We start from the raw sequence: 48,911 nt of genomic DNA, 5'->3' as shown, positions 1-48,911 counted from the left end.
AGAGATTCGAACTCTCGGATGGTTTCCCATCGGCGGTTTTCAAGACCGCTGCCTTAAGCCGCTCGGCCACCCCTCCGTTTTGAAACTGTACTGCATCGGCAAAACTATTGATTTTTACCGCTTTATTGCCCGTGGCAGATAAAGTGGCGGAGGAGGAGAGATTCGAACTCTCGGATGGTTTCCCATCGGCGGTTTTCAAGACCGCTGCCTTAAGCCGCTCGGCCACCCCTCCGCAATGACGCGCACTATAAACACCCCGTTTAGGGATGTAAAGCATCTATCTGTTTATTCGCCTGAAAAACAGCCAGATTGTGATTTTTTGGTGTCAAAATCGCCACTCTGCTCAAACAATTAGCAGATTAGCGCGTAAAGAAGGGTAAAACGCCTTTTCCCTCTTTAATGGGCTGCGTATTCTCGGCACATATTTAACGATCTGCTTATTAGTGTTCTGCTTAAAGGAGCGCAACATGGAAAGAATTGTCACCTCATCGCAGTCGTCACTGCTTTCAACGCACAGAGTTCTGCGCAATACCTATTTTCTGCTTGGGCTGACTCTGGCCTTTTCGGCGGTTACAGCTACCGCCAGCACCCTGCTTGCCTTGCCTGCGCCGGGCCTGATCCTGATGCTGGTCGGCTTCTATGGTTTGATGTTTTTAACCTACCGCCTGGCTAACAGCCCGATGGGTATTCTTGCCGCGTTTGCGTTTACCGGCTTCCTGGGATACTGCTTGGGCCCTATTCTGAGCTCCTTCTTAACCGCAGGCATGGGCGACGTGATCGCACTGGCGCTGGGCGGTACGGCGCTGGTGTTCTTCTGCTGTTCTGCCTACGTGCTGACAACCCGTCGTGATATGTCCTTCCTGGGTGGCATGATGATGGCAGGTTTTGTGGTACTGCTGGTTGCGGTGGTCGCCAACATCTTCCTGCAGTTGCCTGCCCTGCATCTGGCTATCAGCGCCCTGTTTATTCTGTTTTCAGCCGGTGCGATTTTGTGGGAAACCAGCAACATCATTCATGGTGGCGAAACCAACTACATCCGCGCGACGGTCAGCCTCTATGTTTCGTTGTATAACATCTTCGTCAGCCTGCTTAGCCTGCTGGGTTTCGCCCGCAGCAACTAACCGGCAATGACAGTCGGCCTGTAAAACCCCGCTTCGGCGGGGTTTTTGCTTTTACTGCCTGCCAGGTTTGCTAAACTGCGCCGTCATTTACAGAGAGGAGATCACGTGAATTTTAACGGTAACGAAATCGCCGTCGATGCCGAAGGCTATCTGAAGAGTACCGACGACTGGAGTGAAGCGCTGGCGGCACACATTGCTGAGCGGGAAGGCCTCACCATGACCGAAGCACACTGGGAAGTGGTCCATTTTGTGCGCGCGTTTTATCTGGAATTTAATACCTCACCCGCCGTGCGGATGCTGGTAAAGGCAATGGCGAAGAAATACGGGGAAGAGAAAGGCAACAGCCGCTACCTCTTCCGCCTGTTTCCTGAAGGGCCGGCTAAACAGGCAACGAAAATTGCCGGCCTGCCTAAACCGGCAAAGTGTCTGTGATTAACCGGTTGTAAAATCGCGGGGTGGCTCTGCGGGCTGGTGCGGTTCCACCAGCACCTTATCAACGCGCGCACTGCGGGGCCCGCCCGCTTTAAGCCAGGCGATTAGCGCTTCGACCTTCTCCGCGTCGCCCCAGGCCAGCACCTCGACGCTGCCGTCATCCAGATTCCGCGCGTAGCCCAGCACGCCCAGCGTCCTGGCTTCTGCCTGCGTACTGTAACGAAACCCGACGCCCTGGACGCGGCCATGAACCCATGCTTTAAAACAGGCTGCTGACATTATTCTCTCCTGCTGCTGTTCGTTGCAATTTCCCGTTATCCACCGGACAATGGCGCCTCATTTTTTCAGGTAAGCATAGCAAACTATGACAGTCAGATTGATTCTCGCAAAGGGACGTGAAAAGTCCCTGCTCCGTCGCCATCCATGGGTCTTTTCAGGTGCCGTTGCACGTCTGGAAGGTAAAGCACAACGGGGTGAAACCCTTGACGTTTGTGACAGCAACGGCAAATGGCTGGCTCGCGCCGCATATTCACCCGAGTCGCAGATTCGCGCCCGCGTCTGGAGCTGGCAGGCCGATGAATCCATCGATATCGCTTTCTTTGTCCGCCGTTTCGAACAGGCGCAGCAGTGGCGTAAATGGCTGGCGGCCCGTGATGGTCTGGACAGTTATCGCCTGATTGCCGGTGAGTCTGATAATTTGCCCGGCGTCACTATTGATCGTTTTGGCAACTTTTTAGTAATGCAGCTGCTCTCGGCTGGCGCGGAATATCAGCGTGCGGCGATTATCACCGCCCTGCAGCAGTGTTTCCCTGGCTGCGCCATCTATGACCGTTCTGACGTGGCCGTGCGTAAGAAAGAAGGTCTGGAGCTGACACAAGGCCCCGTCACCGGTGAACTGCCACCGCCCCTGCTGCCGATCACAGAACATGGCATGAAGCTGCTGGTTGATATCCAGGGCGGCCATAAAACGGGCTATTACCTTGATCAGCGTGACAGTCGTCTTGCTACGCGTCGTTATGCACAGGATGCACGTGTACTGAACTGCTTCTCTTACACAGGCGGATTCGCTGTTTCTGCGCTGATGGGTGGGTGTAAAGAAGTCATCAGTGTGGATACCTCTCAGGAAGCGCTGGACGTAGCCCGTCAGAACGTTGAACTGAACGAGCTGGATCTTTCTCGCGCCCGTTTTGAGCGTGATGATGTGTTCAAACTGCTGCGCCGCTATCGTGACAGTGGCGAGAAATTTGATCTGATCATTATGGATCCGCCCAAATTCGTCGAAAACAAAAGCCAGTTAATGGGTGCCTGTCGCGGCTATAAAGATATTAATATGCTTGCCATTCAGTTACTGAATCCGGGCGGGGTCCTGATGACCTTCTCCTGCTCCGGTCTGATGGCTACCGAACTGTTCCAGAAGATTATTGCCGATGCCGCGCTGGATGCGGGACGCGAAGTGCAGTTTATCGAACAGTTCCGTCAGGCAGCGGATCATCCGGTCATCGCCAGCTATCCGGAAGGCCTCTATCTGAAAGGTTTTGCCTGCCGCGTGATGTGACTTGAAAAATGGGCTCCTGACCCCATATTGGTAAGAGAGCTTTTTTTCGGAGGTCACTATGATTGCCAGTAAATTTGGTATTGGTCAGCAGGTTCGTCATCGTTTGTCCGGCGTACTGGGCGTTATCGTTGATGTCGATCCTGAGTACTCGTTAGACGAGCCTAAAATTGAAGATGTTGGCGCAGAAGAAAAGATGCGTACCGCACCCTGGTATCATGTGGTGATGGAAGATGAGGAAGGCGATCAGGTTCATACCTATGTCGCAGAGATACAGCTTTCAGGTGAAACCAGCATTGAACATCCTGAGCAACCTTCAATGGATGAGCTCGCTGCATCCGTACGTCAGCAATTGCAGGCACCTCATTTGCGACACTAATCTGTGGCGGCACGCTCTGCCGCCACCCCTGATTTAGCGCGTAATCCCCAGACGTGGAATTTCAATCTTCGGGCAACGATCCATAATGACTGTCATGCCTGCATCCAGAGCCAGCACAGCCGCCTGTTCATTAATCACGCCGAGTTGCAGCCATAATGTCTTTGCCCCGACGGCTATAGCCTCCTGGGCGACACCCCATGCGGCTTCAGAATTGCGGAAGACATCCACCATATCAATCCCGCCGGGTACATCCGCCAGACTGGCATAACCCTGTTGCCCCAGCACTGTTTTCCCTGCAAGTTTCGGGCTGACCGGGATCACGTCATAGCCCTGATCAAGCAGATACTTCATCACACCGTAACTGGGACGTTCGGGGCGATCACTTGCTCCAACTAAGGCGATACGTTGGGTTCGCGTCAGCACGTCACGAATTGTCTGGTCGTTCATGTTTCTCTCCTTTCAGGCCAGCGTTGAGTGTAGATGGGTGCGCTCGTTAACGGGTAAGTCCTGAGCACAATTAATTGAACCCGCGCACGAATAAATATGTTTAAATGTAAATTAACTGCCATAATGTAAGAATTTGCTACACATCCCCTTTCGTGTCATCAGTTATCGGAGTTGAAATGAAGCTGTCGCTGGCTGTAACGGGGTTACTTACACTCCTCGTTTCGGCGTCCTGTTCTGCCATCACATTAAAGCTTGATCCGCAAATCGAGCTACTGGTGCTGGATGGTCGAAAAATTTCAGGCTCGCTCCTCAAAGGAGCTGACAGCCTGGAGCTGGATCGCGGTCAGCATCAGTTTCTGTTCCGGGTAGAGCATCAGCGCAAAGGGCTGAAAGAGAATGTCATTGCCTATCAGTCTCTGCCGATGATTGTCACGTTCACTGCTGTAGCCAAAACCATTACTATTCGGCTGCCCGCGCTGGAGACAAAACGCGAGCGTTATCATTTTGACCGCAGCCTTAACTTCCAGCTGGTGGATGAAAAAGGCACGGAGATTACCAGCGTGCGTGACCACCTGCCGGCCATCACAACCGCCGACATGGAAAAAGCGATGCTGAATTATAACCGCACCCGCCAGATCGCCTCTGTGCCCCGGTTTGCAAATTCCGCTTCTGCTCCCCCCTCTTCCGTCAGGCTTACCGCCGACCTGGACTGGACTTCACAGGCCGAACTGCCCTCGCTGCACCGCTGGTTTCATCGTTTCGATGAAGCGACGCGCCAGCAATTTATGACACTGGTCAAAATGCTACGTACGAGTTGATAGCGTTAATGGGCCAGAGGTAAACTCAGGATCCCTCTCATTGCGCATGAGCTATCAGGACGCCTCTATGGAACAGACTGTTCGCACCCTTGGCACCATAAAACATATCGCGCTGGTCGCCCATGACCACTGCAAAGCCGCACTGCTTGACTGGGTTAAACAGAATCAGCCCGCGCTGGAACAACACATCCTCTATGCGACCGGGACGACCGGAAATCTGATTAATCGTGATACCGGCCTGAACGTGACAGCCATGCTGAGCGGCCCGATGGGTGGTGATCAGCAGGTGGGTGCGCTGATTTCAGAAGGAAAAATTGATGCACTGATTTTTTTCTGGGATCCGCTTAACGCCGTGCCGCACGATCCGGATGTCAAAGCGCTGCTGCGTCTGGCAACCGTCTGGAATATTCCGGTCGCCACAAATCGCTCCACAGCGGACTTTATTATTCAGTCGCCGCTGTTTGCGCAAAGCCTGGAGATTATGATTCCCGATTATCAGCGCTATCTGGCCGATCGCCTGAAATAACTCAGGCTTTACGCAGTACTGGCACACCGAGCTCGCGGAAGTCATCGACAAACGGTGACGGCGCTGCTTTATCGAACAGTAAAAAGACCTGCTGACGCGCTCGCGTCAGTGCCACATAGGCCAGACGGCGCTCCTCCGCATGCGGGAAAGGTTCGGGCTGCGGCAGTAAGCCCTGTTCAATAACTGACTCGCGGACTTCCGCCGGGAACCCCTCTTTGCCCTGTTGTAATCCCAGCAGAATGACATAATCCGCCTGCTGGCCTTTGCTGGCGTGGATCGTCATAAAGTCCAGATTGAGTTTCGGCCAGCGGGTTCGGGCTTTATCCAGTATGTCTGGCCGCAGATAGTGATAGCGCGCCAGCAGCAGAATACGCTCATCCGGTTTCGCATAACCACTGAGTTTGTTCAGCAGGGCGTCCAGCTGATCCTCTGCCAGCAATGCAATCGATTTCTTATTGCCTTTGGTGACGCTATTCAGTGGTTTTGCCAGCTGTTGAGGATTCTGCTGGATAAAACGATTAGCAATATCGCCAATGCGATCGTTAAAGCGGTAGGTGGTGTCGAGCACGCAACGATCACCCTCACCAAAATAGTGATGGAATGCGGTCGTCAGCGTCATCTCTGCGCCGCTGAAGCGATAGATAGCCTGCCAGTCATCGCCAACCGCAAACAGGGCGGTGCGCTTATTCTGCTGGCGGAGTGCGCTGAGCAAGGCGGCACGCTGAGGTGAAATATCCTGGAACTCATCCACCAGTATGTGTTTCCACGGACTGATAAACCGCCCTTTTTCAAGAACGGCTATTGCCTGATGAATCAGACCCGAAAAGTCGACCGCGCCCTCCTCTTTCAACGCACTCTTCCACGCTTTCAATAACGGTGCCATCAGTTTGATGCGTTTACTGAAGAGATCCCGGACCTCTTCCGGCACATCCGCGATCATAGCTGCCTGTGCACCTCCGTGCATGCGCATCAGGCCGAGCCAGCGCTCCAGTCGTGACGCCAGCCGCTTTGCCAGCCTGTCGTCCTCCCAGAAAGGCCCCTCCGGTAATTCCCACTGCAGTTCGTCACGCAGCCACTGACGCCAGCCGTTTGCCATCGCTTTCTTCTCATGGCACTGCTGCTGCCATTCCCGGATCAATAACGCGCGACGCGCATCCGCATCACTCTCCAGCTTGCTGATAACCGGCTGCTTATTACTGCCTTCACGAATAATATGCAGCGCCAGAGAATGGAAGGTTCGCGCCTGGATGTCATCCGCGGAGAGCCGTGACTGGATACGCTCGTTCATCTCTTTGGCAGCCTCGCGGCCAAATGCCAGTAACAGGATTTGATCGGCGCTGGCCAGCTTGCGCTGCATTAACCAGCCTGCCCGGGCCACCAGCACTGACGTTTTACCGCTACCGGCGCCAGCCAGCACCAGCAATGAATTTTCGCCGTTGACCACCGCCTCACACTGCGACTGATTCAGTGGCGTGCTCTCGACGCTGGCAAAGAATGCCTGATAACGGCTTAACATAGCGGCCGTCCAGTCGCGGTTTCGCTGCTGCAAGGCCGCGTCACCCTGATCCAGCCAGCGCTGACAAAACGCCCAGTTCTCGCGGCAGTCAGCAAACTCTTTTAAGCGGATAAGAGGCATTGGCAACGCATCGAACTGTTTGAGAATTTTTGTTTTCAGCCCCTGCAGTTCGTGGCGGTTGAGCCAACGATCCTGCGCGCCAAAGGTCTCGATTTCATCATGCAGCGACTGGAGTACCTCACGGCAGACTGCGCTCATCTCCAGACTCCAGCTCTGCCAGGCCTGCATCAGATAGTGGTGAAAGCGCTGCGTCTCCTGCCATTCCGTTCCGTGCAGCCGAACCACTTTTTCATCGGCCAGCAAAAATTCCAGTTCGCCCCATACCAGCCCACGCTTGCAGGCAATATCCAGTAACTGGTTAAAGGGGATCAGATACTCGTGCTTATCGCCACTGACTTCGACGCCCGCCGCCATCAGGCGGACACGATTATAAGGATGCTGGGCAAGTCGTTTGCCCATCGAGGTTGCTTTCAGTTCCACGCCGACACCAACGTCAGATAACAGGATTAAGGGGAGTTTACCTGTCAGACCCTTAGCGCTCCAGCCTTAAAACAAGCTATACTGATATTGAAAGTAATTTTCATTATTTTATCTATAAATATCAACATATTAAATAAATTTATGGCCTTTATATTTTTGCTATGGCAGCAAAATGGCAGCAGATAATTTTCAATGGCAGCGTGTATAAAAAAACCCGCTTTCGCGGGCTTTGCTTAGTGCAACTGTAACGGCTGCTGTTCTTGATGTACATGGAGCATCACCTTGTTCACCTGCCCCGGACTTACGATAATCCCGGCTAGAGCCTCGTGCGTTTTAAAAGTACAACTGCAATTGATGTTGGTGCATTGGTGGTAACGCTCTTTTGTTTCTTTTGAGATATAGCGGCTGCTTTTAGCGTGAGCTGCGGTGCTGCATAACGGGCAGTGCATCATGATCAATAATCCTTGGAGTGGCGAAGCGGTGGCGGCTGTTTGCATTTTGAATAATCAAACTTAATTTTGCAAATTTAAGTTTCATCTTATTTACACCTCTTCGCCATTTGCATGGTCATCCTCTTCTGCGGTGTACTCAACATCAGATAGCAATACCTCAAAATCAAGTTGTGTCGTATAGCCTCCACTTGAAAGGCTATGAGTCACTTTGCTAATCAGCCACGGCTGCGCATCGATCACCGACTTAAAGCCGCTCACTTTGACCGGCGTCTCCGGGTACAGGTCGGCGCGCCCCATCGCGAGCGTGAGCGAGAACTCAGCGACGCCACGCTGTAGCTTATCCCACTTTGCTTTGGCCGCCCGCATTGCTGCCGCTTTCGTCGCATACACGGTCGTCAGCGTAAATATATTGTCTTCCGTGCCAGCCAGATAATCACCCTCTCTGGCCTCTGGTGTTTTGGTCGCGGTCGTCTTTTTCTTTTTCGCCGCCGGGTGCTCCAGCGCGCGCAGGTGCTTTTCTTTGGGCTTGCGCTTTACCTTAACTTTCTTAGGTTTAGGGTCTTTGGTATGCAGCCAGCTCGCTGATACGCCGGTATATGCGCCCCGGTCAGCAATGCTGAAGCTGTGCCGGTCGCCATCCTGTCGCGTGATAGTCATCTGTGGGATTGGCTTTCCGCTGGCGGTGACGCCGTTACCAGGCTTTATAAACAGAAGTCGCCCGGCCTTCACTGCCGCAACCGCACCGTAAAGCGTGGCGAGTCGCGTCAGGAATTTAGCATCTGTCTCCTGCGTCTGGTCAATGTGCGCCACGGCAATTCCGGCGAATCCATCGGCCAGCATTGGCTTTAAATTATTGCGCCCGGCTATCTGCGTGACGACTTCCCCCAGGGTAGTGTCGTGATAGGACACCTCCCGGCGGGAATTGAGCGAGCCACGGAAATCAGCGCTGCGGGCGCGAATGGTCATGGTGTCAGGCGCGCCGTGGTGCTCAACCTCATCAACGGTGAAATTACCTTTGCCGAAAAGCGCCTGCCCCTTCCAGCCGAGAAACAGCGTTATCACTGCGCCGCGCACCGGCATTGCCAGCTGGCCGTCGGCGTCGTCCAGCTCAATATCCAGCTGGTCAGCTTCAAAGCCGCGATTATCATTAAGTGTCATCGAGATAAGGCGATCCCGGATGTTGGTTGTGACATCCTTAGAGTTAACCTTCAGCATGAAATCCGGCGTCAGCTGCGCCCCGGCCTGCACCGGCAGGCTGCTTATCCCGATCATCCCAGCAGCCCCCCTGCAGTTGAAATCAGGCTACCAGCCGCCGACTTCACGCCGTCAATTGCTGACGTGAGCTGCCCTGGCAGATTGCTTGAGCCGCTGATAAGCCCGTCAGCCTGTTTCTTCAGATCGCCAAACATAGCAGTAAGCGACTCATCCACGCGCTTAAGGCTCAGGGTAAACATGATTTTGCTGGCCGTTCCGTTGGGGTAGAACTCGCTGAAGGTGTTAGAAATACTCTCGATCACGTACATGCCGTAAATCATGCCACTGCCGCCAATCAGCGGCCATGCCATCCCCTCGTCGGCCATCAGGCGGACGGTCATCAGCGACACCGAGCCGCCCGTGATTTCCGGGCGCAGCTCACCGGAAAGCGTAATTTTTTCATCGCCCGGACCGATAAACTGCGCCGACGGACGCTGCCCGAACCGGCTGTTAGTGGGCCAGCGGTAATCGATATTCTGCTGCATATCCCCGTAAGGCAGGGTCTGTCGCATAAATGGCATCATGCCGTAAATCATCATCATCGGTTAATCCTCCCAGCCCATTTTGCTGCGGTTCTGCGCCTGACGATTTCGCTGCTCTTTTGCCTGGTGCTGCGCCATCAGCGCCATTGCGTCGTCTTTGGTCATGCCCTCGTGCATGTTGATTTCATACTGATAAGTATTCTGGCTGCGGTCAGTGAATCCGCCTCCAGCTGACGGGGCTGAAACCGGGCGGTAAGGCGCGCCACCATAGGCGATGTTGTACTGCAGCCCGCCGGTATCTGCACCCGCACCGCCGGTTGCTACCGGGTCAGGCGACGGCACTTTGTCTTTCAGGCCATCGGATTTCGTGTCGATGATGCCGAGCTTATCCAGTACCCAATCAATGCCGCCCATAAGCTGATCGAGCGCGTGACTTGGAATTTTCAGCGCCTCGGCCAGCATGTTGCCAAATTTCTTACCCATGTCTCCGGCGGCAGCCAGCTCGGTCTGCGTGGATTTCACCGGCTCCAGCAGTTTGCCGAACCAGTCCCACAGCTCTTTGACCTTGCCACCTACCCACTCAAACACCGGCTTCAGCGAACCGAAGGAGTCACTGATCGGCCCCATCGCTGCGGTGAAGCCTTCGGCCATGCCCGCGATAAAGGCGCTGATAGGTTCCCAGTATTTCCGCACCAGTAGCGCACCGGCCACGATTGCCGCCGCGACGGCCACAACCGGCAGCGTGATAGCGCCGAGCGCGGCCGTAATAGCGCCGCCCGCGATGCTGAATGCCGTGCCGAGGAAGCCCGCCCCGGCAATCAGGGTATTAACGCCCGCAATCACCGGCCAGGCTACCAGTCCGATAGCACCCAACGCGCCTACAAAAATCAGTCCCGCCATTGCCGCCTTAGCAAGGCCCGCTGACAAGGCCGGATTTGCCTGTACCCATTTATCTATATTGAGCAGAAATTTCGTTGTGTCCTGGGTAAGTGTGCGCAGGCTGCTGTCCATCTGGTCATAAATATCTGTGCCCAGCGCCTCATAACCTGACTGCATTTCCTTGAAGTCGCCGCCGAGATTGTCCTGCTGCACTTTTACCAGCTTTTCTGTGCTGCCATCAGAGTTCTGGAAATTCTTAGTCAGCCTGTCAAGCTCACCGCTGGATGCAGATTTCATCAGCGTCACTGCTGAAGACGCGGCTTCCTCCCCGAATATGGTTTTCAGATATTCGGCCTGCTGCGCATCACCAAGTTTGTTTTTTTCAAAAGATTTCTGCATCTCCTTCAGGATGGTGAAGAACGGGCGCATGTTGCCTTTTTTGTCAGCCGTGTTAACACCCAGCTCTTTTATGGCCTTGAAGGCTTCGCCAGTGGGTGCCTGTACGCGCAGCAGCATTGCACGAATGCCAGTACCGGCCATGCTGCCGGTTGTCCCATTATTTGCCAGCGCGCCAATCATCGCCGCAGTTTGCTCTGCACTTACTTTGGCGTTTTTCGCGACCGAAGCGACATAGGGCATTGCATCGCTAAGATCCTGAAACTTTGTAGCTGTTCCGTTAAGCGTGGCGGAAATCACATCGCCCAGGTGAGCGACTTGGCTATTAGCCAGGCCGAAAGCGTTTTTAGTGCTCATCAGCAGCTCTGCGCTATCTTCCATTGTCTGATTGTTAGCGAGTGACATATTCAGCGTAACCGGTGTTGCCGCCTTGATGTCATCAACGCTGCCACCTGCTTTCGCTATAACAATCTGCGCTTGTGCGGCATCGTTCGCTGAGGCTGCGGTGTTGTCGCCGATGCTTCGTGCCTGCGTTCTCAGAGACTGAAATTCAGGCGACTTTTTATCGAGGCCAAGGGTTGCCTGAAGTGTGGAGTTCGCCAGGTCGAAATCATAGCCAGGACGCAGCACGGATGAAGCGGCCACAGCTCCGACCGTTGCTGCGCCGACACCGGCTGCGCCGCCGTTACGAACTTTCGCGGAAAGCTCCTGGCCTTTCCGGTAGCGCTCGCTGGTCTGATTCAGCCGCTCCTGCTGCGCATTCAGCCGCTGCAGCTCCATCTTCTGACGGCTAAGGCTGACGGTTGCCTGCGCCGAGGCGGATTTCAGTCGCTGCTGCTCGCTGCTCAGGCTTTTAGTGGAAATCCCCGCTGCGTTAAGTGCCTCGCGCTGCTGCTGCACCGAAAGGCGCAGGCTGTTGGTTTTGGCCTGCAGCTCAGCCGCCGCCTGCCGGGCCTTTTCAAGCGCGCGGGCCTGCTGTGTCGTCGGGCGCTCCGTGTTTTTAAACTGCACGGCCAGCGCTGCCGCCTCCTGCTTCGCGTCCTTAAGGCTCTGCTGCGTGACGGCCAGCTGCGCGCTGGCCTTACGAAAGCCGTCAATTTTTCCGGCCTGCGCATCCAGTTCCTTGATCGTTGATTGTGTCTGGCGAATGTCAGACGACAGATTTTTAGAGGCGGTCTGCACGGCTTTGAAGGGGCGCGAGGCTTTGTCTACCGCGTTCAGCAGCACCTGCACCTTGAGGTTATTGCTCATCCGGGGTCGCTCCGCTGCGGATAAAGGCTTTATGCCGCCAGTCCATCAGCTCGGCCAGCGGCATGTCGTACATCTCGGAAGGTTGCCAGTGAAATATCGTGGCAATATCGGCCATCAGGTCGTTAACCGTCAGGCCGCGCGGCCAGTCTATTCCTCCGACTTCGATTGCAAAAAACCGATCACCTTTCCGCCGAGTGCAATCAGATCAACCGGATCAAGGGCATTGCACTCGGCCTTTGTAAGCGCTGGCACGGTAATGCGGGGAAGCACGGTCAGCAGGGCGTCAACATCCGACTGGCACAGATCGGCCAGTCGCACGCCGCGCAGACTTCCGGCCGTCGGCTTGACCAGCTCCACGCTTTTGATTTCGGTTTCGCCGCGCTTCAGCGGGGTTTCAAACTCAACAACATTTTCTTTCTTTTCCATGATTGTTCTCTGTTCACTGTAGTCAGGTAAAGCCAGCGACTTGCGCTGGCGTCAGGGTTTATACCAGGCCGAGGTTTTTACGACGCTGTTCAAGACGGTCAGTGCCGTTGACCTTCTCCACCATGTTGATGGTGTCGATTTCGATCAGCTCTTTGCCGTTAAAGGTCAGCTTGTAATAGGTGTTTTTCGAGGTGATTTTGGTTTCGGTATCTTCACCCTGTTTGGCTTCGCCGAAATCAAACGACTGATGCTTACCGCGCACCTCAATCTCTACCGCGATTTCCTCGCCGGTATCGTCGCGCTGATAAGAGCCGGTAAATCGCAGGGGAATGTCAGAGGCTCCCCACTGCGTGAGTACCAGCTCATCAATACCGCCGATGCTCCACTCAATATCAAGCGCGTCATCTTCCAGACCGTTATCGATAAAGGCCGCGCCGCTCATGCCGCCTGCGCGAAACGGGTCGAGCTTGCGCGCCAGCTTCGGCAGGGTGACGGCAGTCACGACGCCCTGATAGCTGTTTGCGTTATTGAAAAGGTTCATGCCCTTCAGTTTGCGTGGCAGTGCCATTTATCCGGCTCCTCAGCTGTTTACGGATGCGGCGAAGTTCGCCAGATAGGTGTCGGTGATACGCTGGCGAAGGGTTAAATCTTCCAGCGGCGGAACCGGCGTATAGTCATAATCGATAAAAAGTTTTCCCGCCTTCAGGGTGTCTTTATCGTTGGCGCTTTCGTCATACCAGGCAGACGCACCCAGCAGATAACCGGCGTTAACCAGCTCGCGGAATTTCGCATTGATGCCCGCGATAATCTCGCGCACCAGAACCGGCGTCAGCGGCTTATCAACCGCCCACATGTGCGCCTCGGCCATCGTGTCGGCCAGCACCTGCGCCGTGCGGGTGTAGTTCTCAAACTGAAACAGCGGGTCGTCGCTGCAGGTACGGTTGCCCCAGAAGCGGAAGCCGTCCTTACGGATCAGCGTGGTGACGTCGGCCTCGTTGAGCAGGTCGGCGTCGGTGCCAGTCTGCTGCAGATCCCAGAACACCGATGCGGAAATGCCGGTCACATTGTTAACGCCGACGTTAGACAGGGTTTTATGCCAGCCGGTGTCGTTGTCAATTTTCGCACGCAGGCCCAGCGCACGCGCGGTCGCAAAGGCGGTATCGGATTTGCTGGTCGTGGTGTTCCAGGTGAGAAAGTCCGGCCAGATAACCATGATTTCACGCTGGCTGAAGTTCTGACGGTACAGGCGGGCTTCGGAAATGGTTTTGCATTCCCACGCCGAGACATAGGCAAAGGCGCGCAGCTGCTGCGCGATGCTGGCTAACGCTGTCGCCACCGCCAGTGAATCCAGCCCCGGCACGCCGAGAATGCGAGGCTTAACATCGAGCTGGGTCTGCGCAGCGAGCAGCGCTTTCATGCCGGTGTACTGGCCGTTTTCATCCGTGCCGCCGATGATATTGGACGTGGTTTCGGCTTCGTCGGCACCTTCAGCCACGCGCACGACGACGGACACGGGTTTTGACTGGTCGGCAATGGCCTGCAGCGCGGCGGCGAGCGTGCCTTTTTTACCGGCCTTACCGATAGCGGCCTGCACGTTGGTGATAAGTACCGGCGTATTAAGCGGGAACGTTGCCGCGTCCGCATCCTGCGCGGTGCAGACCATGCCGACGATTGCGGTTGATACGGTTGTAATGGTGCGCGTGCCGTCGTTAACTTCGACGACGCGGACACCGTGATGATAATCAGACATCTGATGCACTCCGTTTTGAGGGTGTGCTCAGGGTGTCAGGTCAGGCGGGGCCATGCATGCGGTTGCAGTTTGCTGGATGATCAGCGGACAAAAGAAAAGCCCCGAAGGGCTTTTAAGTTACTCAGGCTTTTCCGGCCAGCTGATATCTGGCGCTTTGGTGATATCTGCGGCCTGCACCGCCTGAATGTATTTCATCCACGACGTCAGCAGGGCTTTATCTGCATCGGTGATAATGCCGAGCAGCAGCTGCGTCTGCCATGCCTGGGTGATACCATTGACCTCACTCACGCGCGCTGATTTTTCGCTGGCCGCTGCATCAAGCAGTGACTGCTGCTGTGCATCGCTGTCGGTTACCCATTTTTCACCGTCCCACTTATCAAACGCGGTCGACGGAGCCTGCGTTGTGGTATCTGCGGGATAGTCGCCGGGAGCTGTAATCTTCAACGGCGCGCCGCCGGAAACCGGGTAAACCGTTTCGCCGCGATGGTCCGGCACGCTCAGCCAGCTGCCATCCTGATACACGGCCACCATGCCCGCTTGCGCGGCAGGCGGTGCGGTCAGGCAGCCGCAGGCGGGCAGGCCGACGCCCTGCGGAAGAAATTCCTGCACCGCGCCGGTAAACTCCCCGGTCAGCGCGTCATATCCGTAAACTGTCAGCGTACCGTCTGCTTTTGCCAGCCCGTTTTTATCAAGTGTTACCTTAGCCATTATGCAGCCCTCACGATGTAGTTAAACGCCACGTTTCGCGGACGGTTCTCCGCTGCCACCGGTACTACGCGTGAGGCGTCAAAATAGATTTTTTCCCCCACGGTTGTGCCATTGGCCTGCGTACCCAGCGGCGGTCCGTCTGTGATAGCCGTGCCGTCAGGGTAAACGCCCTCATTTGAATTCTTGCCGTTATTGTAAAAAGGCCCCTCTGACTTTCCGTTGTAGGGCACGGCCAGCGACTGAGTACCGGTAATGTTTCGAATGGCATCGCCCTGCGCGGCCAGCAGTGCACGCCCGCTGTCCGCACCGCGCCCGTCGTCCCAGCCGCGGATAAACTCACCTCGCAGGTCTGGCAGTTTCAGCGACGGATAGACTTTCGCCAGTGCCGGATAGGCTGAGGCGCTGAAGGATGCGCCGTTGCACTTCAGCCAGCCTGTCGGGGGGGTTGCGGACGGCCACGGCTGAGGAATACCAACCGGCAGCGCCGAGCCGTCAGCGGCAAGCAGATACTGTCTGTGCGGATTAGCGGCGGCAATATGGTCAGACATAACCTTATCCACATATTGCCGGGTCGCCAGCACAACAGCCGGGTCTATCTTCAGCGCCACATCACCGGTACTGCTGACAATCAGGATCATGCGCACGGTCTGCGTTCTGCCGCTGCCTTCAGCCAGCAGCGGCTTATAGGTTTCCGGGCAGTTAGCAACGGCAATCAGCACGCCGTCGGCATCATACAGGCCGATTTCGCGGATCCAGAAACCGCCCTCGTTTTCGGGGATAATCTGCTCGGCGATAATCTGGCTGCTGTTTGCCGCGTCAACGGTCAGCGAATTAAGCTGCGCGCGGCGCTTCTCTCCGATGAGCTTAGTCTGCGCCGCATCAGGCGTCGGCAGCGTGCCGCCACCGTCCCCGACGCCCAATGATGTGATGCTCACTTTTGTGCCGAGCGCGGCGGCGTTCGCCAGCTTAGCCGCGCCCTGATTGGTCAGCAGGGCAAAATATTTTGTCGTCATGCGCTCACTTCCGTCAGGTCAATAAGATGCACCGCCACGCCGGAATAACCCGGCCCGCCGACGCTGATAAGTTCAGGGGTATAGGGGTAAACGGTCAGCTCATCCCCGCTGTAGCTGGCAACGGCAACCGGCAGCGCGCCGTTCGCGTCCAGATTGATGGACAGGCCGATAAGGTGACGGCTGCAGGGCTTCGCATCGGCTATCAGGCGCTCCAGCTCGTTATACATTTCCTCGGTAATGCCGGTATCGAGTACGCCCACGTCAAGCCGGAACGTGCCTGGCGTCTCATTAGTTTTCCACCACTCGATTATTTTGATGAGATAGCCCAGCGGCTCAACGACGCGCCGGATAGCACCTATCGTGCCCTTGTGCCGGTGCACGTACTGCGAGGCGGCAACCACGGCGCGCTTTGTCGATTCGGGCCAGGCCGAATCCCAGCGGTCAACCGACCACGCCCACGCCAGATAGGGCAGGAGCGCCACCGGGCATGTGTGCGGATTCCATAACTGGCGCAGCGGCACGCTCATAGCACCAGGGCTTGCCAGCGCCTCAGCGGCGGCAACCTCAAGCGCTGACGAGCCGGTCGGCAGCAGGCGATCACTCATCCGAGCCTCCCACGGTCAGCGTGTAGCCTGTGCAGTAAGCGGCCTGCGTTTTGTCGAGCACCACGTCAGCAGAAGGCTTGATAAGGTTGACGCGCTGCACGCCCTCAACGTGCATGGCGGCATACAGTGCAGACAGGCGAATGTCGCGGCCGAGACGCTTCTGCGCGCTGACAAAGGCGGCGAGCTTTGCCTCTGAAGCGGCGCGGATCGGTTCAGCTTCCGGCCCCGGATAGAGGTACAGCTCGGCCTCGATTTCGTAATTAATAATCTTCGCTGACTGCACGCTCACCCGGTCGGCAACCGGGCGCACGTCTTCGTCATTGAGCGCAGCGTTAACCACGGCCAGCAAATCGTCGCCCGCCACGCCGTTGCCCTCACGCGCGAGCACTGTCACGGTTACAACGGCGGGCGACGGGCTGATGGCTGATGCATCGGCTACGCGGCCGTCGGCGCTTCTGGCATGGTATTCATACGCGCCTGTCGGCCCCGCAACGCTAAGCCCCTCAAACGCCGAGGCGATACGCAGCCGGAAATCGTCGTCACTTTCCATCACGGCGGCGGTTGGCGGAATGGTTGTATCGTCGGCCGGGGTAATGGTCAGGCGGGTTACGCCATTGTTAACGCCAAGCTGGTCAAGGTCGCCGTCCAGTGAATACGCCACCATTACCGCCTTTGCAGCCTCGTTGATACGCTGGCGCAGGATCAGCTCACGATAAGCATTTTCCTGCAGCAGTTTAACGATGGGTTCTGACTCCAGCGTCAGCGTGCGGGCGACGGCCTCCTGATGGTCAGCAGGGTAAAGGGAAATCAGCGTCGCCTTTCGCTCGGCAAGCAGGGTTTCATAATCCAGCACCTCCACTACGTCAGGTGCGGGCAGCTGGCTCAGGTCGATAGTTGCCATAGTCTCAGCTCACAGGAACGGTTAAGGAAAAAGGTTGCGCGCTGTCGTTGCGGTTGCCGGACAACTCAACCACCATTGCGCCGTTGATATCCGACTCAAAGCTGATGGCGGTAAGCTTTACGCGCGGCTCCCATTTCAGTAGGGCCATATAGCAGGCCGACATAATCTGCAGACGCAGCGCCTCGTTTTGCGGCTGGTCAATCAGGGCGGATAAAAGCGAACCATACTGGCGGCGCATCACCCTGGAGCCGATCGGGGTCAGAAAAATGTCGCTAATCGACTGCCGGATATGATCGAGGTCGGTCAGCGTGCCGCCTGTTTCCCGGTTCATGCCAATATATTTTGCGGTTGTCATTGTGGGCCATCCGTTCTGCTACCGCCGCGCTGCACGCCGCCATGATCGTGGTCATCCACGACGACACCGTTAGAACTCAACTTGCCACCGCTATGTGTAACGTCGCCTTTCATCGTGCCTCCCTTAGTGACTTCCAGCTGCGCAGTTTTGAGCAGCGCTGTGCATTCCACTTCTGGCGAGTCGAACAGGATTTTTACCGCCGCTTTGATGGTTGCCGTCTGTATGCCGGTTGCTATCAGCGCGCCGGTTTCCGGCTCGTACTCGATCACCGCGCCGTCAGGAAATGACCAATGCAGCGCATCGGCCGAGGCAGACGGAGCCGGGTTGTCATCCGAAAAAATGCCCGGCAGCACAAAGCCGGTATCGAGTTCGCCGCCCAGGCACAGAATAAGAACCTGCTCACCCACTGACGGCGCATTCCACGAACGGGTTTTACCCGCGCGGGCGCTCAGCCAGTGCAGCCAGCCGGTAGTATTTTTTCCCGTATCGACACGGCACAGCCCGCCGTCAAGGTTGACGGCCGACACGGTTCCGATGCGGATCAGGTTGCGCAGCAGGCGCTGAATTTCTGCGAGTTGTTCGTTCATGGAAGCATTATCTTGATAGGAAAATTTTTTCATAGACGGCATTGTTTGCTCGTTGATAGCTAAGCAAGCTTTGTGCTTATAATGAAAAAAAGGAGACTTTAAATGAACGAAATTTTGATAGCCTATGAAAAAAACAAAGCTACGTATGATGCATTTTCCAAAACGCTTGCTGCCTTGATAGATAACTTGATGCTCGCTGAAGGCATCAAAATTCACTCTGTAACTTGCAGGGTTAAAGAGAAAGAAAGCTTAGAAAAAAAGGTAAGCAGCAAAGATAAATATACGAGTATAAATGAAATAACTGATATTGTAGGCTTACGTATAATCACTCATTTCGCAGACGAAGTCGATGAAGTTGCCGCACTGATAGAGAGGGAGTTCTTTGTTGACAAGAAAAACACAATTGATAAAAGGGCATCACTAGAACCGGAAAAGTTTGGTTATCTTTCTTTGCATTATGTTATTTCATTAACACAAGATAGATTGGGGTTTTTTGAATATAAATCGTATGCAGGACTGAAAGCGGAAATACAAATCCGTTCTATATTACAGCATACATGGGCAGAAATTGAGCATGATATTGGATACAAAAGTTCAGTCGAAGTCCCTAAGGTTATCAAAAGACAATTTTCAAGATTAGCAGGCCTGCTTGAACTTGCCGACCAAGAGTTTTTAGCTATAAAGACTTCTCTAAACGAGTATCAATCAAAGGTAAGCCAAAACATCTGGTCAAGCAAAAGTGAAGATTTTAAAATTGACAAGGTAACTTTACGTGAATTCCTTAAAAAATCAAAGATCGTTCAAGAAATAATTGATGATATAAAAAAACACTGTGACGTCCATTTTAATCCTGAGGCTGACTACACAGGGCCAGCAATAGAATACTTAAATAAAATGGATATCAATTCAACGAGACAGCTGGAGTCAGCATTCAAAAAATATAAAACCCCATTAATAAATAGATCAATATGGATAATGAAAAAATTTAGTGAATCTTTTGTCACGAGCAGACCTTTGGAAGTGATTGCCATCTATCTCCCACAAGTCATGGCATTTGAGATGCGCGGTATAGATGGACTAAGAAATTATATAACGGAAACCTTGGGTGAAGCAGTGAAGGAAATGCCTGCTGAATATTTTGAAGATTTCCCAAAATCTATTGAATCTAGCGATCAAAATATTCAATGATCAACTTGGTAACTATGAGCAAGTCACCCTCACTAATGCCCAATAAAGGCCGGGCCTCATACTGCACCTCTTTACCTTTGCGCGATGGCCGGTCGCGCAGCCCGTAATGATGCACGCGGGCCATGCGCTGCACGTTGCCCGCAAACTCGATAACGGCTTCATTCGGGCTGGCCTGCGTCTTCAGGTATTTAGCCGTGCGCAGCTTTGCAAACATCTCTCGCTTTATCCGGCCCTTTTTGCTGCGCACCGGCTGCGTTTTTCGGGCTTTAAACGGCGTGCCGTCGGGTGCCTGCTGGCGTTTGATATTCTGCTGCTGACTCGCGCGCAGCTTGCGGCCAATGCTGCGCGCCATCTCTTTACGCGCCGGGGCTGACAGGCTGCTGATAAGCGCCTCCAGCCGGTCATTTACCAGCTGCAGCTCGCTCATGTCTGCCACTCGCTGACCAGCTCGCCCTTAATGTAAAGCTGCACCGGCCGGGCGTCATTCTCCGGCAGCGGGTTCTCGCCGACGTGGGTCACGTGCAGCCCGTCATCGGCCTGCTTCACGATCACGCGCTCGCTCAGCTGCAGCTCAATGCTGATATCGCTGGCCGTGTCGCTGATAACATCCGCTTCAAAGGTAAAGCCCGTCCGGCGCTTTTCCTCGCTTGCCATGATGTCGGGTTCATTCGTCCGAAGCCATGCCAGCAGCGGCACGATCAGCAGGTCGATGTTACCGGCGTAGTCGGTAATGACCATGTTAAGCCGGTACTGGTATTCAAACGACAGCGAGCTGGCAAGCGTCGAGACGATGCGCCCGCTGTCGATAAACACGTTCAGCGCGTCAGGGTTTCGCTGCAGCTCCGGCACGCTGTCGGTCAGTGTCTGGCGCAGCTGTTGTGGTTTCAGCATCGTGTTGCTCCTGGCAGTCCTTGATGATTTCGACCTGCAGCCCGCAGGCGGCGAGTGCAGCTTCAAGCTGCCGATTGTCCGCCGCCAGATCGCCCGCCGTTTTAAGGCTGTTTCCCGGCACCGGGCAGCTTGTCACGCGCGGACACCCAATCCAGATAATCTCTGGGGCTGGCGAAGGCCGGGCGGGCGTGCAGCCGGATAACATCGTCAGGCAGAGCAGCAGCAGACCAGTCACGCAGTATCGGATTTGCATCGGTTTCTCTCTGTATGGTCATTTCACGGTTTAGCGCGGCTGTGCTGGCGCGCCCCTGCATCAGCCGCAGCTCGGCCTCGCGCTTCTGGCTGGCCCTCGCATCGGCGTCCAGCCGGGCTATCGCTTTATCCCGGCTTTCGATACCGGCCGACAGCGTACCGATAATGCGCTGTGCGCTGGTCAGATCGTCCTTCGCGACTTTCCACTGCCAGCCGGTTACGCCCAGCGCCAGCAGGGCGACGGCCAGCAGAGCGGCAATCAGTCGCGTCATGACACACCCCGCAGGCAGTAGGCTGTTTCCGCAGCGCGGCGGTTTTCCAGACCGCGATTTTTCACGCCCTTAACGAACACCCAGCGCCGCAGCTCGTTACAGGCAGCAAGCCAGTGCTGCAGCCTGATGTAACGGGCGAAGGTCGAGCTGCAAGCCGCGCGCACGCCGACGTTAAAGGCGAATGAAACGGCCGTGTCATAGACCGGCTGTGGCATCTCATCCGACATACAGGTATCGATCCCGCGCTCGACGCGCATCACGTCATACACCAGATTAACCGCCGCCTGCCGCTCGCTGACCTGGCTTTGCGGCGTCACGCCCTCTGTGTGACCGATACCGTTCGTCCAGACTCCGGCACTGCACTGATAGGGCGAGGTGCGGCACCCCTCGGCGTTGGCGATGAGCGCAAGCCCGGCCTCGGACGTTTTCAGGGTTTTGAACTGTGGCAGCAGCGCGGCAATCGCCAGCACGGCCACCACGGCGCAGCGTTTAACGGTCTGGCTCAAGGCTCACCCCCCGCAGGCGCTGCAGCTCGTAGGTTTTACGGCGGTAATGCCAGTTGATAAAGAACGTTGCCACGTTAGTAATGAGCGTGATAACGGCCACGCCGGAACCGACCATAAAGGCGATATCCTGCGGCGTATGACGGCCGAACCACATCAGGATGAGGCCTATCAGGTAGTTGATCACAGAGCTGATTTTTTCCATTTTTAGTCCCACAGGTTGACGGTTTCACCTGCTGAAGATTCCGGCAGATCAGGCAGCGTCACCTCGCATCCGTGCGGCAGCACCGGCCCACTTTCGGCAAGGCCCGGATTAGCCGCGTAAACCAGCTCGACGGCCTGACCGGTACGCTCGTAATAGCGCTGACAGATTTCATCAACGGTATCGCCCTGCTGCGCGTAAATGTTCATCAGAGCAGATCCACAATGCAGCCAGGCTTACCGGCGATGCGGCTGATACTGAATCGCGCATCGCGCCAGTACTCGTCGGCGCTCGCCTCGATTTCTCCCACCTTTTTCGTGCCGCTGGCGTCATAGCCGCGATAACGCTCAACGATGGTGGCGGCGGTCAGCGCGCTGACGGCGGCAAGGTACGCAGTGACCTTTTCGCTCTCGCCGTCCAGTGATTCCGCAGGCACCTCGGCCAGCACCTTAAAGCCCGCCGCAATCTGCGCGGCGCGCCAGTCGTACAGCTCGGCGTTTACTTCTGAAATCGCCGTTTTCACGGCAAGGCGCAGGCGCACCGCCGTGACCGTTCCCTCATAGCGCAGCGAATCGCGCAGCTGCAGCAGGTCAACGTCAGGCCAGAAAAACGTATTCTTTACCGGCGGCTCGGCAGCGTCTGCCGGTCGCGGGGCGGGGATAACAACCGTGTTATTCATAATCGGCCTTTGAAATAGGTGGGCGGTGGAGGACGGCGCAGACACTGAAAGTGCGTTGCCGTCCTGCCGCCCGTGCGCGGGGTCGCGTTCGGTCAGCGGCTGGCGATGGCCTGTTTTTTCATCGCCGTTCCCAGCCGCTCAATGTCTTTTTTGACGCCGCAGCCGTCGTGCAGCTGATGCGCCCTTACAAGGTGGGTCATCGCCTCCGAAGCCCTGCCCGCATCGCGAAGCACATACCCGGTTATCTTGTGCAGCTTGGCGCGCACCTGATCGGGCATGTCTTCAGATTCCGTCATCGCAATGGTTGCCAGCAGCGGGTCAACATCGACTTGCTCTTTTGCCGTCCAGGCGCGCGTTGCCGCGCTGGCGACTTCCTCGGCCAGCAGATAAGGCAGGCTGGCGCGCTTAAAGCCGTCAGGCGACACAAGGCCATGCGTCAGCGCGTACCGGGCAATCTCCAGCGCGCCGGGCACGTCGCCCGCATCGAGCCGCCAGATCATGACGGTCATCAGCACGGCATCCTGTGCACCTTTGCCTTTCTCCAGCACGCCGGACACCCACGGCAGGTACTCAGGCAGCAGCTGACGCTTCATTTCCGCCTTGCGCTCGTTAGAGTGCACTTTCTTCAGGCGGCGCTTGTCGTCGTTGAGCCTGATGAGCATCTGCTCATAGCCGCTGGCGTGGCGCAGCGGGTTGTCGGCGTTCTGCGAGGCTTCGATAGCCTGCTGGCGCATGCGGTGACGTCGGGCAGGGCTTAACATGCGTTACGCCTCCGTTTTTTCGGGGTCAGCAGCGCCGCTTTCTGCCGCTGCTTCCTGCGTTGTGGCTGCAGGTGCAGCGAACACGCCGACTTCGATGTTTTCAACCAGGCAACCGGCCGCGTAATCCTCAATCACGTAGTCCTCGTTAATGGACTCATAGTTTTCGATGCGGTCGCGCTTCGGCACTTCGTCAATCAGGCGGCGGTGCGTGCCTTCCTGGAAGTAAATCGACAGGTTATCGGTGCGGGTGATAAACATCGCGTCGGCCGGGAAGTACGGCACGCGCACCGCTGGCAGACCGCCGATGCGTTTCTGACTGATAATCACGTCAGCGGCCAGCTGCTCGGTGTTGGCCTGCGACTGGTTGACGATCGGGAAGTATTTATCAGCCAGCAGCTGACGGCCCACGATAACAACCAGCTCCGGGTCTTCCTGATACCACGGCTCGATCAGGGTGTTGGTGGCATCCATCACCAGCGCATCGAGGCTGGCATAGTCGCCGTTTTTGCCGACGCGGATTTTTTCAGAGACGACGGTGCCGTCTTCCTCGGTGATTTTGCTCATCACGCGCGCCGGTGCATCGTTGCGGTACTTCTGCAGCCAGCCGACGGCCACATCCTGCAGCATCGGGTTTTTGGCACGGTTCGAGGTTTTGGCTCGGGTCACGCCGTTGAAGCCAATCATGATGCGGTCAAGCGCCTGACGCTTCACGATGGCATCACGCAGGCGGGCCTGAAAGTCTTCATAACGCGCCCACAGGTCGAGCGTGTTATAGCGGATATGAAAGTCGTAGTTGACCTGCACACACTCATAGCCCTGCTTATCCAGCGCGGCAAAGTCAGCGGTTTCGCGCTCGTCGCCACCTGCCGTGTCGGTCACGCTGGCAATCGAGCCGGACACGCCGATCCCGATTTTCTCGCCCTTCATTTCGGACACCGGCACGATGTTGATGCGGGTCAGGAAGTCGGATGACTCCTGCACGCGGTTCATCAGGGTCTGCGTAACCGACGGCTCAACGGTAAATTTCTTGTTCATGTCGTCGGTTTCGACGCCGTTCAGCTCGGCGAGTCGGATCATGAACTGGTTAAACTTAAAGCGGGTATTCTTGCGCATTGGCGTTCCTGTTTATCTCTGTGTTGGGTTTTAACGTTCAGGCAACGCCTGATTAGCAGTCGGTCTGCGCGCCGGACTTCGGATCGCTGCCGGTTGCCGCCGGGCGGCGGTTAAAGCTGCCGTCGGTCTGCGAAAGCTGGCCCTGCAGCGCAGCAAAAGCGGCGCGGTCTTCCCCGGCCTGCTGCTCGATGGCCTCCATACGTGCGGTGACGGATTGCTCCAGTGCCGACAGCTCATGCGTCTGGCTCTCCGCGTTCAGCTGCACCTGCTCAGCAACGGCCGTTACCGCCGCGCTGACGTCCGCGAACCGCTCACCATCGGTTTTCTTTCTGGCAGAGAACATCGCCGAGATGCGTGCCAGCAGGGACGGTGAAGGCTCCGCCACTTCTTCAAACTCGATGACGGTTTCTTCGGCGGCGGTAAAGAGGTTGTCCTTATCCAGCTTGCGGGACGCCAGCGGATTAACTTTGGCCGTGGCGCTGAAGCTCAGGATTTCCGTGCCCAGGCTTGCCGGGTCGTCGGTGACAGCCAGGCCGACCAGATACGCCTCGCCCGTGTCGGCAAACTCCGGATTAACTTCAATGGAGGTGTAGATTTTCTGGCGCGCTTTTGTCAGCTCAACCAGCTCGGGCGTCGGGTCAATCCAGCCAAACAGCGCCAGCTTGCCCTTGAGCGGGCCGTCGCCGATTTCTTCAGCCTCGACGGCGGTCACGTCACCAAAGCGGCGGAACGTGCTGTCAGCGGCATAGCCCCGGATGTGTTCCATGTTGATGCGTGCGCCGTACATTTCCGGGTTGTAGTTTTTCGCCATCTGCGAAATCCAGTCGCGGGAAATGACACGGCCGTCGGTGGTTGCGCCTTCAACTGCGATACGAAAACGCTTTGATTTGATTGCTGCCATTAATCAGGCTCCGGTCAGGTGTTGGGTCGGTTCGGGGCCAGTTTCCCCGTCGCCACACAATCCCTCAACGAATGCCAGCCCGCTGATGCATCAGCAAACAGGGACAGCAGGCGCGCCATTTTCGGCACCGGTAGCCTTGCCGGTATGAACATGACACCGACAACCATCATCAGCGATCCGCGCCGTCAGGCCGCGCTGCTTTACTGGCAGGGTTATTCCGTGCGCCAGATTGCGGAGACGCTCGGACAGAAAACGCCAACCGTGCAGAGCTGGAAACTGCGCGACGCGTGGGACGACGTTGCGCCCATAAGTCGTGTTGAATCCAGCATGGAAGCCCGGCTGATCCAGCTCATCATGAAAGAGGTAAAGGGGAATGGTGATTACAAAGAGATAGACGCGCTCGGCCGTCAGATTGAGCGCCTTGCCCGCGTTGAGCGCTACCGCAGCAGCGGCAACGAGGCCGACTTAAACCCGAACGTGCGCAACCGTAATAAAGGCGAGCGCCAGCCGGTCGTTAAAAACGAGTTCAGCGACGAGCAGATCGACAAGCTGACCGGCGTGTTTATGGATAACTGCTTTGAGTATCAGCTCAACTGGCACCGCGCCGGGCTGACTCACCGCATCCGTAATATTCTGAAGTCGCGCCAGATTGGCGCAACGTTCTACTTTGCCCGCGAGGCGCTGATTGATGCGCTGACCACCGGCCGCAACCAGATATTTCTTTCAGCCAGTAAGGCGCAGGCGCACGTCTTTAAAAACTATATCATCGACTTTGCCCGCCAGGCTGACGTTGACCTGAAAGGCGATCCGATTGTGCTGCCGAACGGCGCGCGCCTGATATTCCTCGGCACCAACGTGCGAACCGCGCAGAGCTACACCGGCAACCTCTATCTGGACGAATATTTCTGGATCCCGAAATTCCAGGAGCTGCGCAAAGTTGCCAGCGGCATGTCGCTGCACAAGAAGTGGCGCACGACGTATTTTTCCACGCCGTCGGCCCTGTCGCACAGCGCTTATCCGTTCTGGTCAGGCGAGCTGTTTAACAAAGGGCGTCGCAGCAAAGATGATCGCATCGAGATAGACCTGTCGCATTCACACCTGGCGAAGGGCGCGCTGTGCGGTGACGGGCAGTGGCGGCAGATTGTCACGGTTGAGGATGCGCTGAGCGGCGGCTGCAACCTGTTCGACATTGACCAGCTGCAGCTTGAATACAGCCCGGCGGAATATCAGAACCTGCTGATGTGTGAGTTTGTCGATGATGAGGCGAGCGTGTTCCCGTTCGCCGAGCTGCAGAGCTGCATGATCGACAGCCTGGAAGAGTGGGAGGACTTTAACCCCTATCTGCCGCGCCCGTTTGCATACCGGCCGGTCTGGATTGGCTATGACCCGTCGCATACCGGCGACAGCGCAGGCTGTGCGGTTATCGCGCCGCCGCTCGTTGCGGGCGGTAAATTCCGCGTGCTGGAGCGTCACCAGTGGCGGGGCATGGACTTTGCCGCGCAGGCAAAATCTATCGAGGACTTAACGAAAAAATACACCGTGGAGTATATCGGCGTGGATGCCACCGGCATCGGCCAGGGTGTTTTCCAGCTGGTACGCCAGTTTTATCCGGCCGCGCGCGAGATCAAATACTCGCCGGAAGTGAAAACTGCAATGGTGCTGAAGGCGAAAGACACCATCAGCAGCGGGCGGCTTGAGTATGACGCCGGGGCGACGGACATCACACAGTCGTTTATGGCAATCCGTAAAACCATGACGGCCAGCGGCAACCGCTCAACCTATGAGGCGAGCCGCAGCGAAGAGGCCAGCCACGCCGACGTCGCCTGGGCCATCATGCACGCACTGTTAAACGAACCGCTTACCGCAGCCAGCGGCGGCGCTAATCCCTCAATTCTGGAATTTTACTGATGAGCAAACGCAGAGGCCGCAAGGCTCACACCGCCACCGCGCAGCCGGTACAGGCAACCGCACCGCAGCAGCACGCCGAGGCGTTTACCTTTGGCGATCCGACGCCGGTCATGGATAAGCGCGACATTCTGGATTACGCCGAATGCATCGGTAACGGGCGCTGGTTTGAGCCGCCGGTCAGCTTTAGCGGGCTGGCTAAGAGCCTGCGCTCAGCCGTGCATCACAGCTCACCGATTTACGTGAAGCGCAACATTCTGGCCTCAACCTTTATCCCGCACCCGATGATGAGTCAGCAGGAGTTCAGCAAGTTTGCGCTGGATTACCTGGTCTTCGGCAACGCCTTTGCCGAGCTGCGCCGCAATGGCCTGGGTAAGCCGCTGCGCCTTGAAACCACACCGGCCAAATTCACCCGCAGAGGCGTTAAGGATGGTGTTTACTGGTTTGTGAATGACTGGAAAGAGCCGCATGAGTTTTCGGCCGGCAGCGTGTTTCATCTGCTGGAGCCGGATATTAATCAGGAGCTGTACGGCCTGCCGGAATACCTCAGCGCGCTTAACTCCGCCTGGCTGAATGAGGCGGCGACGCTGTTCCGCCGCAAGTATTACCAGAACGGCGCGCACGCCGGTTATATCCTTTACATGACCGATGCGGCGCAGAGCAGCAGCGACGTTGACCGGATGCGGCAGGCGATGCGCGACACGAAAGGCCTGGGTAACTTCCGCAATCTGTTCATGTACGCGCCGAACGGAAAGCCGGACGGTATAAAGATTCTGCCGCTCAGTGAAGTGGCGACGAAAGACGACTTCTTTAACATCAAGAAGGCCAGCCGCGACGACCTGCTAAGCGCACACCGCGTACCGCCGCAGATGATGGGAATTATCCCGGACAACTCCGGCGGGTTCGGCGACGCGGTGAAAGCGTCTCAGGTATTTGTGCGTAATGAGCTGACACCGCTGCAGGAGCGGATGAAGGAGCTCAATAATTGGATTGGGCAAGAGGTGATTATATTTAATGACTACAAATTAATTTAATTGTGAAGGTCAGGGCTCACCCTGACCTTATGCGATTAACTAGTTTCAGTAGGCATGTTGCACCATGCGTTAACACCCACCTTGGTTACACTTATAATTGCCAGCACAATTACAGGAGCTATGAAAATAGCAGTCACCCCAAACACTCCCGCCAAGATAGTTGATAACACGCCAACAATTTTGCCTCTATTTTCATCTAGTAGATTATTGAAGGTTTTAACTTCTTCTTTGTACTTATCATCACCACATATTAAACATCTAAACTCACTCCAAAAAAGCTTGGAAAACTCACCTCTAAATGTATTTTGAGTTTGGCCAGCTCCAAACTTTGATGTATTTGCTGCGCCATTGGAGCTCAACCATTTATCAATAGCGTCTTCTTCATCTCCATTCTGCAAAAACTCATCAATAGCTACTCTCTGGTATGGCTTCAATGTTGAAAGCCATGTATCAGCAGATTCAATGGGCAATTGTATCATAACATATCCTTAACATACTCGGCGGAGATGCATTGCGTGGTTTGGTGGAGTTCCATTGGATTTATATCTCCCATAGTGACATAACCACCGCTGAGATTCGCATATGCGCCGATCAAAATTCCTACAACAGAATTGTTTTTCGTTGAAACAACTGGAGAGCCAGACTGTCCCGGCCTCGTCTGAGTGTTGATGATGGCGAATTTAGTTTTAAGGCCGCTGGAATTTAAGAGAACCTTTGCTCCTATATGGGCCTTATGCAAAGTTAATACTCGCCTTCCATCGCCACAATGAGGGTAACCAATTACATGAACCTCCTCGCCCACAACAACCCCATCAAATCCGGTAAGATTTAACTTTGGCCCATTAATAACATCAACTTCTGTTTTTAATATGCACAAATCCTTAACCGGGTCTTCCTCCATTACTGTTGCAAGAAACGGGTTAACTTTTTTTTCCGTAGTATCCTGATATTCATTTATATCATTAATATAAGAAGGGATAACCACTATTTTACCAGACCTACCAGATATAACATGCCTTGCCGTCACCACTCTATTGTTATCAATAAAAAAACCAGACCCAAGAGGTAAAACTGAATTACCTTCAATTATTCCAATGCAGGCTGTGTATGCAGGAGATATCATAACTATTCCTTTGTAAATGATAATTAAACAGTATTTTCTTATAAATTAGCTACCTTTAAACATTTGTCAAATCTATCCAGTCGAAAGGCATACTTATTCATACATTAGTTATACATGTTTGCAGGCGTGGCGCGCAATGCTATCCCCGCCACGCCTGCCCGCTTTATGCATCGCTTTTAATGCAGTTGCATTCACATAGCAAAACAGCGCCATTACTGGCGCTGCAGGGTGTTTCAGTGCTCTAAAAATTAATGCGGATCCATGCACGTTATGCATGCATAGCTCATTTGCGGGTTTCATTGCGTGAAAATTCGGAGGATGAAGCACTTACATAGCGCAGTTCCTGCAGATAAATGATGCCCTCACGAAGTGAAACAGGTCGCGGTAACTCGATCATAAAAACGAAATCGTAAGTCCTGCCCAGCCAGAACCCCCCGCCAGCCTCTTTAGGACGCTGAAAAAATACCCAGCCGCCGGAATGGAAGTATTCAAGGCAATCCCCACGGTAAACGATCTGATAATCAGTATCTTTTCCGGCCATTTGCTAACGCCTCGCAATGCTCGTTGTTCAACCGCGCCGCCACCAAAATCAAGATTTTGGCATCAGCCCGGTTATCAGTGCAGCCAGCTGTCATCTTCCCAGACGTTCTGTAGCAGGTCATTTATCCTGCGCCGGTCTTCGTCAACTTTTACACCAGGCATTTCAATTTTGGTGTAACTACCCTGCCTCACCTGCACCACTGCATCAGGAAACAGCGCAGTTACGCGCCTCTTAACCTCAGTATCGAAAGCATCAATTACTGACTGGCTTACCTTATGATTTTTATCGAGTGTAATTTCAATACGCATATCAATCCTTAATCTGCAGCGTAAAAGATTTCCTCGCCAGCATCCTGGCGGGTTTCCGAGTTTGCCAATTCGGCAATAATGGTGAGTGCCAGTTTCAGGTCTGACGGCTTGCAGTTTGCGATTAATGAAACCTCCGCAATAAATTGCACGCACGCCATTTTCTTATGTATCTGGTTTGATTCCTGAACCGTCATTTTCCCTCCCCAATTTGTACTGTGTATTTATACAGTAGCATAGCACTTATAAATTAAGAAAGAAAAATATCCACATCAAAAACCTTTTTATCTGGCTGATACCTAACAATTTTATTTAAGACGCAACTAAAAATTAAGATAACAATAAAACTTAAAGAGCTATCCATCGGACATCTAAGGATTGCTAATTCAACGCCTTAAAAGCCTTTTTTTGTACGAACATTTTCTGCTAAACGGTTAAAACGTTCTAATACGCTTGTCTTTCTCGGCTCCAGTATTGGCCGGGCCAGTTCTCCATCAGGTAAGCTGCGGAATGTTTGACCAGCGATTTTAGTCTGCGTGCCGCCAATCAGACGCACGGCCATCCCGCGACTGATGGTTTCACCGCTTAAATCTCTCACCTGGGCTATTACGTTGTCGCACGCAGCTTCGATTTTGTCAGACCGCCTCAGCTTCAGATGCCGCTTTTCTGGCTTCTGCGCCCTTATCCGGCTTAAAAGCTGACGCCGTTCCTTCCTGCTCATGCCGTCCAGGTCGATTTTTTCGAAACTTTCCGGCGGGTTCGAATCCTCAGATCTCAAACCTCTCGTACAGTTATTGACAGAACTCCGAGAGGACGCAGACGCGTCCTTAAATTCAAAACCCAAATCAACGGCACGTTTAGGGACAATCTTCCATTGCATCAGACGGGTTAAAATTGGCGTATCGTCGCCAACTTCGGTTGCGTAAACACCCTTGATGCGCACGGTTTCCTCACCGTACTCATTCACATCTTCGCTTGCCTGATACCAGGTGCGCACAGCCAGATCGTCGCGGCGCACGAACGGCCCGCCCTGCGCGTTAACGTATCCGGCCCAGTCTCCTGCGTCGGCTGCATCATGCGCGGCCGCAAACTCAACGCTCAGGCCGTGCGCGGTTTCGCTGTCTGCCATGCGGCGCAGCTCACGGTAAACCGTGACCGGCGCACCGCCCACAAACTGAAACTGCCGGATGTGCCAGCGTGCCGCCCAGGCAGAAACGGCCGAAGATGTTTCCTTCAGATCTTTTCCGCTCTCGTCGTCTGTCTCACCATCCAGTGCATAACCATCAATATTTTTGGAAATATATTTAGCAACGTAACCCGTTGCGCTGCCTTTCTCTGGATCGATAGCCTCGGCGTGAAAGCGGGCCTTACGGGCCTTGTCTGTCGTCAGCTCGCTGCTATCTTCCTGCCAGGCATAATCGCGCATAATTTCGCGCACGCGCTCAGCCTGCTCCGGGCGCATAAACATGAGCATGTGCCAGTGTGGGGTCGCATCATGATGAGGCTCAGCAACACGGATCCCGAAAATGCGGATTTCTTCTCGGTGCAGCTTGGCTCGGATTTTCTGCCAGACGCTGCATAGATAACGCTGCGTATCGGCCGGGCTGGCACCATTCCATTTGCGGTTACGGTGCCCGGTTTTGATTGTGGCGTGATAGCGAGCCGGAGCGGTCAGCGTGTAGAACTCGCCTATAAAGCCCATTTCATTGCAGATGTTTTCAAAGCCACGAATGCGGGTCATCAGCTCGCAGCGGCGGATCGCCGGGTTGGCCACACTGCCGTCGTATTTCTCGATCAGGCTGATGCGGTTGCCTTCCTCGTCTTCCAGCTCCATTCCCTTCAAAAATTCACGGGTGCGGCGCTTCTGCTCGCGCCACTCTGAAACGGTCATGCTGCTGGCGTAGGGGGTGTGCTTTTTGCTGACGTTAGCCAGGGCAATCTGAAGATGTTCACGCCATGATGAGGCCACGCGGCGCAGTCGGCCTTTCCACCATTTTTCCGTCTGCATACGCATGATCGCCGGGGTAACTTCCTCCGGGTCAAACAGCCGTGACGTTACTTTATCCCATAGTGGCGGGGTCTGGCTCAGCTCGCGGGTAATGGTGGCGGCCGTCATGTAAACGCGGTGCGTGTATTTATAATCTGACTCGTCGCTGGCCTGCTCGTGTGCCTGTACCAGCTCGGCGAGAATGAAATTAGCCACATCCCCGGCAAGCAAATCGACGTCGGCGCGAGCCATATCAGGCAGACGGTTAAAGCGGCGCATCAGCTCCCAAAGAGTGCCGCCCGCGCTGGCCGCGCCTGCCTGTTTAGTGGCATTACCTGCCAGCAGGTTAAACGTGCCGTGACTCATTTCACCGAGGCGATATTGAGCGTTAACGGTTTCAACGCGTGGCAATGTGCGCTCAACGAAAGTTTTCGTTAAGTACGCATTGGCGCGGGCTGTTCCCTGTGTCTTTTCCAGATCACTGACACGGCGTTTTACGTCGAGCTGTATCAGGGTCGGCTGCTTTTCGAGTAATTCCTGTGCACGCACTAAAGCCGCAATCATCTGACTGCGGCTGTGCATTTCCTCATAGGTGGGGTACGGGCTGGCAATGGCTTCCCGTGGAGCATTCCACGGGTAAGCGTATTCCTGAATCATCGGGACGCCTGCACTTCTGCAGACCAGTCAGCACCTGCGGCCGGATCAAAGCCAGACCACACAGGCGCGGCTACAGGATGGCGAACGGCGATAATTTCCGAGGCGCGCTTGCTCTTACCTGCGGCAACGCCAACCGAGCGGGCGACGCTGATGCAGTTAATACGGAAATCTCGAAGAATGCTGCGCGTGTAAAGCGTGTCGCTGTTTGAAACTATAACCGGGCAGCGCTCCGAGACGTCGAGCAGCATGCTGACCAGATCATGATGCTCATCTTTTCCAAAACCGGCAGAGTGATAGTCCGAAAACGTGCCGTCATACGGTGGATCGCAGTAGACCACATCGCCAGCTTTGGTCAGGCGCAGCGTTTCGCGGAAGTCGGCGCAGATGAATGTCGCGCGCTGGGCTTTCTCGGCAAATGCCTCTATCTCAGCCAGCGGAAAAAGCGGCTCTGCGTAATTACCGAACGGGATATTAAATTCACCGCGCTTGTTGTAGCGGCAAAGGCCGCGATAGCCATTGCGGTTCAGGTACAGGAAATAAGCGGCGCGCTCCAGTAGAGGCAGCGCCGGATTATGATTGAATGCCTCACGGATGGTGTAATAGCCTTCACCGGTCGTGTTCTGATTAAACAGGCTCGCTGCCACGACGATAAACGGACGGGTATGCTCCTTTATCTGACGGTAGAGGTTAATCAGGTCAGGATTAATATCTGCTACCAGATAGGCCGGGTAATCGGTATTCATCATTACTGCGCAGGAACCGGCGAAGGGTTCGATCAGGCGGTTACCTTCAGGCAGGTGCGCCAGCAGCTCCGGCATTACGCGGGTTTTATTTCCCGCCCATTTCAGGATTGTGCTCATACGGCACCGCCTTTGGAAACTTTCGCGCGCATTTCAGCCACGTCCTGACAGCTGACACAGCGAGTTACGCCACTCACGGCGCGGCGGCGCTTCTCCGGGATTGGCGCGTCGCAATCTTCACAGAATGAAGCCGCCACACTGACCGGGCGGTTAACCACGCTGGCGATATTGCGTGCCAGCAGCTCATCGGCGCGAGCCTGCGCCATGTCCATTGAGTCGGCCATCAGTGCAGCTCCTTTGATTCGTTCTGGTAGCGCTCAGCCTCACGGCGGATCAGGTCGGCGGCTTCAATACCGGAAAGCCCCTGCTGATGAACGTGCAGCGCAATCTCGACCAAGCGCTCCGAAACAACCAGTGCACGGTCTTTGCGCTCCTCGATCCGCGCCTTAGTGATAATTGCTGCCAGCGCTTCAGTGTCAGCATCAAATTTAAGTGTCTCGACATTTCTCATTTAACTTTCTCCAAAATTTAGGCAAAAGAATGCCCGGCGGGTTTACGCCATTGATTTTTGAATTTTATTTACTCAGGTAAAAAACAGTCTGCGGTTGAAAACTGACGGGGTAAAATGCCGCCCCATCGCGCCATCTTATTCATGGCAATAATAATTAGCCTCCTGCGGTCCTCTTCAAAATATTGAAACGGCCTTCCTATTTCATCCGGCTTAAAACTTTTAGGATTTTCTCGGTTTGCCAGCGTAAGCACACAGAATTTAAACTCATCATTCTGATGATTAAAATAACGCAATGCGGCGTTAGCGTTATTGTCACGCATCTGACGCCATTTTTTACGAAATTCATCAAACGTCATTGGCTGAATCTTATCAACGCGAGCGCCCATTAAATGAATTTTGGAAAAGCTGGCTGGCTCATGTTGCTTTGGTACTTCCCATAAAACTTTCATATTAGCGACCAAAAATACGGCGCAGGCGGTGTGAATATCCGTCGCGTTTTGTAGTGATACTTTTCAGCAGCTCTTGCTGGTTTTTACATGGATGCCAGGGCCTTCCATTTTCTCCCATGATCCAGCCATTTCCGTAAGACATTGACGGACTCTGGCGCTTGAGGTGTGCCGCAAATGAAATCATCGTGCGCCCTCAGCTGATACCAATCGAAGCACCCAGCCCGCTGATAGCGTCAACGGTTGAGGCTAAGGTCGGGTTAGAGTGAACGCGGGCCTGCACGGTCAGCGCGGCCAGCATCATGCAGCGAATACCAGTGTTTGCAGCCTCCAGAATACTGCGGCGGCATGTTGCAGTTATCCGCTCCGGGTTTGCGGCACTGGCGGCCATGCTTCCGACTTCAGCAGTCGCTTTCAGCACATAAGACTGAAACTTGTCTTTTGCCAGTTCATTAACCGGTACGCATGGCATGCACTGCAACTGCGCCAGCATCCCATCCATCAGCGTGGCATCTTCAGTCAGGTCAGTAAGTAGCAGCACTTCAGAAGCGGTAAGTTGATGCAATTGATCCGGGTTGAGCTTGTTACGCAAAGTTTGCACTTTCATGCCTGCACGATGTGCCAGTTCAGCCATGTTGTGCGTTAGCGCGAACTTGCGACAGGCGTCGTCATAGTGGGTATGGGTGGAGGTCTTAAAATCAAACATGGCTATTCCCTTGCTCAACTTGAATAATCGAAATCAGTTAAGAGATTGCGAGGTGCAGGCATCGATATAACGACAGTCCACAGCCTGCTGGGTGAGTTTGTCGCGCCATGCTTTGACATTGATGAGGGCTTTGCTGCGTTTTTCGGCCTTTTCTTTATTGGCAAAATCTTTAGTCGGAGCTTTTAAAAGTACGCCTTCATCAAGCCACTGCCACACAAGGCGCTCGCTGACGCCTCGCATTGCAGCAAAGTCAGGAACGCTCATTGTTTCAGCCATTGCAGATCCAATCATCCTCTGCAAGCTCGGCAGTAAGGCTGAGACGATAGCGTTGATTTGAGAATCGGTGAAAGCGCCGACTTGGTTTTGTGAATTCTCTAACTCATGCGTCAAAGTTGCTTTTGCATCTTTCATATCGCATTATCTCCGGTTGTGTGAAATATGGTGCAGTGATGTGCATCTTGGTCGATGAGCGTCACTATAGATCGTTAAAAATTACCTGTAAATAACTTTATGGATACTGGTGGTGCTTTCTTATGTCCGATGAACAGGGCGGTAGCTGGAAGATAGATGCGTCTGGCGGGGTTTTGGAGCGCATCATGTCTGCATACGGCGTTAAAATGCAGAAGGATTTGGCTGATGTATTGGGCATTGCTAAGCACAGCGTTAGCGGTTGGGTGCAGCGTGACACAATACCTGGCACGATCGTTGTTCGCTGCTGCATAGAGACTGGCGCGGATATCAATTGGCTGATTACTGGCAATCTTGCAAATGCAAATTTTCGTGATTCTAAGCCTCAACTTAAAGGCAAGGATGCCTATGAAGAAGTTATGGCTAACGGTGGCAAGCATGTCTTACGTCGCCTATTAGATGCCTACGGCTTTACCATGCAAAAGGAGCTGGGCGATTTACTTGATATCTCTTCTGGCACAATCAGCACATGGATCCGCAGGGAATATTTCCCCGGAGATGTAGTAGTTGCATGCGCGCTAGACACAGGCGTGTCTCTCAGATGGTTAGCAACTGGTAAAGGTGAGATGTTCGATAGTCAGCCCGAAGTTGTCACATCATCAATAAGTATTCCGAAGAAAAAATTAGTGTCGGGCGTTCTGATTGACGCAGGAAACTGGCTTATGGATCCGGCGCTTTCCACAGTCGATAAAGATTGCTTAGTGTTTATTGATGGTGTTGGTCACTCATGGCTAGTGAATACAGAGGCTAAGAACATCGCAAATGGTCGCTGGTTCGTTAATATTGATGACTCCTATGATGTGTATGATATCTCTCGCCTACCCGGTGGAAAAATTAAACTAACCAATCCAAATGTCTCGTTTGAATGTGGTGCATCAGACGTCACCCCATTTGGTGCGGTATTATTTACTCTGGAAAAACACGTTTAGGGATTGGAATGAAAAAGTTATTAATTGCCACAACATGTCTCTTTGCTGCATCAACAATTAACGCAGCTGAAAAGTCAGTTGATTTGGATTCGTCAAAATTAGGTGGGGAATGGCCCCTTACTTTTGATAAGGCCAAAGTGTCTTGCATAAATAAACGTTTCATTTTCGTTTATAACACTGAAACTGATGACCGATATCCTGTTAATGGCAGCGCCAAAGATGCAGTCAAGTCCGGCAAAATGGAAGGTGAAGATATAAGCACCGTATGGGCTAACGACCCAAATTATAAAGGGGTCAAGAAAAGCATCAGCCCAATTCTTGACGCTGGCAATAGCCTTTGTGATCAATAAGTAATTTACCTCGGTTCTCACTATGACTGTTACTAAACAAAAAAATGGCAAATGGCTCGCGCAGATATTCCCCAACGGTAGGGATGGAAAGCGTATCCGTAAGCAATTTAACACTAAAGGTGAGGCCGAGGCTTATGAGGATTATGAAAGAAAGAAGACCGAAGATAAGCCCTGGCTCGGTGAAAAAGAGGATCGCCGGAAGCTAAGCGAACTGATCCAGCTTTGGCACAACCTACACGGGCAGTCACTGACAGCAAGCAAACTGCGTCTTGCAAAGTTGAACATTGTTTGCAGGGGTATGGGTGATCCAATTGCTTCGAGGATAACAACTAAAGATTGGGCGCATTATCGCGACCAGCGGTTAAGCGGGAAAATTGACAATGGTTATCATGCCAACCCTCAGAAATGGATAGCGCAACCCATTACCGTAAACCGCGAACAGTACTACCTCGAAGCTGTATTCAACGAGTTGCGCCGACTCGGAGAGTGGAAGCTACCTAACCCTCTTGATGGAGTTCGGCCGTTCAAGGAAAAAGAAAAAGAGATGTCCTGGTTAACTGACGGACAGATCAAAACACTGCTTGGGGCCTGTGATTCATTTGGCAACATCAACCTTACACTAATCGTTAAAATCTGCCTGGCAACAGGGGCCAGATGGCGCGAAGCCGAGAACCTAACCCGTTCCCAGTTGTCACCTTATAAGCTCACGTTTATAAAAACCAAAGGCGGCAAAAACCGAACCGTCCCTATACCACGGTGGCTTTATGATGAGCTTTCACCCCTGAAAGATAAAATGTTTCAGCCTTGCTATAAGGCTTTCAGTGAAATGCTTAACATTGCCAATATCCAGTTAGCTGATGGTCAAAATACGCATGTGCTCCGGCACACATTCGCGAGCCATTTTATGATGAATGGAGGCAACATCTTAGTACTGCAGCGGATACTGGGTCATGCAAACATTCGTGAAACTATGAGGTACGCACACTTCGCACCAGATCATCTTGAAGAGGCTGCACAGCTCAACCCTATCGCGGGTTATAGTGGCAGCAATGTGGCAGCAGAGGATTCATAACACTGCATTCCCCTGCACTTAAAATTAACTTAACTAACTGTTTTTATTGCCAAGTTACTGTTGTTAAATGATGTTTTTTAAAACAAGCTAAACTTGGCGTCACATCTTGCGGAATGCAAAAGGAAAAGACGATCATGCGCACCGTTTTAAATATTCTTAATTTTGTCCTGGGTGGCTTTTTCACCACGCTGAGCTGGCTGTTTGCCACGTTAATCAGTGTCGTGCTGATTTTTACCCTGCCACTGACCCGCTCCTGCTGGGAAATTACAAAGCTCTCGCTGCTGCCGTTTGGCAACGAGGCGGTGCATGTCGATGTGCTTCGTCCTGAAAGTAAGAGTCATATTCTGAATACCGGCGGAACTTTCCTGAATATTTTCTGGCTGATTTTCTTTGGCTGGTGGCTCTGCCTTTCACATATCTCGGTGGGGATTGTGCAATGCATCAGCATCATCGGTATTCCAACAGGGATTGCGAACTTTAAGATTGCCGCTATCGCCCTCTGGCCGGTTGGACGCCGCGTGGTGTCCGTGGAAGAGGCGCGCGCCGCGCGCGAAGCCAATGCCCGCCGCTATTAATATGATGTCGGATGCAGTGCCTGGCTGGCGAAAATATCTGTTTAATAGTACGTGGCGCTATCTGCTGCGGATTTTGTTTGCGCTGAGTGGCTGCGCTGCCATCCCCTGGTGGCTGCATCAGATTGAGTGGACGATTCCCTTAACGCTGGGGGTGGTCGCGGCTGCGCTGGCCGATCTTGATGATCGCCTGGCCGGTCGTCTGAAGAATCTGCTGATTACCCTGCTTTGCTTCTGCATCGCCTCCGTTTCAGTAGAACTCCTGTTTCCCTATCCGTTCGCCTTTATTGTCGGGCTGGCGATCTCGACATGGGGCTTTATTCTGCTGGGTGCCCTGGGCCAGCGCTACGCCACTATCGCGTTTGGTGCGCTGCTGATTGCGGTCTATACCATGCTCGGCATCGGGCTGTTCAGTCAGTGGTATATGCAGCCGATGCTGCTGCTGGTCGGCGCGCTGTGGTACAACCTGCTGACGCTGCTGGGTCATCTGATGTTTCCGGTCCGGCCGGTGCAGGAACAGCTGGCTGGCAGCTTTTCACAACTGGCGCGTTACCTGGATGCCAAAGCGAATCTCTTCGATCCGGATGCTGGTGAGCAGGATGACGCCGCGTTTATCGATGCGGCGATGGTCAACAGCCAGTTAGTGGCGCAGCTCAACCTGACCAAAACTACGCTGCAGAGTCGACTGCGTGGCGATCGCGGGTCGCGCGGCACCCGCCGTAGTCTGCACTACTATTTTGTGGCGCAGGACATTCATGAACGGGCCAGCTCGTCCCATTTGCAATATCATCTGCTGCGCGGTGACTGGCGCTATAACGAAATTCTGTTTCGCTTCCAGCGTCTTCTTAACATGCAGGCACAAGCCTGTCGCCAGCTGGCACACTGCATTCTGGTGCGTGAAAGATGGGTGCATGACAGTCGATTTGAGCGCGCGTTTGAACGATTACAAAAAGCAATTGAACGGCTGGAGAAGCACGAGCCTGAGGCCGAGCATACCCGTGCCCTGTTCTGGCTGCTGCGCAATCTGCGCGCCATCGATGCCCACCTTGCCTCCATCGAATCTGAACAGACGCTGGCCGGTGAAGATCCTCAGCACAGCGATAATCTGCTGTCACGCGAAGGATTAAGTGGCTGGAGTGACATCCGGCTGCGCTTTAGCCGTCATCTCTCTCCCTCATCGGCGCTATTCCGGCATGCAGTTCGCATGTCAGTCGTGCTCTGTATCGGCTATGGCTTCATTAAGATCACCGGACTCGAGCGGGGATACTGGATTTTGCTGACCAGCCTGTTTGTCTGCCAGCCCAACTACAACGCAACGCAGCGGCGACTGGCCTTACGTATCGGCGGAACACTGGCGGGCATTGCTATTGGTCTGCCCGTTTTATGGCTGGTGCCCTCAATTGAAGGGCAGTTAATCCTGATTGTGATTTCCGGCGTGCTGTTCTTCGCTTTCAGGCAGGTACAGTATGCGCAGGCCACGCTGTTTATCACATTGCTGGTTCTGCTCTGCTTTAACCTGTTAGGGGAAGGCTTTGAGGTCGCCCTGCCACGCGTAGTGGACACCTTACTCGGCTGTGGACTGGCCTGGCTGGCTGTGGCGTTTATCTGGCCAGACTGGCGCTTTCGTCAGTTGCCGGCGGTGGCTGAACGAACCCTGAAAGCGAACTGCCGCTATCTGGATGCGATCATGGAACAGTATCATCAGGGCAAGGATAATCGTCTCGCCTATCGCATTGCCCGCCGTGACGCACACAATGCAGATGCCGAGCTGGCATCCGTGGTTTCAAACATGAGCAGTGAAAGTCGCACCAGTCAGAAACTGCGCGAATCGGCTTTTCAGCTGCTTTGCTCAAACCACTCGTTTCTGAGTTACATTTCTGCACTCGGCGCGCACCGTGACAAAATTACGGCACCAGAACTGCTGACCTTGCTGGATGATACAGTTTGTTATGTTGAGGATGTGCTTCAGACGGACGTAGTCAGCGATGAGCATGTTGAAACAATGCGCCATCAACTGGCTCATCGCATCAGCCAGTTGGCCGCAGATGCGGATGTGCGTGCGCCGCTGGTGCTTCAGCAACTCGGACTGCTGGTAGCCTTAATGCCTGATGTGGCTCGCCTGCGCCGCACGCTTATTGCTGATTAGCCTTCTTCGCCTCTGAAGTCTGGTTTCGATAAAAGCGTGCGTTGAAACCATGCATTCAGCTCGGCACGGGTGGCCAGTGGCAGTGCGGCCGCATGGTGGCCCGTAATTGCACCCTGCAGCGCCAGTAGTGTCTGAAATCCAACGTGCTGGTTGATCGCTTTTAACTTCAGCCAGCACTGTTTGGCTCCCATCTGGTAAAGATGATTGACACTCATCACGCCCGCCTCGTACAACATGACTTCCATGCGTACACTGAGATTAGGCAGATCTTTCAAACGCGGAGAGGCTTGTCTGTTCTGCAACTCGCGCTGTGCCGTTTCTAAAGAGGCCGCGGAGAGCGTCAGAAGATGGTCAGGATCCCGCCATAAGGCTTCATCGACCTGAAAGTAATCAAGCTTCACTGACTTTCCCCGTTTGCGAAAAATCAGGGGCTGGAGCGGACGGTCGGTAATGTAATCCCGCAAGGGTTCACTGGCCCGCAGGTAGAGTTCATCTTTATTAATTAACGCGAAAACCACGCTTTCGACAGCCAGTGCATAGCCACCAAACTGGGTCCGGGACTCAATTGTTCCCAACGGGCCCAGGTGCGCTCTGGAGCGCTCGACAACCGGGTTAATCTTTTTCATTGCACCACCTCCATGTAAGAAATATCTGGTAAATTACGTTGTGTATCAGGTAATTAGAAGATAAAAAAAAGTGGCAGCGGGTTCAATGAATAAATAGTGCTTCAACTAATCTTGTCGCGTTTTTGCGAGGCGTTTTCAGAAATTTGGGTTGATCTTTATCCAGGATGACAGTACTGTATATTCATACAGTCCACTGCTGGTGATTAACTTATGCGAACACAACATCCTAATAATGCACGCTATGCTCATCATTATGCGTCCTCTTCTGTTCCGTCCACGCAGGGTGGTGGAATTACTGAGTTACGTTACAGCGAGCAGCCCGGTATGATGCAGATGATGCTGTTGCCGTTATTACAGCAACTGAGTCAGCAGTCACGCTGGCAGTTGTGGTTAACACCGGCACATAAACTGAACCGCACCTGGTTGCAGGAATCAGGCTTACCATTAGATAAAAGTATGCATATCGCCGATTCTGAACGTCTGAATGCGGTTGAGGCGATGGTTAAAGCGTTGCGTACGGGAAATTACAGCGTTGTTCTGGCATGGATTCCGTACGATCTTGATGAAAATGAGCGTCGTCAACTTGAAAATGCGGCAGCTGAGGGTGAAGCGCTGGGTTTGATTTTGCGGGCCAGTGGGACAACGGAAGCGCCTCTGAGACCGCAAAGTGCGATAAAAATTCAGTCGGATTTGTTTCATTAAGTAAAAATAAGAAGTTTCCCAGGCTATTATTCTTATCAGTTGTCGCTAAACCACTGATTCTGTTAGTTCGAGCTGTGACAATGGGTTAGCAGGTTTTTTGGGCTTTTTGCTGCGACGTTACGACCATCCTAATTGTTAGAAATTGTGTATAAACCGCTGTTTTTTTACAGTAGCGCCTCACATCATACTTGTAAGTTTCCAATCTCGTTGTAGACTTTAGCTCGCCAGGGTGCTCAATAACCTCCGTTTTTTGCGGTAGAGTCATAAGCGAGCGTTTTGACCCGGCGAAGGATTTAAACCAAGAGCAACCTTTTTGCTCATTGCCTATTTGGATGATAACGAGGCGCAAAATGAAAAAGACAGCTATCGCAATTGCAGTGGCACTGGCTGGCTTCGCTACCGTAGCGCAGGCCGCTCCGAAAGATAACACCTGGTACACCGGTGCTAAACTGGGCTGGTCTCAGTATCACGACACTGGCTACTACGGTCACGGTTACGAGAACAATGACGGTCCAACTCATGAAAGCCAGCTGGGCGCAGGTGCGTTCGTTGGTTATCAGGCAAACCCATACCTGGGCTTCGAGATGGGCTATGACTGGCTGGGTCGCATGCCTAATAAAGGCAATGTGACTAACGGCGCATTCAAAGCACAGGGCGTTCAGCTGGCTGCTAAACTGAGCTACCCAATTAATGACGATCTGGACGTGTATACTCGTCTGGGCGGCATGGTATGGCGTGCAGATGCAACGCAGACTAACCCAACTACTGGCCGCATCAGCGACCACGACACCGGCGTATCTCCGCTGGCTGCAGTTGGTGTTGAATATGCGCTGACTCAGAACTGGGCTACCCGTCTGGATTACCAGTGGGTTAACAACATCGGTGATGCACAGACCGTTGGTGCTCGTCCAGACAATGGCATGCTGAGCGTAGGCGTTTCATACCGCTTCGGTCAGGATGACGTCGCTGCTCCGGCGCCAGCTCCGGCTCCAGCACCAGCGCCAGTTGTTGAAACCAAGCGTTTCACTCTGAAGTCTGACGTTCTGTTCACCTTCAACAAATCTACCCTGAAGCCAGAAGGCCAGCAGGCTCTGGATCAGCTGTACAGCCAGCTGAGCTCAATGGATCCTAAAGATGGTTCCGTTGTCGTACTGGGCTTCACCGACCGCATCGGTTCAGAGCAGTACAACCAGAAACTGTCTGAGAAACGTGCTCAGTCAGTCGTAGATTACCTGGTCTCTAAAGGTATCCCTTCTAACAAGATCTCTGCACGTGGCATGGGTAAATCTAACCCAGTTACCGGCAATACCTGTGACAGCGTGAAAGGCCGTAATGCCCTGATCGATTGCCTGTCTCCGGATCGTCGCGTAGAAATCGATGTTAAAGGCATCAAAGACGTTGTAACTCAGCCACAGGCTTAAGTTTACATGTCATAAAAAACCCCGCCAAGGCGGGGTTTTTTTATGCCAGTAATAAAGCTGGCATCAGGCGTTCAGGGATGACATTGCTCCCGTTACGTTACTCGCTTTCAGAGCCTGAATTACCCAGGATCGCCTGCAAATCCTGTTTCAGGCTGGACATCTGAGTGGCATATTTCTCTTTATGTTCTGCATCTTCTATCAACTGAACAATTGTTTCAGAAAGCGTGCAGCCGCGCCGCTGTGCCAGTCCCGCCAGTCGTTGCCAGACCAGATATTCAAGGTCGATGGATTTTTTACGGGTGTGCTGATGTTCAGCATTGAAATGGCGTTTTCGCCGGGCACGGATAGTCTGTTTCAGCCGATTATCCAGATCAGAATGGATATGTTCCGCGATCCATTCATTCACCGTGACCGGATTATTTTCCATCGCCAGAAGCTTATCGACTGCAGCCTGCGCCGCACTTAATTCAAGGTGACGCGTGATCAGTTCACCTTCCCGATGTTTTTTCACCAGGTATTTCCACTTCCATCCACATTCAAGATTTTCGAGTTGCTGGTATTTCATCGGAATCTCATCGTGATCACGTAACGAACTAAGAATAACAGCTTTTTTCCCGGATGCAGCAACGAAAAACATGCTGTCATCATCACATCTTCAGCAGGAAGTCTGCAGTGCTTAACAAGGGTGATTCCTGTATAATCTCGCTTTTCTTAATACAGACAAATGCGATTATTTTGACCAGCACCCAACTTACGTGGCAGACCTTACAGCCGGATAGCGCGCAATACCAATCCGTTTTCTCCCGAATTGCTGATGAAGAAACTGATGCTCTGGCAACGGTACAGCCCCGTTTGCTGAATGCACTTGCGCATTTACACCATCAGACGCAAGGGTTCCCATTACTGCTGGTTCGTAGCCAGGAAAATCGCGATTATCTGGCATTCATTGCCCAGGCCGCACAACGGGTTATGGCCGACAGTACCACGCTGTATGGTGGTGACTACCATATCATGGCAGATAATGTCACGCTCCAGCCTCCCTCCGATCCACAACGCCCGTTCACCAGTCAGGGTGGTATTCACTTTGCTGAGTGGATTGAGATGGAACAGTTGTTTGGCTGCGTGCGCCAGTATAAAGATCGCATCCAGCTCGAGCCGGGCCTGATACATCGCGCTAACGGCGGCACGCTGGTGCTTTCGTTGCAAAGCCTGATGACGCAGCCCATTCTCTGGTTGCGCCTGAAAAAGTGTATTGAGCAGGGCTATGTCGAGTGGACATCCCAGGACGAACGCCAGCCACTGCCGGTTTCCATTCCGCCTCTGCCACTCAGTCTCAATCTGGTCCTGTGTGGCGAACGTGAAACCCTGGCAGATTTTCAGGAGCTCGCCCCTGAAGCACACGAAATGGCCATCTATACTGAGTTTGAAGAGAATATTCAGATTCTGGATGAGGATGACATGCTTGCCTGGTGTCGCTGGAACGCAGAACTGGCACAGCAGGCGGGGCTGCCCCTGCCGGAAGAGGACTTCTGGCCCGAGCTGATTAAAGAAGGCGTTCGCTATAGCGGCGATCAGGATACCCTGCCACTTTGTCCCCGCTGGCTCCAGCGTCAGATGCGCGAGTCAGCCCTGATGGGCGATGAACAACTCAATGCTGAAGCGCTACGTGATGCGTTGGAAGCGCGCTTATGGCGCGAGAATTATCTCAATGAACGGATGCGTGATGAGATCCTGCTGCGGCAGATTCTGATTGAAACCGAAGGTGAAGTTGTCGGTCAGATTAATGGTCTGTCAGTGGTGGAATTTCCTGGCCACCCGCGCGCCTGGGGCGATACTTCTCGCATTACCTGCGTGGTCCATCCTGGTGATGGTGAGTTCATGGATATCGAACGCAAAGCGGAGCTGGGCGGGAATATCCATGCCAAAGGTATGATGATTATGCAGGCTTACCTCACTGCCGAGCTGGAACTTGATCAGCAACTGCCCTTCTCGGCCTCAATGGTGTTTGAACAATCTTATTCCGAAGTGGATGGTGACAGCGCCTCGCTGGCTGAACTCTGTGCCTTAATAAGCGCATTGGCAAATCAGCCCATCAATCAGCAAATTGCTGTCACCGGCTCGGTCGATCAATTCGGCAACGTGCAACCTGTGGGCGGGCTGAATGAGAAGATCGAAGGCTTCTTTGATATTTGCCATCAGCGAGAACTGACGGGCCAGCAGGGAGTGATTATTCCTGCCTGCAATGTGCGTCATCTTAGTCTGAACCAGGCTGTTGTCACGGCGGTTGAGCAGGGTCGCTTCCACATCTGGGCCATTGACCAGGCCGAGGAAGCACTGCCGCTGCTGACGGGGAAAATCTGGAGTACCGAGGATGGTCTGGGTGATTGCCTGCTGAATACCATCCAGGAACGCATTAGCCTGTTCAACCAGCCGGACGGTCCGCAACGTCCCTGGGCGCTGCGCTGGCTTAACTGGTTTAACCACCGTTAATCCGATTTGCTCAGCGTACAACTGTTCGCTAATATTCGTGATTCACTAAAACAAGGCTTATTGAAAACATGGTAGATAAACGCGAATCCTATACCAAAGAAGATCTGATTCTGTCAGGTCGTGGTGAACTGTTTGGCGAAAATGGTCCGCCGCTTCCATCCGGCAACATGCTGATGATGGACCGCGTGGTCAAAATGACCGAAGACGGCGGCAAATATGACAAAGGCTTTGTTGAAGCGGAGCTGGATATCAATCCCGATCTCTGGTTCTTCGGTTGCCACTTCATTGGCGATCCGGTGATGCCGGGCTGCCTGGGCCTGGATGCCATGTGGCAGCTGGTTGGTTTCTATCTGGGCTGGCTGGGCGGCGAAGGTAAAGGCCGTGCACTGGGCGTGGGTGAAGTGAAATTCACCGGTCAGGTGTTGCCAGAAGCGAAGAAAGTTACTTACCGCATTCACTTCAAACGCGTGATCAACCGTAAACTGGTGATGGGCGTGGCAGATGGTGAAGTGCTGGTTGACGGTAATCTGATCTATACCGCCAGCGATCTGAAAGTCGGCCTGTTTAAAGATACCGCCGCTTTCTAAGCGTTTCCTCCGGAAACAAAAACCTCCGCGCATGGCGGAGGTTATATTCCCTTTTCAGTGACATCCGGTTATGCAGCTACCGACCTGTCCTCCATGGCTTGTCGCCAACCTCCCAACCAGTGAGACTTAGCGTCAATCAACTGATACGGACACATCTCTTTTGAGCGTCCAGTAATGCCTGCCTGATAACCACGTGAATGGGCGCGTTCGAGGCGGTCTCGTTTCTGTCTCTTCATACTCCGTGTCCCTCATGTAAGGTCTGTGGAATCTGGTGGAAAGAAAAGTGGTGATTTAATGTTCAACCACCCTTATGTTCTACCTCCTGCGAATCCAAAGATCAATGCTCAATCTTCATGCCAGTGTCATAAATGTGACCTTAATCGGTAAAAATAACGGCGTTTTGTGATGCACACATCAACACCATCTCTCTGATTAAGCTAATAAAAAAGCCCCTGGCCGGCGTCGAAAAATCACGACAACCGGACAGGGGCTTAGCTTATTTATTCACATTAATCTTAATTTAACGCAACCACACTGTTGGCAATCTTCTGCGCAGTCTGTTGCCAGCCCGCCGCCAGCGTGCGGACCATAGCATCATAGCCATCTTCGGTTTGCGGCAGAACCAGATTAAACGCCTGCTTAGTCAGACGGCCCTGATGTTCCAGCGTCCATTCACCACTGACGATCGCTTTGCCATCGTAACGTCCCTGGAAGCCGGTGACCGTCACGTTAAGCGTATCGTGTTGCGCACCTAACGGTGAACCGGCCACCAGCCGGCCTGGTAACGCCTTGCTCAGGTTAGTGATCAGCGTCTGCTGCAACTGCTGATCGAGCGGACTGGCCCAGAGATTATTTGTGGCGATGACATATTTGACATCGCTGGTCTGATAAACCAGTCCATTGCCTGCCAGATAATCCGGCACCGTCACCTGCTGCACCCACAGCATCGGCTGCGCTTCATTCAGCTGGCTGCTGCTGACCTGCATGGATGCCGCCCCGGAGGGCAGCTGATACCAGGTATTGTCAACGCTGCTACTGCACGCACTTAACACCAGCGCGGCACAAAGTATCAATCCTTTCTTCACTGTTTCGCCCTCTTCGGCTGGGGATCCTGTCCCGGTTTCGCCTCAAATACCAGCGCATTGCTCTTATTGTTGAGCGTTCTCAGTACCGGCTGAAGTTCACGCAGTACCTGATCCAGTCGCTGCATATCGCCTACCACTTTGGTGTAGGCTGGCGAACCTGGCTGCAGGCCCTTCATGCTGCGGTTCAGCTCGCGCAATGTCTGCTGCAGATCTTCCGGCAGCGTTTTCATCGCCGGACTGCCAGTGACTTTGTTGATGTTGTCGATGGTGCGCTGCAGATCACGCATCGTTTTCTGGCTCTCTTTCAGTGTACCTGTGGCTTCGTTAACCATGCCGTTCAGTGGAAGACTGTTGATTTTATCCAGTGCCGCCATCAGCTTCTGCTGAATCTGGCTCAGGCCACCACTGACCGTTGGGATCACTTCATAGCCAGAGACTTTCTGTGGTCCTTTATAGGCTGGCGCATTGTCATAGAAGTCGAGATCGACATAGAGTGCGCCCGACAGCAGGTTGCCCGTTTTCAGCGTGGCACGCAGACCGCGTTTCTTACCATCCTGCAGATGCTGTTCAAGATCGAAATTTTCACCCAGCCGGCTGATAAAGCGATCCGGCTCAATACGAATCAGTACCGGTACGCGGTAATCATTATTCAGCGCCTGATCCAGGCCTGCTTTCATCAATGGCGCTTCAGAAACGGTACCCAGACGAATACCCCGGAACTCAACCGGCGCGCCTGCCTGAAGACCACGAATCGAGTCGGTGAAGAACATCAGGTAATCAATATGGTTGGTATAAAGTGAGTCCTGAATACTGCGCTGATCGTCAAACAGATGATAATCAGATTTGTTCTGCGCAGGCTCACCCAGTTCCCAGCCATCCGGCACATCAAAACTGACGCCACCACTGAAGAGCGTCGTGAGCGAACCCATTTCTACGCGCATGCCAGAGGCAGACATATCCACGGCGATACCGCTGTCCTTCCAGAAACGCACGTTGGTCGTAACCAGGCGGTCGTAAGGCGCAGCGACAAACAGCTGATAGGTCATCATACGTTTATCAGTATCAAAAACGCTGGTCTCAACCGTACCGACGCGATAGCCGCGGAACAGCACCGGATCGCCCGGATTAAGCTGACCCGCTTTTTTGCTGTCGAGAATAATGCGGATACCTTTCGCATCTGGCGGCGCTAAAGGAGGGGCATCGAGCAGGTTAAACTGTTCTGGCGCTTCACTTTTGGTGCCGGGCTGTAATTCAATGTAGGCACCTGACAGCAGCGTTCCCAGCCCGCTGATGCCT

65 protein-coding genes and 1 tRNA gene (1 of these 66 cut by a window edge) are annotated in these 48,911 nt (G+C 53.8%); 18 read left to right on the top strand and 48 right to left on the bottom strand.

Going from position 1 to position 48,911, the window contains the following annotated elements; translation table 11 throughout:
• Window positions 1-144 precede the first annotated feature (144 nt).
• Window positions 145-232: transfer RNA gene (locus tag Q7C21_RS09930), tRNA-Ser, on the bottom strand.
• Between the two features lie 235 nt (window positions 233-467).
• Here Q7C21_RS09930 and yccA point away from each other — a divergent pair.
• Both yccA and tusE read left to right on the top strand, forming a co-directional pair.
• The gene (gene yccA, locus Q7C21_RS09925; RefSeq protein ID WP_003850014.1) at window positions 468-1,121 is read left to right on the top strand and encodes an FtsH protease modulator YccA; all 654 of its coding nucleotides are present in this window, start codon (window positions 468-470) and stop codon (window positions 1,119-1,121) included.
• Between the two features lie 105 nt (window positions 1,122-1,226).
• Complete coding sequence (gene tusE / locus Q7C21_RS09920) at window positions 1,227-1,553, top strand: sulfurtransferase TusE (RefSeq protein ID WP_003850016.1); 327 nt, start codon at window positions 1,227-1,229, stop codon at window positions 1,551-1,553.
• Here the strand turns inward: tusE and yccX are convergent, their stop codons facing one another.
• On the bottom strand, window positions 1,554-1,832 hold the full coding sequence (yccX, locus tag Q7C21_RS09915) for an acylphosphatase (RefSeq protein ID WP_003850019.1): 279 nt from the start codon (window positions 1,830-1,832) through the stop codon (window positions 1,554-1,556).
• Between the two features lie 85 nt (window positions 1,833-1,917).
• Between yccX and rlmI the strand changes: the two genes are divergently transcribed.
• Both rlmI and hspQ read left to right on the top strand, forming a co-directional pair.
• Complete coding sequence (gene rlmI / locus Q7C21_RS09910) at window positions 1,918-3,108, top strand: 23S rRNA (cytosine(1962)-C(5))-methyltransferase RlmI (protein ID WP_003850021.1); 1,191 nt, start codon at window positions 1,918-1,920, stop codon at window positions 3,106-3,108.
• A gap of 58 nt (window positions 3,109-3,166) precedes the next feature.
• Window positions 3,167-3,484: a heat shock protein HspQ gene (gene hspQ / locus Q7C21_RS09905; RefSeq protein WP_010246651.1), complete on the top strand. Its 318-nt coding sequence runs from the start codon at window positions 3,167-3,169 to the stop codon at window positions 3,482-3,484.
• A 33-nt stretch (window positions 3,485-3,517) separates the two neighbouring features.
• Here hspQ and Q7C21_RS09900 read toward each other — a convergent pair whose 3' ends face one another.
• Entirely contained in the window at window positions 3,518-3,931 is a 414-nt protein-coding gene (locus Q7C21_RS09900) for a CoA-binding protein (RefSeq protein WP_375150692.1), read from the bottom strand.
• 176 nt (window positions 3,932-4,107) lie between these two features.
• On the opposite strand from Q7C21_RS09900, the gene Q7C21_RS09895 reads away from it, so the two are divergent.
• Both Q7C21_RS09895 and mgsA read left to right on the top strand, forming a co-directional pair.
• Entirely contained in the window at window positions 4,108-4,749 is a 642-nt protein-coding gene (locus Q7C21_RS09895; protein ID WP_008925883.1) for a DUF2057 family protein, read from the top strand.
• A gap of 67 nt (window positions 4,750-4,816) precedes the next feature.
• Entirely contained in the window at window positions 4,817-5,275 is a 459-nt protein-coding gene (gene mgsA, locus Q7C21_RS09890) for a methylglyoxal synthase (protein ID WP_003850029.1), read from the top strand.
• Between the two features lies 1 nt (window position 5,276).
• Here the strand turns inward: mgsA and helD are convergent, their stop codons facing one another.
• The 16 genes from helD to Q7C21_RS09810 form a co-directional block, all read right to left on the bottom strand.
• Entirely contained in the window at window positions 5,277-7,331 is a 2,055-nt protein-coding gene (helD, locus tag Q7C21_RS09885; protein ID WP_039660963.1) for a DNA helicase IV, read from the bottom strand.
• A gap of 233 nt (window positions 7,332-7,564) precedes the next feature.
• Window positions 7,565-7,783, bottom strand: coding sequence for an ogr/Delta-like zinc finger family protein (locus Q7C21_RS09880; protein ID WP_010246660.1), 219 nt, complete (start codon window positions 7,781-7,783; stop codon window positions 7,565-7,567).
• On the bottom strand, window positions 7,743-7,868 hold the full coding sequence (locus Q7C21_RS09875; protein WP_375150697.1) for a hypothetical protein: 126 nt from the start codon (window positions 7,866-7,868) through the stop codon (window positions 7,743-7,745). The genes Q7C21_RS09880 and Q7C21_RS09875 overlap by 41 nt, the downstream gene beginning before the upstream one ends.
• A gap of 5 nt (window positions 7,869-7,873) precedes the next feature.
• Complete coding sequence (locus Q7C21_RS09870) at window positions 7,874-9,055, bottom strand: phage late control D family protein (RefSeq protein ID WP_375150691.1); 1,182 nt, start codon at window positions 9,053-9,055, stop codon at window positions 7,874-7,876.
• Window positions 9,052-9,579, bottom strand: a complete 528-nt coding sequence (locus Q7C21_RS09865; RefSeq protein ID WP_375150690.1) for a phage tail protein — start codon at window positions 9,577-9,579, stop codon at window positions 9,052-9,054. The genes Q7C21_RS09870 and Q7C21_RS09865 overlap by 4 nt, the downstream gene beginning before the upstream one ends.
• 3 nt (window positions 9,580-9,582) lie before the next feature.
• Entirely contained in the window at window positions 9,583-12,045 is a 2,463-nt protein-coding gene (locus tag Q7C21_RS09860; protein ID WP_375150689.1) for a phage tail tape measure protein, read from the bottom strand.
• Entirely contained in the window at window positions 12,035-12,160 is a 126-nt protein-coding gene (locus Q7C21_RS09855; protein ID WP_111207766.1) for a GpE family phage tail protein, read from the bottom strand. The genes Q7C21_RS09860 and Q7C21_RS09855 overlap by 11 nt, the downstream gene beginning before the upstream one ends.
• Window positions 12,161-12,192: 32 nt before the next feature.
• Complete coding sequence (locus tag Q7C21_RS09850) at window positions 12,193-12,471, bottom strand: phage tail assembly protein (protein WP_375150688.1); 279 nt, start codon at window positions 12,469-12,471, stop codon at window positions 12,193-12,195.
• Between the two features lie 58 nt (window positions 12,472-12,529).
• Window positions 12,530-13,039 carry a phage major tail tube protein gene (locus tag Q7C21_RS09845; RefSeq protein ID WP_375150687.1) on the bottom strand — a complete coding sequence of 170 codons (510 nt, stop codon included), beginning with the start codon at window positions 13,037-13,039 and terminating at the stop codon, window positions 12,530-12,532.
• A gap of 12 nt (window positions 13,040-13,051) precedes the next feature.
• Window positions 13,052-14,221 (bottom strand): phage tail sheath protein, encoded by a 1,170-nt coding sequence (locus Q7C21_RS09840; RefSeq protein WP_375150686.1) that lies wholly within the window; start codon window positions 14,219-14,221, stop codon window positions 13,052-13,054.
• Window positions 14,222-14,338: 117 nt separating this feature from the next.
• On the bottom strand, window positions 14,339-14,929 hold the full coding sequence (locus Q7C21_RS09835; protein WP_375150685.1) for a tail fiber assembly protein: 591 nt from the start codon (window positions 14,927-14,929) through the stop codon (window positions 14,339-14,341).
• Window positions 14,929-15,942 (bottom strand): phage tail protein, encoded by a 1,014-nt coding sequence (locus Q7C21_RS09830; RefSeq protein ID WP_375150684.1) that lies wholly within the window; start codon window positions 15,940-15,942, stop codon window positions 14,929-14,931. The genes Q7C21_RS09835 and Q7C21_RS09830 overlap by 1 nt, the downstream gene beginning before the upstream one ends.
• The gene (locus tag Q7C21_RS09825; RefSeq protein ID WP_375150683.1) at window positions 15,939-16,547 is read right to left on the bottom strand and encodes a phage tail protein I; all 609 of its coding nucleotides are present in this window, start codon (window positions 16,545-16,547) and stop codon (window positions 15,939-15,941) included. The genes Q7C21_RS09830 and Q7C21_RS09825 overlap by 4 nt, the downstream gene beginning before the upstream one ends.
• The gene (locus Q7C21_RS09820) at window positions 16,540-17,448 is read right to left on the bottom strand and encodes a baseplate assembly protein (protein WP_375150682.1); all 909 of its coding nucleotides are present in this window, start codon (window positions 17,446-17,448) and stop codon (window positions 16,540-16,542) included. Before Q7C21_RS09820 ends, Q7C21_RS09825 begins: the two co-directional genes overlap by 8 nt.
• Before the next feature lie 4 nt (window positions 17,449-17,452).
• A complete protein-coding gene (locus tag Q7C21_RS09815; protein ID WP_375150681.1) occupies window positions 17,453-17,803 on the bottom strand; it encodes a GPW/gp25 family protein in 351 nt (116 codons plus the stop codon).
• Complete coding sequence (locus tag Q7C21_RS09810; RefSeq protein WP_375150680.1) at window positions 17,800-18,390, bottom strand: phage baseplate assembly protein V; 591 nt, start codon at window positions 18,388-18,390, stop codon at window positions 17,800-17,802. Before Q7C21_RS09810 ends, Q7C21_RS09815 begins: the two co-directional genes overlap by 4 nt.
• A gap of 102 nt (window positions 18,391-18,492) precedes the next feature.
• Between Q7C21_RS09810 and Q7C21_RS09805 the strand changes: the two genes are divergently transcribed.
• Window positions 18,493-19,578, top strand: a complete 1,086-nt coding sequence (locus tag Q7C21_RS09805; RefSeq protein WP_375150679.1) for a GTP pyrophosphokinase family protein — start codon at window positions 18,493-18,495, stop codon at window positions 19,576-19,578.
• On the opposite strand, the gene Q7C21_RS09800 is transcribed toward Q7C21_RS09805, so the two are convergent.
• The 11 genes from Q7C21_RS09800 to Q7C21_RS09750 all read right to left on the bottom strand — a co-directional run bounded on the left by Q7C21_RS09800 (window position 19,556) and on the right by Q7C21_RS09750 (window position 25,152).
• Window positions 19,556-20,005 (bottom strand): phage virion morphogenesis protein, encoded by a 450-nt coding sequence (locus Q7C21_RS09800; RefSeq protein ID WP_375150678.1) that lies wholly within the window; start codon window positions 20,003-20,005, stop codon window positions 19,556-19,558. The genes Q7C21_RS09805 and Q7C21_RS09800 overlap by 23 nt on opposite strands.
• Entirely contained in the window at window positions 20,002-20,469 is a 468-nt protein-coding gene (locus Q7C21_RS09795) for a phage tail protein (RefSeq protein ID WP_375150677.1), read from the bottom strand. The genes Q7C21_RS09800 and Q7C21_RS09795 overlap by 4 nt, the downstream gene beginning before the upstream one ends.
• Window positions 20,402-20,674, bottom strand: a complete 273-nt coding sequence (lysC, locus tag Q7C21_RS09790; RefSeq protein WP_375150676.1) for an Rz1-like lysis system protein LysC — start codon at window positions 20,672-20,674, stop codon at window positions 20,402-20,404. The genes Q7C21_RS09795 and lysC overlap by 68 nt, the downstream gene beginning before the upstream one ends.
• Window positions 20,571-20,993, bottom strand: coding sequence for an Rz-like lysis system protein LysB (gene lysB / locus Q7C21_RS09785; RefSeq protein WP_375150675.1), 423 nt, complete (start codon window positions 20,991-20,993; stop codon window positions 20,571-20,573). Before lysB ends, lysC begins: the two co-directional genes overlap by 104 nt.
• A complete protein-coding gene (locus tag Q7C21_RS09780; protein ID WP_375150674.1) occupies window positions 20,990-21,499 on the bottom strand; it encodes a lysozyme in 510 nt (169 codons plus the stop codon). The genes lysB and Q7C21_RS09780 overlap by 4 nt, the downstream gene beginning before the upstream one ends.
• Entirely contained in the window at window positions 21,483-21,701 is a 219-nt protein-coding gene (locus tag Q7C21_RS09775; RefSeq protein WP_010255079.1) for an HP1 family phage holin, read from the bottom strand. Before Q7C21_RS09775 ends, Q7C21_RS09780 begins: the two co-directional genes overlap by 17 nt.
• Window positions 21,702-21,703: 2 nt before the next feature.
• Complete coding sequence (locus Q7C21_RS09770) at window positions 21,704-21,907, bottom strand: tail protein X (protein WP_375150673.1); 204 nt, start codon at window positions 21,905-21,907, stop codon at window positions 21,704-21,706.
• On the bottom strand, window positions 21,907-22,377 hold the full coding sequence (locus tag Q7C21_RS09765; protein ID WP_375150672.1) for a head completion/stabilization protein: 471 nt from the start codon (window positions 22,375-22,377) through the stop codon (window positions 21,907-21,909). The genes Q7C21_RS09770 and Q7C21_RS09765 overlap by 1 nt, the downstream gene beginning before the upstream one ends.
• A 92-nt stretch (window positions 22,378-22,469) precedes the next feature.
• Entirely contained in the window at window positions 22,470-23,138 is a 669-nt protein-coding gene (locus Q7C21_RS09760) for a terminase endonuclease subunit (protein WP_375150671.1), read from the bottom strand.
• A 3-nt stretch (window positions 23,139-23,141) separates the two neighbouring features.
• Window positions 23,142-24,251, bottom strand: a complete 1,110-nt coding sequence (locus Q7C21_RS09755) for a phage major capsid protein, P2 family (RefSeq protein WP_375150670.1) — start codon at window positions 24,249-24,251, stop codon at window positions 23,142-23,144.
• Between the two features lie 52 nt (window positions 24,252-24,303).
• The gene (locus Q7C21_RS09750) at window positions 24,304-25,152 is read right to left on the bottom strand and encodes a GPO family capsid scaffolding protein (protein ID WP_375150669.1); all 849 of its coding nucleotides are present in this window, start codon (window positions 25,150-25,152) and stop codon (window positions 24,304-24,306) included.
• Between the two features lie 144 nt (window positions 25,153-25,296).
• Here Q7C21_RS09750 and Q7C21_RS09745 point away from each other — a divergent pair, with 144 nt between their 5' ends.
• Together Q7C21_RS09745 and Q7C21_RS09740 are read left to right on the top strand one after the other, a co-directional pair.
• Entirely contained in the window at window positions 25,297-27,060 is a 1,764-nt protein-coding gene (locus Q7C21_RS09745; RefSeq protein ID WP_375150696.1) for a terminase ATPase subunit family protein, read from the top strand.
• A complete protein-coding gene (locus Q7C21_RS09740; RefSeq protein WP_375150668.1) occupies window positions 27,060-28,091 on the top strand; it encodes a phage portal protein in 1,032 nt (343 codons plus the stop codon). Before Q7C21_RS09745 ends, Q7C21_RS09740 begins: the two co-directional genes overlap by 1 nt.
• Window positions 28,092-28,126: 35 nt before the next feature.
• Here Q7C21_RS09740 and Q7C21_RS09735 read toward each other — a convergent pair whose 3' ends face one another.
• From Q7C21_RS09735 to Q7C21_RS09675, 13 genes are all read right to left on the bottom strand, one after another.
• Entirely contained in the window at window positions 28,127-28,570 is a 444-nt protein-coding gene (locus Q7C21_RS09735) for a hypothetical protein (RefSeq protein WP_375150667.1), read from the bottom strand.
• The gene (locus tag Q7C21_RS09730) at window positions 28,567-29,214 is read right to left on the bottom strand and encodes a serine protease (RefSeq protein WP_375150666.1); all 648 of its coding nucleotides are present in this window, start codon (window positions 29,212-29,214) and stop codon (window positions 28,567-28,569) included. Before Q7C21_RS09730 ends, Q7C21_RS09735 begins: the two co-directional genes overlap by 4 nt.
• Window positions 29,215-29,497: 283 nt before the next feature.
• On the bottom strand, window positions 29,498-29,755 hold the full coding sequence (locus Q7C21_RS09725; RefSeq protein WP_375150665.1) for a hypothetical protein: 258 nt from the start codon (window positions 29,753-29,755) through the stop codon (window positions 29,498-29,500).
• Window positions 29,756-29,829: 74 nt separating this feature from the next.
• The gene (locus tag Q7C21_RS09720; RefSeq protein WP_375150664.1) at window positions 29,830-30,063 is read right to left on the bottom strand and encodes a DinI family protein; all 234 of its coding nucleotides are present in this window, start codon (window positions 30,061-30,063) and stop codon (window positions 29,830-29,832) included.
• 8 nt (window positions 30,064-30,071) lie between these two features.
• Window positions 30,072-30,257 carry a hypothetical protein gene (locus Q7C21_RS09715; protein ID WP_191913775.1) on the bottom strand — a complete coding sequence of 62 codons (186 nt, stop codon included), beginning with the start codon at window positions 30,255-30,257 and terminating at the stop codon, window positions 30,072-30,074.
• A gap of 197 nt (window positions 30,258-30,454) precedes the next feature.
• Complete coding sequence (locus Q7C21_RS09710) at window positions 30,455-32,704, bottom strand: replication endonuclease (protein WP_375150663.1); 2,250 nt, start codon at window positions 32,702-32,704, stop codon at window positions 30,455-30,457.
• Window positions 32,701-33,564 (bottom strand): DNA adenine methylase, encoded by an 864-nt coding sequence (locus tag Q7C21_RS09705; RefSeq protein ID WP_375150662.1) that lies wholly within the window; start codon window positions 33,562-33,564, stop codon window positions 32,701-32,703. Before Q7C21_RS09705 ends, Q7C21_RS09710 begins: the two co-directional genes overlap by 4 nt.
• Entirely contained in the window at window positions 33,561-33,788 is a 228-nt protein-coding gene (locus tag Q7C21_RS09700; RefSeq protein ID WP_128085155.1) for a TraR/DksA family transcriptional regulator, read from the bottom strand. The genes Q7C21_RS09705 and Q7C21_RS09700 overlap by 4 nt, the downstream gene beginning before the upstream one ends.
• Entirely contained in the window at window positions 33,788-34,015 is a 228-nt protein-coding gene (locus Q7C21_RS09695; protein WP_375150661.1) for a DUF2732 domain-containing protein, read from the bottom strand. The genes Q7C21_RS09700 and Q7C21_RS09695 overlap by 1 nt, the downstream gene beginning before the upstream one ends.
• Window positions 34,016-34,083: 68 nt before the next feature.
• A complete protein-coding gene (locus Q7C21_RS09690; protein WP_375150695.1) occupies window positions 34,084-34,401 on the bottom strand; it encodes a hypothetical protein in 318 nt (105 codons plus the stop codon).
• Between the two features lie 64 nt (window positions 34,402-34,465).
• Entirely contained in the window at window positions 34,466-34,648 is a 183-nt protein-coding gene (locus Q7C21_RS09685; RefSeq protein WP_375150660.1) for a phage filamentation protein Fil family protein, read from the bottom strand.
• 9 nt (window positions 34,649-34,657) lie between these two features.
• Window positions 34,658-35,167 (bottom strand): phage regulatory CII family protein, encoded by a 510-nt coding sequence (locus Q7C21_RS09680; protein WP_375150659.1) that lies wholly within the window; start codon window positions 35,165-35,167, stop codon window positions 34,658-34,660.
• Window positions 35,168-35,200: 33 nt separating this feature from the next.
• Entirely contained in the window at window positions 35,201-35,578 is a 378-nt protein-coding gene (locus tag Q7C21_RS09675; protein WP_375150658.1) for a Cro/Cl family transcriptional regulator, read from the bottom strand.
• Between the two features lie 122 nt (window positions 35,579-35,700).
• On the opposite strand from Q7C21_RS09675, the gene Q7C21_RS09670 reads away from it, so the two are divergent.
• From Q7C21_RS09670 to yccS, 5 genes are all read left to right on the top strand, one after another.
• Window positions 35,701-36,564, top strand: coding sequence for a phage repressor protein CI (locus Q7C21_RS09670; protein ID WP_375150657.1), 864 nt, complete (start codon window positions 35,701-35,703; stop codon window positions 36,562-36,564).
• Between the two features lie 8 nt (window positions 36,565-36,572).
• Window positions 36,573-36,914, top strand: a complete 342-nt coding sequence (locus Q7C21_RS09665) for a DUF2511 domain-containing protein (protein ID WP_375150656.1) — start codon at window positions 36,573-36,575, stop codon at window positions 36,912-36,914.
• 22 nt (window positions 36,915-36,936) lie between these two features.
• On the top strand, window positions 36,937-37,986 hold the full coding sequence (locus Q7C21_RS09660; protein ID WP_375150655.1) for a site-specific integrase: 1,050 nt from the start codon (window positions 36,937-36,939) through the stop codon (window positions 37,984-37,986).
• Window positions 37,987-38,120: 134 nt separating this feature from the next.
• Window positions 38,121-38,561 carry a YccF domain-containing protein gene (locus tag Q7C21_RS09655; RefSeq protein ID WP_003850033.1) on the top strand — a complete coding sequence of 147 codons (441 nt, stop codon included), beginning with the start codon at window positions 38,121-38,123 and terminating at the stop codon, window positions 38,559-38,561.
• Window positions 38,545-40,704, top strand: a complete 2,160-nt coding sequence (yccS, locus tag Q7C21_RS09650; protein WP_375150654.1) for a YccS family putative transporter — start codon at window positions 38,545-38,547, stop codon at window positions 40,702-40,704. The genes Q7C21_RS09655 and yccS overlap by 17 nt, the downstream gene beginning before the upstream one ends.
• Here the strand turns inward: yccS and Q7C21_RS09645 are convergent.
• Window positions 40,701-41,330, bottom strand: coding sequence for a TfoX/Sxy family DNA transformation protein (locus Q7C21_RS09645; RefSeq protein WP_375150653.1), 630 nt, complete (start codon window positions 41,328-41,330; stop codon window positions 40,701-40,703). The two genes, yccS and Q7C21_RS09645, sit on opposite strands and share 4 nt — an antisense overlap.
• A gap of 210 nt (window positions 41,331-41,540) precedes the next feature.
• On the opposite strand from Q7C21_RS09645, the gene sulA reads away from it, so the two are divergent.
• Entirely contained in the window at window positions 41,541-42,032 is a 492-nt protein-coding gene (gene sulA / locus Q7C21_RS09640; RefSeq protein WP_003850038.1) for an SOS-induced cell division inhibitor SulA, read from the top strand.
• A gap of 350 nt (window positions 42,033-42,382) precedes the next feature.
• The gene (gene ompA / locus Q7C21_RS09635; protein WP_140033554.1) at window positions 42,383-43,453 is read left to right on the top strand and encodes a porin OmpA; all 1,071 of its coding nucleotides are present in this window, start codon (window positions 42,383-42,385) and stop codon (window positions 43,451-43,453) included.
• Window positions 43,454-43,550: 97 nt separating this feature from the next.
• Here the strand turns inward: ompA and matP are convergent, their stop codons facing one another.
• On the bottom strand, window positions 43,551-44,018 hold the full coding sequence (gene matP, locus Q7C21_RS09630) for a macrodomain Ter protein MatP (protein WP_375150652.1): 468 nt from the start codon (window positions 44,016-44,018) through the stop codon (window positions 43,551-43,553).
• Window positions 44,019-44,071: 53 nt separating this feature from the next.
• On the opposite strand from matP, the gene Q7C21_RS09625 reads away from it, so the two are divergent.
• Window positions 44,072-45,943, top strand: coding sequence for an AAA family ATPase (locus tag Q7C21_RS09625; RefSeq protein ID WP_375150651.1), 1,872 nt, complete (start codon window positions 44,072-44,074; stop codon window positions 45,941-45,943).
• Between the two features lie 68 nt (window positions 45,944-46,011).
• A complete protein-coding gene (gene fabA, locus Q7C21_RS09620) occupies window positions 46,012-46,530 on the top strand; it encodes a bifunctional 3-hydroxydecanoyl-ACP dehydratase/trans-2-decenoyl-ACP isomerase (protein ID WP_008925876.1) in 519 nt (172 codons plus the stop codon).
• Window positions 46,531-46,598: 68 nt separating this feature from the next.
• Here fabA and rmf read toward each other — a convergent pair whose 3' ends face one another.
• The 3 genes from rmf to pqiB form a co-directional block, all read right to left on the bottom strand.
• The gene (gene rmf / locus Q7C21_RS09615) at window positions 46,599-46,766 is read right to left on the bottom strand and encodes a ribosome modulation factor (protein WP_008925875.1); all 168 of its coding nucleotides are present in this window, start codon (window positions 46,764-46,766) and stop codon (window positions 46,599-46,601) included.
• Window positions 46,767-47,045: 279 nt separating this feature from the next.
• A complete protein-coding gene (gene pqiC / locus Q7C21_RS09610; RefSeq protein ID WP_008925874.1) occupies window positions 47,046-47,615 on the bottom strand; it encodes a membrane integrity-associated transporter subunit PqiC in 570 nt (189 codons plus the stop codon).
• Window positions 47,612-48,911: the 3' portion of an intermembrane transport protein PqiB gene (gene pqiB, locus Q7C21_RS09605; RefSeq protein WP_008925873.1), read on the bottom strand. It continues 344 nt past the right edge of the window; the window shows 1,300 of its 1,644 coding nt (coding positions 345-1,644); the start codon falls outside the window, past its right edge; its stop codon occupies window positions 47,612-47,614. The genes pqiC and pqiB overlap by 4 nt, the downstream gene beginning before the upstream one ends.

Origin of the sequence: Pantoea sp. ANP04 (assembly GCF_041982285.1) — a bacterium.
Taxonomy (GTDB): domain Bacteria; phylum Pseudomonadota; class Gammaproteobacteria; order Enterobacterales; family Enterobacteriaceae; genus Pantoea; species Pantoea eucalypti.
The sequence above is the reverse complement of the archived record's forward strand: the minus strand, read 5'-3'. Positions and strand labels throughout refer to the sequence as shown.

What these genes read in the sequence shown, in the direction of transcription:
- yccA (WP_003850014.1), top strand. Translation starts at nt 468, where the DNA reads ATGGAAAGAATTGTCACCTCATCGCAGTCGTCACTGCTTTCAACGCAC.
- yccX (WP_003850019.1), bottom strand. Translation starts at nt 1,832, where the DNA reads ATGTCAGCAGCCTGTTTTAAAGCATGGGTTCATGGCCGCGTCCAGGGC.
- rlmI (WP_003850021.1), top strand. Translation starts at nt 1,918, where the DNA reads ATGACAGTCAGATTGATTCTCGCAAAGGGACGTGAAAAGTCCCTGCTC.
- hspQ (WP_010246651.1), top strand. Translation starts at nt 3,167, where the DNA reads ATGATTGCCAGTAAATTTGGTATTGGTCAGCAGGTTCGTCATCGTTTG.
- Q7C21_RS09900 (WP_375150692.1), bottom strand. Translation starts at nt 3,931, where the DNA reads ATGAACGACCAGACAATTCGTGACGTGCTGACGCGAACCCAACGTATC.
- Q7C21_RS09895 (WP_008925883.1), top strand. Translation starts at nt 4,108, where the DNA reads ATGAAGCTGTCGCTGGCTGTAACGGGGTTACTTACACTCCTCGTTTCG.
- mgsA (WP_003850029.1), top strand. Translation starts at nt 4,817, where the DNA reads ATGGAACAGACTGTTCGCACCCTTGGCACCATAAAACATATCGCGCTG.
- Q7C21_RS09880 (WP_010246660.1), bottom strand. Translation starts at nt 7,783, where the DNA reads ATGATGCACTGCCCGTTATGCAGCACCGCAGCTCACGCTAAAAGCAGC.
- Q7C21_RS09875 (WP_375150697.1), bottom strand. Translation starts at nt 7,868, where the DNA reads ATGAAACTTAAATTTGCAAAATTAAGTTTGATTATTCAAAATGCAAAC.
- Q7C21_RS09870 (WP_375150691.1), bottom strand. Translation starts at nt 9,055, where the DNA reads ATGATCGGGATAAGCAGCCTGCCGGTGCAGGCCGGGGCGCAGCTGACG.
- Q7C21_RS09865 (WP_375150690.1), bottom strand. Translation starts at nt 9,579, where the DNA reads ATGATGATGATTTACGGCATGATGCCATTTATGCGACAGACCCTGCCT.
- Q7C21_RS09860 (WP_375150689.1), bottom strand. Translation starts at nt 12,045, where the DNA reads ATGAGCAATAACCTCAAGGTGCAGGTGCTGCTGAACGCGGTAGACAAA.
- Q7C21_RS09855 (WP_111207766.1), bottom strand. Translation starts at nt 12,160, where the DNA reads ATGGCCGATATTGCCACGATATTTCACTGGCAACCTTCCGAGATGTAC.
- Q7C21_RS09850 (WP_375150688.1), bottom strand. Translation starts at nt 12,471, where the DNA reads ATGGAAAAGAAAGAAAATGTTGTTGAGTTTGAAACCCCGCTGAAGCGC.
- Q7C21_RS09845 (WP_375150687.1), bottom strand. Translation starts at nt 13,039, where the DNA reads ATGGCACTGCCACGCAAACTGAAGGGCATGAACCTTTTCAATAACGCA.
- Q7C21_RS09840 (WP_375150686.1), bottom strand. Translation starts at nt 14,221, where the DNA reads ATGTCTGATTATCATCACGGTGTCCGCGTCGTCGAAGTTAACGACGGC.
- Q7C21_RS09835 (WP_375150685.1), bottom strand. Translation starts at nt 14,929, where the DNA reads ATGGCTAAGGTAACACTTGATAAAAACGGGCTGGCAAAAGCAGACGGT.
- Q7C21_RS09830 (WP_375150684.1), bottom strand. Translation starts at nt 15,942, where the DNA reads ATGACGACAAAATATTTTGCCCTGCTGACCAATCAGGGCGCGGCTAAG.
- Q7C21_RS09825 (WP_375150683.1), bottom strand. Translation starts at nt 16,547, where the DNA reads ATGAGTGATCGCCTGCTGCCGACCGGCTCGTCAGCGCTTGAGGTTGCC.
- Q7C21_RS09820 (WP_375150682.1), bottom strand. Translation starts at nt 17,448, where the DNA reads ATGGCAACTATCGACCTGAGCCAGCTGCCCGCACCTGACGTAGTGGAG.
- Q7C21_RS09815 (WP_375150681.1), bottom strand. Translation starts at nt 17,803, where the DNA reads ATGACAACCGCAAAATATATTGGCATGAACCGGGAAACAGGCGGCACG.
- Q7C21_RS09810 (WP_375150680.1), bottom strand. Translation starts at nt 18,390, where the DNA reads ATGAACGAACAACTCGCAGAAATTCAGCGCCTGCTGCGCAACCTGATC.
- Q7C21_RS09805 (WP_375150679.1), top strand. Translation starts at nt 18,493, where the DNA reads ATGAACGAAATTTTGATAGCCTATGAAAAAAACAAAGCTACGTATGAT.
- Q7C21_RS09800 (WP_375150678.1), bottom strand. Translation starts at nt 20,005, where the DNA reads ATGAGCGAGCTGCAGCTGGTAAATGACCGGCTGGAGGCGCTTATCAGC.
- Q7C21_RS09795 (WP_375150677.1), bottom strand. Translation starts at nt 20,469, where the DNA reads ATGCTGAAACCACAACAGCTGCGCCAGACACTGACCGACAGCGTGCCG.
- lysC (WP_375150676.1), bottom strand. Translation starts at nt 20,674, where the DNA reads ATGTTATCCGGCTGCACGCCCGCCCGGCCTTCGCCAGCCCCAGAGATT.
- lysB (WP_375150675.1), bottom strand. Translation starts at nt 20,993, where the DNA reads ATGACGCGACTGATTGCCGCTCTGCTGGCCGTCGCCCTGCTGGCGCTG.
- Q7C21_RS09775 (WP_010255079.1), bottom strand. Translation starts at nt 21,701, where the DNA reads ATGGAAAAAATCAGCTCTGTGATCAACTACCTGATAGGCCTCATCCTG.
- Q7C21_RS09770 (WP_375150673.1), bottom strand. Translation starts at nt 21,907, where the DNA reads ATGAACATTTACGCGCAGCAGGGCGATACCGTTGATGAAATCTGTCAG.
- Q7C21_RS09765 (WP_375150672.1), bottom strand. Translation starts at nt 22,377, where the DNA reads ATGAATAACACGGTTGTTATCCCCGCCCCGCGACCGGCAGACGCTGCC.
- Q7C21_RS09760 (WP_375150671.1), bottom strand. Translation starts at nt 23,138, where the DNA reads ATGTTAAGCCCTGCCCGACGTCACCGCATGCGCCAGCAGGCTATCGAA.
- Q7C21_RS09755 (WP_375150670.1), bottom strand. Translation starts at nt 24,251, where the DNA reads ATGCGCAAGAATACCCGCTTTAAGTTTAACCAGTTCATGATCCGACTC.
- Q7C21_RS09750 (WP_375150669.1), bottom strand. Translation starts at nt 25,152, where the DNA reads ATGGCAGCAATCAAATCAAAGCGTTTTCGTATCGCAGTTGAAGGCGCA.
- Q7C21_RS09745 (WP_375150696.1), top strand. Translation starts at nt 25,297, where the DNA reads ATGAACATGACACCGACAACCATCATCAGCGATCCGCGCCGTCAGGCC.
- Q7C21_RS09740 (WP_375150668.1), top strand. Translation starts at nt 27,060, where the DNA reads ATGAGCAAACGCAGAGGCCGCAAGGCTCACACCGCCACCGCGCAGCCG.
- Q7C21_RS09735 (WP_375150667.1), bottom strand. Translation starts at nt 28,570, where the DNA reads ATGATACAATTGCCCATTGAATCTGCTGATACATGGCTTTCAACATTG.
- Q7C21_RS09730 (WP_375150666.1), bottom strand. Translation starts at nt 29,214, where the DNA reads ATGATATCTCCTGCATACACAGCCTGCATTGGAATAATTGAAGGTAAT.
- Q7C21_RS09725 (WP_375150665.1), bottom strand. Translation starts at nt 29,755, where the DNA reads ATGGCCGGAAAAGATACTGATTATCAGATCGTTTACCGTGGGGATTGC.
- Q7C21_RS09720 (WP_375150664.1), bottom strand. Translation starts at nt 30,063, where the DNA reads ATGCGTATTGAAATTACACTCGATAAAAATCATAAGGTAAGCCAGTCA.
- Q7C21_RS09715 (WP_191913775.1), bottom strand. Translation starts at nt 30,257, where the DNA reads ATGACGGTTCAGGAATCAAACCAGATACATAAGAAAATGGCGTGCGTG.
- Q7C21_RS09710 (WP_375150663.1), bottom strand. Translation starts at nt 32,704, where the DNA reads ATGATTCAGGAATACGCTTACCCGTGGAATGCTCCACGGGAAGCCATT.
- Q7C21_RS09705 (WP_375150662.1), bottom strand. Translation starts at nt 33,564, where the DNA reads ATGAGCACAATCCTGAAATGGGCGGGAAATAAAACCCGCGTAATGCCG.
- Q7C21_RS09700 (WP_128085155.1), bottom strand. Translation starts at nt 33,788, where the DNA reads ATGGCCGACTCAATGGACATGGCGCAGGCTCGCGCCGATGAGCTGCTG.
- Q7C21_RS09695 (WP_375150661.1), bottom strand. Translation starts at nt 34,015, where the DNA reads ATGAGAAATGTCGAGACACTTAAATTTGATGCTGACACTGAAGCGCTG.
- Q7C21_RS09690 (WP_375150695.1), bottom strand. Translation starts at nt 34,401, where the DNA reads ATGGGCGCTCGCGTTGATAAGATTCAGCCAATGACGTTTGATGAATTT.
- Q7C21_RS09685 (WP_375150660.1), bottom strand. Translation starts at nt 34,648, where the DNA reads ATGATTTCATTTGCGGCACACCTCAAGCGCCAGAGTCCGTCAATGTCT.
- Q7C21_RS09680 (WP_375150659.1), bottom strand. Translation starts at nt 35,167, where the DNA reads ATGTTTGATTTTAAGACCTCCACCCATACCCACTATGACGACGCCTGT.
- Q7C21_RS09675 (WP_375150658.1), bottom strand. Translation starts at nt 35,578, where the DNA reads ATGAAAGATGCAAAAGCAACTTTGACGCATGAGTTAGAGAATTCACAA.
- Q7C21_RS09670 (WP_375150657.1), top strand. Translation starts at nt 35,701, where the DNA reads ATGTCCGATGAACAGGGCGGTAGCTGGAAGATAGATGCGTCTGGCGGG.
- Q7C21_RS09665 (WP_375150656.1), top strand. Translation starts at nt 36,573, where the DNA reads ATGAAAAAGTTATTAATTGCCACAACATGTCTCTTTGCTGCATCAACA.
- Q7C21_RS09660 (WP_375150655.1), top strand. Translation starts at nt 36,937, where the DNA reads ATGACTGTTACTAAACAAAAAAATGGCAAATGGCTCGCGCAGATATTC.
- Q7C21_RS09655 (WP_003850033.1), top strand. Translation starts at nt 38,121, where the DNA reads ATGCGCACCGTTTTAAATATTCTTAATTTTGTCCTGGGTGGCTTTTTC.
- yccS (WP_375150654.1), top strand. Translation starts at nt 38,545, where the DNA reads ATGCCCGCCGCTATTAATATGATGTCGGATGCAGTGCCTGGCTGGCGA.
- Q7C21_RS09645 (WP_375150653.1), bottom strand. Translation starts at nt 41,330, where the DNA reads ATGAAAAAGATTAACCCGGTTGTCGAGCGCTCCAGAGCGCACCTGGGC.
- sulA (WP_003850038.1), top strand. Translation starts at nt 41,541, where the DNA reads ATGCGAACACAACATCCTAATAATGCACGCTATGCTCATCATTATGCG.
- ompA (WP_140033554.1), top strand. Translation starts at nt 42,383, where the DNA reads ATGAAAAAGACAGCTATCGCAATTGCAGTGGCACTGGCTGGCTTCGCT.
- matP (WP_375150652.1), bottom strand. Translation starts at nt 44,018, where the DNA reads ATGAAATACCAGCAACTCGAAAATCTTGAATGTGGATGGAAGTGGAAA.
- Q7C21_RS09625 (WP_375150651.1), top strand. Translation starts at nt 44,072, where the DNA reads ATGCAGCAACGAAAAACATGCTGTCATCATCACATCTTCAGCAGGAAG.
- fabA (WP_008925876.1), top strand. Translation starts at nt 46,012, where the DNA reads ATGGTAGATAAACGCGAATCCTATACCAAAGAAGATCTGATTCTGTCA.
- rmf (WP_008925875.1), bottom strand. Translation starts at nt 46,766, where the DNA reads ATGAAGAGACAGAAACGAGACCGCCTCGAACGCGCCCATTCACGTGGT.